A 57671-nucleotide genomic window follows, 5' to 3' on the forward strand; every position below is an offset into this window, starting at 1 on the left:
GAACCAGAACCAGAACCAGAACCAGAACCAGAACCAGAACCAGAACCAGAACCAGAACCAGAACCAGAACCAGAACCCGACACCGGCACCCGCATCGCCCGCAGCGGCTCCGCGACGATCTGCCCGACGCGCATCCTCGGGTCGAGCGACGCGTAGGGATCCTGGAACACCACCCCGGTCTCCCGCCGGAACCACCGCATCGCGGCAGCGGAGGCGGACGCGACCACCGGACGACCGGAGGCGGTCACGGTGCCGGCGGTCGGGGCCTCCAGGCCGGCGAGGAGCCGGACGAGGGTCGACTTGCCGGACCCGGACTCCCCGACGATCCCGAGCCGGGCACCGGCCGGGACGACCAGGTCGACGCCGTCGACGGCGGTGCGGATCGGTCCGGGCTCGAAGGGCCCACGGCGGGGCAGTCGGTACGTCCGGTGCAGGCCGACGGCGGTGAGGGCGTCGGTCACGGGGTCCTCCTGGCGGTGGCACGGGCTGCCGCGACGAGCGCCCGTGTGGTGGGGTGCTGCGGCCGGGCGAGCAGGTCGGCGACGGAACCCGTCTCGACGACACGACCGGCGTCGAGCACGACGACGGAGTCGGCGATCTGCGCGAGCACCGCAAGGTCGTGCGTGACGAACAGCAGCGACACGTCCAGGCCGCGCAGCAGGTCGAGGATCCGCGCCTCGGTCGTGACGTCGAGCGCGGTGGTGGGTTCGTCCGCCACGATGAGCTGCGGCGACCCGGCCAGCGCCATCGCGATGCAGATCCGCTGCCGCTGTCCACCGGAGAGCTGGTGCGGCCACTGGCGAAGCAGGGACTCGGGGTCGGGCAGCCCGACCGCGACGGCGAACTCCAGCGCCGCTGCGTCCGCCGCGCGCCGGTCGAGCCCGCGGTGCAGCCGGAGGGGCTCCGCGATCTGCTTCCCGACGCGACGCAGGGGATCGAGGGCCGTGCCCGGCTCCTGGAACACCATCCCGATGCGCGCTCCGCGGTACGCCGCGCGCGCCCGGTCCGGCAGTCCGAGCAGCTCCTCGCCGTCGAGCCGCACCGACCCCGTCACGTCCGCCCCGGTCGGTTCCAGCCCCATCAGGGCCAGGGAGGTCATGGACTTCCCGGAACCGGACGCGCCGATCACGCCGACGCGACCGCCGGGAGGCACGGTGAACGTCACGTCGTCGAGCACCGTCCGCCCCGCGATCCGGACCGACAGGCCACGGACCTCGAGTCCGGTCGCTGCGGCGTTCACGCGGTCACCCCCGGCACGGCGGTGGCGCGCTCGGTGTCGCTCGCGCGGTCGCCGGTGGTGAGCCGCGGGTCGGAGGCGTCGCGGATGGCGTCCCCGAGCAGCGAGAGCGCCATCACGACGAGGGCGATGGCGGCGCCGGGCCAGGTCGCGCTCCACGGGTGCACGCCGATGTAGGGCTGCAGGTCGGACAGCAGGGTGCCCCACGACGCCGTCCCCGATCCCGCGCCGTAGCCGAGGTAGGAGAGCCCGGCCTCGGCGAGGACCGCCGTGGCCATCGCGAGCGACAGCTGCACGGTGAACAGCGGCGCCGCGTTCGGCACCAGGTGGCGCAGCAGCACCCCGCCGGGCCCGACGCCGGAGGCCCTGGCCGCCGTGACGTAGTCGCTCCTGGCGATGCGGCGGATCTCCCCGCGGGCGACCCGGGCGATCGTCACGCCGAACGCCAGTCCGACGGACAGGATCACCACGCCGAGCGAGCCGCCGAACACCGCGGTGAGGAGCATCGCCGTCAGCAGCGTGGGGAACGCGACGAGGATGTCGAGGAGCACGGCCGTGCCCTCGCGGACCCAGCGAACGGTGAGGGAGCCGATCGCGGTGAGCACGATGCCGACGACGCTGGCGATGGCCCCGGAGCCGACAGCGACGAGCACCGTCGTCCTGGTGCCCGCGAGCAGGTAGCTGGCGATGTCGCGACCGATACCGTCGGTGCCGAACCAGTGCGCGGCACTCGGCGGGTCCCACTGGTGGAACGGGTCGGCGCGGAACGGGTCCTGGGGCGTCCAGACGAGCGACACGGCGGCGAGCACCACGAGGAGCCCGAGGACGACCACGGCGAAGACCCCGGTGGGGCGGTGGAGGAGTCGGCGGATGCCGGATCCGGTCATCAGGTGGCCTCCCGCTGCCGGGGGTCGAGTGCGCGGTGCACGACGTCGACCGCGAAGCCGACGACCAGCACGAGCCCGGTCAGCACGAGCAGCTCCGACTGCACCTTCGTGACGTCACGGCGGCCGACGTCGGTGACGAGCATCCGGCCGACCCCGGGGAGCGAGAACAGCTGCTCGACGACGACCGCGCCGACCAGGAGGCCGGCGATCTGCACGCCGAGGACCGCGAGCACGGTCAGCGCGACCGACCCGAGCCCGTGCCGGAGCAGCGCCTGCGTGCGGGTGAGCCCCACGGCCGCGGCGGTGCGGATGTGGTCGGCGTCGAGCACGGAGAGCGTCGCGGAGCGCGTGAAGCGGAGGATGACGGCACCCTCGACGGCGCCGATCGTCAGCGCCGGCAGCACGAGCGACGAGAACGCCCGCCCGGGTTCCGACCAGCCGTCGAGCGGGAAGCCCTGCGTCGGCAGCCAGTGCAGCGTCACGGCGAACAGCGCGACGAGGAGCATGCCGGCCCAGACGACCGGGACCGCGGCGACGGCCTGGGCCACGAACGCGATGATCGCCCCACCGGCGCGGCGACGCAGCACCGCGGCGAGGACCCCGAGCGGGACCCCGAGCACGAGCGCCGCGGCGAGGGACATCCCCGCCAGCGGCAGCGTCACGCCGAGCTTCGCGGCGATCTCCGGACCGACCGCGCCGTTCGTCACGAGGGACCTGCCGAGGTCCCCGGTGACGACGCCGCCGATCCAGTCGAGGTACTGCAGCACCACGGGTCGGTCGAGACCGAGCTGGCGGCGGAGCTCCTCGACCTGCGCGGGCGTCGACTGGGTGCCCGCGACGACCTGGGCGACGTCACCGGGCAGCACGCGGAGCGTGGCGAAGATGATGACGCTCGCCACGAGGAGGCCGACGACGAGCAGGAGCACCCGCCCGATGAGGAACCGGGTCACGGGACGATGCTAGTTGCCCTGCGCGACCGCGAGCCCCGACAGGTCGAGCCGCGAGTTCCCGCCGTCGACCGGGAACCCGGTGACGCCCTTCCGGATCGCCGTGATCTCCGTGGCCGTGTACAGCCACTCGCCGGCCGCGTCCTCGCTGACGATCCGCGCGGCCTTCTTCAGCGCGGCGGCCTTCTCGGACGCGGACGTCGTCGCGACGGACTCGGCGTAGAGCGCCTGCACCCGTGCGTTGTCGTAGCCGAAGTAGTAGTCCGGGTTCGCCCAGTTGCCGAAGTCCCGGGCCTCGACGTGGTCGACCATCGACAGGTCGAAGTCACGGACGCCGGACTTCGGCGCCTGGAACACCGACGACAGCCAGGTGGCGAAGTCGACGCGCTTGACGGTCAGGGTGATGCCGACGTCGGCGAGCTGGGACGTCAGCACGTCCCCGATGGTCGCCGGGTAGACGTTGGCGTAGGTCAGGGTGAGCTTCAGGTCCTGCGCCCCGGCCGCGGCGAGGAGCTCCTTCGCGTTCGACGGGTCGTACGCGTCGACGTCGGTGAGGTCCTCGTACCCGGGGTCGAGCTCGGGGATCGGGCCGCCCTGCTCGACGCCCGTGCCGCCGATGGCCTTGATGAGCGCCTTCGGGTCGATGGCCTGCCGGATCGCCTGGCGGACCCGCTTGTCGGTGAAGGGCGCCTTGGCGTCGTTGAACGCGAGCGTGTACTTGTCGGTCGTCTTGCCGGAGTGCAGCGCGATGTCGGGGTTGCCCTGCAGCTGGCTCTTCAGCGTGCCGTCGACGGGGTTCAGCACGTCCACGTCCCCGTTCGCCATTGCGTTCACGGCCGTCGACGGGTCGGTGATGTACCGGAAGACGATCGACTTGACCTTCGCCTTCGTGCCCCAGTAGTCCGCGTTCCGGGTGAAGGTCAGCGAGTCGCCCTGCTTCCAGTTCGTGACCTCGAACGGGCCGGTGCCGTTCGCGCTGTCCGACAGGTCGTTGTCCGCGGCCTTCTCGAGCACGAGCCCGGCGCGACCGGTCAGGTTGAAGAGCAGGTCCGAGTCCGGCTTCGCCAGCGTCAGCACGACGGTGTCGGACGACGGCGACGCGATGGAGCTGACCCCGGCGAGCTTGGCCGAGTCGACGTAGGAGTCGTTGCCCTTGACCTGCTCGATCGACCAGACGACGTCGGCGGCGGTGACGGGCTTGCCGTCCTGGAAGGTGATGCCCTCGCGGAGCGTGAACGTGTACGTGCGGCCGTCGTCGGAGACCTCGTGCTTCGCCGCCAGCACGTCGCGGATCCCGCCCGTCGCGGTCCGGCCGACGAGTCCCTGGTACACGTTGTCGATGAGGACCTGGTCGAGCGCCGCCCCGGACTGCGTGCGGATGTCGAGGCTGGTCGGTTCGAGCACCAGGCCGACGCGCACGGTCGCGTCCCTGCCGCCCGTGGGCGTCGTCGAGCCGGTGCACCCGGCGAGGGCGACGGTCGCCGCCACGGCGATCGCGGTCGCGGCGAGGACCGAGCGACGGACGTGCTGCCGACCGACGCGGGGGAGGGAGGGGCGCATGGGTGGTGTGTTCCTTCCGGGCGCACGGGGAGCGACGGTCGTCGCGCGCGCTCGGAAGAATCTACCGGCGCTGCGAGCGCTGTTCGACGCCGTACAACAATTGGTTGCGGACGCCCCATTCCCGGATGGCGGCCGCCAGGTCGAGCGGCGCCTGCGTCTGGACGGCGTGCCGGGCCTCCACGGTGACGATGGTCGCGGCCGGCAGCCGGTCGGCGAAGGTCGTGACGAGCTTCGGGGAGACGTAGCCGCGGTCGCCGCGGACGAGCAGGACCGGCACGTCGAGCGACTCCAGGTCCGGCCACGCGTCCGCGAACCGCCCGACGGACGAGGTCCGTCCGGCCGGCAGGTGCGGGAAGTGGTGCCGCCGGACCAGCCGTCCGTCCGCGCCGAGGCGGGTCGTGTGCCGGGCCTCCCGGAGGAGCACCTGGCGGTCGTCCCCGACCCTGGCCTCGACTGCGCGGTCGACGACCTCGTCGAGGTCCTCGAACGGCGGCTCGGACTCCAGCGCCCGCGCGATCCGGTCGACGGCGCGCTGGGCGAAGTCCGGCGACATGTCGACGAGCACCAGGCCGGTGACGCGCTCCGGCGCCGTCGCCGCGATCCGGGCCGCCAGGATCGCGCCGAGCGAGTGCCCCACGACCACGCCGGGCGGCACCGCGAGCGTGTCGAGCGCAGCGAGCACCGCGGGGGCGGTGGCGGACGCCGCGTAGTCGGCGTCGTCCCGCCAGGCCGAGCGCCCGTGGCCGGGCAGGTCGAGTGCGACCGCCGGCTCGCCGACGGCGATCGCCGTCTGGTCGAAGCTGTGGGCGTCGATGCCGAGCCCGTGCAGGTAGACGACCCGGGCCTCCCGGCCGGCGTCCGCGGGGTCCTGCCAGCGGATCGCGGAGACCGCACCGTGTCCGTCGGGTCCCGGCGTGGCCGGGATCTCCTGCCGGGAGGCTCGCAGCGGCTCCGTCACGCCGCTCGCGCGGGCCAGGTCGGGCAGGTCCCGGAACTCGTCGTCGTCGTGCACACGGCCAGTCTCGCACCGCGCGGACTCTTGGCTGGCTTAGGTAAGGCATGCCATACTTCTGGTGTGGCAGCCCGGTACCGTGTGTTCTCCGTCCGCGTGGCAGCCGTGTCCTCGCTCACGCCCCACTTCGTGCGGGTGACGCTCACGGGCGACGAGCTCGGCGCGTTCTCCTCGGTCGGACTCGACCAGCGGATCAAGGTCGTCCTGCCGATCCCCGGGCACGGGTTCACCGACCTGCCCGACGGCGAGGAGTGGTACACGGCCTGGCGTGCCCTGCCTGACGACACGCGGAACCCGCTCCGCACGTACACCGTCCGGTCCTTCCGCCCCGATGCCCGCGAGCTCGACATCGACTTCGTCGCCCACGGTGACACCGGACCAGCGTCGCGCTGGGTCGCCGGGTGCGCTGTCGGCGACGAGCTCCGCATCGTCGGACCCGCCGTGCCGTCCTCCCCGGACGAGCTGCCCTCCGGTGCCGCCGAGTTCGCGCCGGGTGCGGCCAACCGGATCCTGCTCGCCGGTGACGAGACCGCTGCGCCCGCGATCTGCGCCATCCTCGAGGCACTCGACGTCACCACCGTCGGCCACGTCTTCATCGAGGTCCCCACGGACGCCGACCGGCTGCCGGTGACCGCGCCCGCCGGGGTCGAGGTCCGCTGGATCGCCCGCAACGGTGCCTCGCACGGCGTCCGGATGACCGACCACGTGCACGCGTGGGCGTCGAGCGCGGTGTCGCCGCTGTCGACGTCGGGTCTCGTCCCGGTCGCCGGGGCAGGCGTCGTCGGTCCGGGCGTCGCCGGGGCCGCCGTCGCCGGGGTGGACGTCGCCGACGTGGAGCTCGCGGACGTGGACGTCGACCACCAGACGCTGTGGGACGTCCCCACCGCCGAGTCGCACCGTCCCGTCTACGCCTGGATCGCGGGCGAGGCCGCCTGCATCAAGGAGCTCCGCCGCCACCTCGTGCGAGGCGTCGGCCTCGACCGCAAGCAGGTCGCCTTCATGGGCTACTGGCGGCACGGCAAGGCCGAGAACTAGCCCGGTGTCCGCTCCCGCCGTGCCCGCCGTCGGCGCCGTCCCCACGACGGCGCTCGGTGCTCGCGGCCTGACGCTCGCGTACGACGACCGCGTCGTGGTGGACGGTCTCGACGTCGACGTGCCGGACGGCGAGCTCACCGTCATCGTCGGCCCGAACGCGTGCGGGAAGTCCACGCTGCTGAAGGCCTTCGCGCGCACGCTGAAGCCGAGCGCCGGCACCGTGTTCCTGGACGGCGCACCGCTCGGGTCCTACCGCCCCAAGGCGGTCGCGCGCCGCGTGGCGATGCTCCCGCAGACGCCGATCGCCCCCGACGGCATCACCGTCCGCGACCTCGTGTCCCGCGGACGCTTCCCACACCAGGACCTCTTCCACCCGTCCTCCGGGTCCGACCGTGCCGCCGTGCAGCAGGCGTTGGCGCAGACCGACACCGTCGACCTCGCGGACCGCGGTGTCGACGAGCTCTCCGGAGGGCAGCGGCAGCGCGTCTGGATCGCGATGGTGCTGGCGCAGGAGACCGACATCGTGCTGCTCGACGAGCCCACGACGTTCCTCGACATCGCGCACCAGTACGACGTCCTCGAGCTCGCGGCAGCGCTGCACGCGGCGGGCCGGACGGTCGTCGCGGTCCTGCACGACCTGAACCAGGCAGCGCGGTACGCCACGCACGTCATCGCGATGCGCGAGGGCGCGGTCGTGGCGCAGGGCTCGCCGGCCGCCGTGCTGACGGCTGACCTCGTCGAGGACGTCTTCGGCCTGCCCTGCGTCGTCGTTCCCGACCCCGAGACCGGCACGCCGCTCGTCGTGCCGCGTCGCGCGCGCTGAGGCCGAGCTGCGCCGAGTGGTCGGGACGCCCCGCTCGCGTTCGGCGGTCGGTCGCGTTCCGTCGGCCGTCAGGCCGCCGGCCGACGGGTCGTGACCGTTCGGCGGCACGCCGACGGGGTGTCGTGACCAGTCGGTCCGGTGGTGAGATCGCACTTCGTGTCGGGTCGGCTGGAGCCGAGCCGACACGAAAGGCGATCTCAGCGGGGGCGGAGGGGCGGAACGCCCCGCTCACGGTCGGCGAGTGGTCGCGTTCCGTCGGCCAGGAGGCCGTCGGCCGACGGGTCGTGACCGTTCGGCGGCACGCCGACGGGGTGTCGCGACCAGTCGGCGGCACGTCGGCGGGGTGTCGTGACCAGTGGGCGGCGTGCCGACGGGGTGTCGTGACCGGTCTGCGGCACGCCGGCGGGGTGTCGTGACCAGTGGGCGGCGTGCCGGCGAGGTGTCGTGACCGGTCGGCGAGCGGGAGGCGCGGTGCGGGGCCGCCACGAGCCTCCCGTCCGGCGGTCGTGCCGGAACGGTGCTGCGGGGCGAGTGGTCGGAACACCCCGCTCACGGTCGGCGAGGGGTCGCGTTCGGTCGGCCGGGAGGCCGCCGACCGACGGGTCGTGACCGGTCGGCGGCACGCCGACGGGGTGTCGTGACCAATCGGTCCGGTGGTGAGATCGCACTTCGTGTCGGGTCGGCCGGAGCCGAGCCGACACGAAGTGCGATCTCAGCGGGTGTGAAGGGTCGGGACGCCCCGCTCAGGGTCGGCGAGTGGTCGCGTTCCGTCGGCCGAGTGGCCGCCGGCCGACGAGTCGCGACCGGTCGGCGGCGTGCTGGCGGGGTGTCGTGACCGGTCGGCGGGCGGGAGGCGCGGTGCGGGGCCGCCACGGGCCTCCCGTCCGGTGGTGAGCCGGAGGTCAGCGGTAGCCGCCGTCCTCCAGGCCGGCCTCGACCTCGAAACGGTTGCGCAGGGGGTCGCGGCCCGCGGCCGCGTAGAGCACCGGCATGAGCATGCCGTACCGCCGCCACTGCGCCACGTGCACCCGCTCGTGGCGGAGCACCCGGGGGCCGTCGTTGTCGCGTGTCAGGTAGACGGACCCGACGCAGGTGCCGCCACGCCGGAACACCCAGCGCGGCAGCCCCGTGCAGACGATCAGCCCGTCGACGACCCGGACGGGGCCGGTCGACAGGGGCAGCCCGACGGCGAGACCGACGAGCGTGCCGAACAGCCAACCGACCCGCGAGACGGGGGAGTCGAGCAGGGGGTTGCGCACTCGCTACTCCGGGCGGCCGTAGGTCTCGAGCAGGCGCAGCCAGATCTCGTTCATCGTCGGGTAGGCGGGGACGGCGTGCCAGAGGCGGTCGATCGGGACCTCGCCGACGACGGCGATGGTCGCGCCCTGCAGCATCTCGGCGACGTCCTGGCCGACGAAGGTCATGCCGACGACGACCTTGCGGTCCTCGTCCACGACCATGTTCGCCCGGCCGACGTAACCGTCGGCCTGCAGTGCGGCGCCGGCGATGCTGCCGAGCTCGTACTCGACGACGCGGACGTTGAGTCCCTGCTGCTTGGCCTTCTCCTCGGTGAGGCCGACGCTGGCGACCTCGGGGTCGGTGAAGGTGACCTGCGGCGCGGCGGCGTGGTCGGCGGTGGCCACGTGGGCGCCCCACGGCTCGGTGTGCAGCGGGGTGCCCTGGAAGCGGGCGGCGATGGCCTCACCGGCGGCCCGGGCCTGGTACTTGCCCTGGTGGGTGAGGAGCACGCGGTGGTTCACGTCCCCGACGGCGTACAGCCAATCGGTGCCGGTGACGAGCATGGTGTCGTCGACGTCGAGCCAGTCGCCGGCGGTCAGCCCGACGGACTCGAGGCCGAGGTCCTTCGTGTGCGCGGCACGGCCGGTGGCGGCGAGGACCTCGCTGGTGATGACGGTGGTGCCGTCGTCGAGGGTCGTCGTGACCAGGCCGTGCTCGTCGCGGTCGACGCGGGTCGGGTTGACGCCGGTGCGGACGTCGATGCCGGAGGCGCGCATCGCGTCGGCGACGAGCTCACCGGCGAACGGCTCCATGCCGCCGAGCAGACCGTGGCGGGCCACCAGGGTGACCTTCGCGCCGAGTGAGGCCCAGGCGGTGGCCAGCTCGGACCCGGCGACGCCGCCACCGATGACCATGAGGCTCTCGGGGACCTGGCGGGCGCTGGTGCCCTCGCGGGTGCCCCACGGCTTCGCGTCCGCGAGGCCGTCGATCGGCGGCAGCGTGTGCAGCGACCCGGTGACGACCGCGACCGCCGCACGGGCGGTGTGGGTCTCGACCTGGCCGTCGGGGCCGGTGACCTCGAGCGTCTTCGGGCCGGTGATCCGGGCGTGGCCGCGGAGCAGGGCGATGTCGGCGGACTCGAGCCAGGCGACCTGGCTGCTGTCGTCCCAGTCGCTCGTGAACGAGGTGCGGCGGGCCAGCACGGCGGCGGCGTCGAGCGTCCCGGTCACGGCCTGCTTCGCGCCGTCGAGTCGCCGTGCCGCTGCGAGGGCGTGGCCGCTGCGGAGGAGTGCCTTCGAGGGCATGCACGCCCAGTAGGAGCACTCGCCGCCGACGAGCTCCGCCTCCACCACGGCGACCGACAGGCCGCGCTTGTGGGCGTAGTCCGCCACGTTCTCGCCGACAGCGCCGGCTCCGATCACGATGAGGTCGTAGTCCGTCATGTCGCCGAGCGTACGCGGACCGGCATGGCCCCCGCCGAACGGGCTGTGCCCCGGTGGTGATCAGGAGCGGGCCCCGTGGTGATCAGGAGCAGGCACGGTGGTGATCAGGAGCGGGCCCCGTGGTGATCCGCAGCGAGCGTGGTCAGGACTGCCCTCAGGACACGCGTGACGCCGCCGACAGGGCACCGACGGCCCGCAGGATGACGCCCATGTCGTCGACCGCCCGGTCCGGGTCGACGGGGGCGAAGCCGGTGATCGCCGCGCCGACGAGCCGACGGCCGCGGGTCGCCGCCTGGATGCGCTCGACGAGCCCGGCGCCGTCGAGGCCGAACGGCACGGGTTCGAGCAGGCCGTCGACCTCGGACGGGTCGAGGACGTCGAGGTCGACGTGCACGTAGACGGAGTGCGCGCCGGTGGCGTCGACCGCGGCGGCGAGGGCCTCCGGCGTCGCGGCGTCGACGTCGAGGTGGTGGATCCCGGCGCGGGTGACGGCGTTCACCTCGGCGTCCTCCACCCCGCGGGTGCCAGCGAGGACGACGGACCCGGCGGGCACGGTCGGCAGGTCGGGGAAGAGGTCGGCCGGGCGGTCGACCAGCAGCCGGAGCGCCGCGGTCTCGGCGGCGACGGGCTGCGCACGGTTGAGGGGGCGGTAGCCGCTGGAGCCCGAGATCCGCACGAAGGCGGTGCCGGTTGCGAGCGCGACGCTGCCGCCGAGGACACTGGCGCCGTCGCCGCCGATCACGAGCACCGGCTCGCTGGCGATGGCGACCTCCTGTGCGACGCGGTCCGCGACCTGCAGCACCGAGGAGTACCGCGCGACGGCGGTCTCGAGGCGGTCGCCGGCTCCGACCGGGACGTCGACGACGGTGGTGGCGGCGCGGGGGAGGTCGGCTGCGATCGCGGTCGCGCCGTCGCCGAGGCGCATCGCACGCGACGACGCCGAACCCTGCCACTGACCGACGACGAGGAACTGCATGTCCTCATCCTGTCAGGCGGGTCCGGCGTCGTCGCGGATGTCGCTCTCAGACTCGACTAGATCGTCGAGGAGCCGCCCGACTTCAGCGCGGCGAGACGGGCCTCGACCTCGGCGTCGCGGCCGACGTCCTCGAGGCTCTCGAACTGGGCGTCGAGGCTCGATGCCTGGAGTTCCTGCTGGCCGATCACCTTGGCCTCTTCGCGGCGGACCTTCTCCTCGAAGCGTGCGAGGTCGCTCGTCGGGTCGGTGACGTCGATGTTGCCGACGGCGTCGTTGACCTTCGACTGGGCCTCTGCCGTCTTGGCGCGGGCGACCAGGCTGTTGCGCTTGGCCTTGAGCTCCTCGAGCTTCTGCTCCATGCCGGCGAGGCCCTGCTTGAGCTTGTCGACCTGCTCGTTCTGCGTGGCGAGCGGCGACGCGTTGTCCTTGACCTCTTGCTCGGCGGCGATCTGCTTGCCGATGGCGATCTTGGCGAGGTTGTCGAACTTGTCGGCGTCGGCGGACTTGCCCTCGGCGCGGTACTTGTCGGCGGCGACGGACGCGTTGGCGGCCTTCTGGCCCCACTCCTGTGCCGCGCGGATGTCTTCCTCGTTGTCCTGCTCGAGCAGGCGGAGGTTGCCGATCGTCTGCGCGATGGCGCTCTTGGCGTCGGCGATGTTGTTCGTGTAGTCGCGCACGAGCTGGTCGAGCATCATCTGCGGGTCTTCCGCGTTGTCGATGAGCTGGTTGACGTTCGCCCGGACGAGTCCGGAGATGCGACCGAAGATGGACTGCTTTGCCATTGCTGTTCCCTTTCCTGGGGTGGTCTGCTGGGTGTTCGTGGGGGAGTCGAGTGGGCGCTGACGGGTCAGAACCGGCCGCCGCCGGAGAAGCCGCCGCCCCCGCCGCCTCCGCCTCCGCCGAAGCCGCCGCCCCCGCCGAAGCCGCCTCCGCCCCCGCCGAAGCCCCCGCCGCCGAACGAGCCGCCGCCGTAGCTGCCGCCGCGGCCGCCGAGGAGCCCGCCGAGCACGATGCCGGTGACGAGCCCGCCGAGCTGGGCGCCGTTGCCGCCACCGCCCGCGCCGGGCCAGCCGCCCATGTCGTTGCCGGCTTCGTCCATCGCGGCTGCGGCGTACTGCTCCGCCGCCCGGGCAGCCTGGAGTGCCTGCTGTGGGTCGTGGGTGGCGAGCTGCACGGCGTCGTCGAGCGCGCGTTCGGCTTCGGACAGCCGGGTCCGTGCCGTGGGGCCGACACCACCACGGCGCAGCGAGATGAACTCGCGCGCCTGGCTGATGCGGGTGCGGGCGTCGCGCAGGGCGGCGTTCAGGGCCTGCTGCGCGCGCTGCTGCTGCTCCTGCGCGGTGCGGGCGGAGGCCAGGGCCGCGTCGATCTCGGTGTTCGCGCGGGTGAGCGAGTCGACCGCGGCGATCGGGTCCTTCGGGTCGAGCCGTTCGCGGAGGACGGTCTCGGCGGTGACGACCGCGGCAGCGAGCTCGGGGGTGGTCGTGCGCATGGCCCGTGCCGCGGCGACGTCGCCCTGGATGTCGAGGCGCATGGCGTCGACGCGGGCTGACGCTTCGCGGAAGGTGGCCTCGGCACCGGTGGCACTGGCGGTCAGCTGCTGGACCTGGGCCAGGGCGTGCTGGGCGTCACGGACGGCGACGACGGCCTGGCCCCTGTCACCGCTCGCGATGGCGGCGTCGGCGGCCTGGGAGCGTTCGGTGGCGAACGTGAGGACCTCGTGGGCCTGGTCCACCGCATCGGCGACCGAGGCCAGGGTGCGGCCGCCGTACGCCGCGCGGACACGGTCGAGGGCGGTGGCGGCAGCAGCGAGCTCGGCCGGTGCCGCCCGGACGGCGTCGCCGAGGGCCGCAGCGGCGCCCTCGACGCCGTCCTCGAGCGAGCGGAGCTGGTCGAACGACTCCGTCTGCTGCTCGATGGACGCGTGTGCCTGTTCGCAGATCTGGATGATCTGGTTCGACCACTCGGCGCGCTGCTGCGGGGAGTCGGGGATCTCGTCGTCGAGCTGCTGCTGGAACGTGAACGCCCGGCGGACGTCCTTCTTGGCGGCGGCGACGGCCTTGGCGAACGGTTCGGCCGCCTCGGCACCGAACTGGGCGGTGGCGAAGCCGACCTCTTGTTCAGCGGTGCGGAGCTCGTCGTCGATGGTGACGAGTGCCCCACCGGCGGTGCGTTCGAGGTCGGCGAGCGACGCCGCCTGTGCCCGGGTGGCCTCGGCCCGGCGGCGGAGGTTGCGTCGGCGGATGACCAGCACCACGACGACGATCGCGACGACGATGACGAGCAGCGCGATCCAGAGCCCCGTCAGGTTCGCGGGCTCCTGGCTGTCGCCGAGCCCGGTGGCGAACGCGGTCGCCGCGCCGGCCCAGTCGTTGTCCCGGAGCTTCGGGATGAGGTCGTCGTTCACCGCGGACTGCACGTCCGACGCGGAGATCGAGGTCTCGTTCGTCTGCTGGACGTCGTACGTGCGCGCCTGGGTGGCGATGGAGAGCAGGATGCCGTTGGAGTCGATCTGGTTCTGCGACATGGTCGCGTCGCCCCAGGCGGTGTGGTCGGTCGGGTCGGTGAACTCCGGCACGAACACGACGTAGAGCTGCGTGTCGGTCTGGTCGGCCAGGTCCCGGACCGCGCGTTCCACCGAGGCCTGTTGCGCTCCGGTCAGGGCGTCGGCATCGTCGAGGACGTAGGCGCCGCCGAGGTCGACCGGTGCGGTCGCCTGCGCTGCCGTCGCCGGTGCCACGACCAGGAACGCCGCGACGAGGGCAGCGGCGACGCGCGCCGCCCACCGCCCGGACGTCCCCCTGTCCGTGCTCGACCGCCTGGTGTCCGATCCACGCTGGACCGCTCGCATCCGTTCTCCGTCCGTCCGGCAGCGCCCGCGCCCGCGGCCCGGGAGGCCCGGTGTGCCGCGGAGGGAGCGCCGTCGCCCGAAGTGTATCCAGGCAGCGCACGCGTTCCCCCAGAACCACCATGCCTGTGGACAGACTGCGTCGGGGGACGGGATCTGTCCCCCGACGAGGGGTACCATCGGCGCAAGTGACCGTTTCGACGACGAAAGGGGTCTGCAGATGGAACGAACGATGAACACCGAGGTCGTCCCGTTGGAGGACGGCTTCCACCGGGTGTCGACACCGGCGAGCGGCGTGATCGGCTTCGTGCGGGAGCACAACGGCCGGTACGAGGTCCTGCGGGGACGTGTCCGTCAGGCCACGCGGTCCGAGGGCCAGTACTCCACGATGAACGTGGCGCTGATCGCGCTCACGCACGCCTGATCGACGCCACGGTGCACCCGAGGCACCGTGCCGCACACGGGGCGCCGCCAGCGATGGCGGCGCCCCGTGTGCGTCCGTGGGTGACCACCTGCCCACGTACGCTGCGGGCATGGGTGAGCGGAGCCTCCAGGCCGTGACGGTGCGCCTCGCGCACCAGGGGCGGTCCCGTGCAGCCGACCGGGAGGCCCTCCTCGCGTCCACCGCGGAGCTCACCGGCGCGGACCCCGCGTCCACCGCCGTCGGCCGCCGGTGCGCGCACTGCGGCAGCGACACGCACGGCCAGCCCTGGGCGACCGTGCACGGTGTCGCCGTCGGGGTGAGCCTGTCCAGGACGCCCGGGGTGCTCGCCCTCGCGGTGGGGCCCGTCGGTCTCGGCGTCGACGTCGAGCGCGTCACCCGGGTGGCCGCGGCGCCGCTCGACGCGTCCACCCCGGGGGAGCACGCGCGGTACGGGGCCGACCCCGTCCGACTGGCGGCGTGCTGGGCGGCGAAGGAGGCGGTGCTGAAGCGGGACGGCCGCGGGCTCCGTGTCGACCCTGCGGCCGTCGACGTCGACCTCGACGCGGGCACCGCCGTGCTCGACGGCGCCGTGCACCGGGTACGGGTGCTGCACCTCGACGACGACCTCGTGCTGGCCGTGGCGACCGACACCGAGCGGATCGTGCTCGACGACCAGCGCGAGCGCTAGCGCTGGCGCGTCGGCAGCTCCGGGACGCCCGGCTCGTCGATCCACGGCGCCAGCACGGCCGCGATCTCGCTCGCGCTGCGGTCGGCCGCGTCGGCGAACGCGTCGTGGACGTCCTCGGGCGTGACCGTGCCGTGGCGGTGCCGGTCGGTGACGGTGCGGAGCCCGGCGAAGAAGGCATCGTCACCGACCGTCCGCCGGAGGGTGTGCAGGGCGAGGGCCCCGCGCTTGTAGACCCGGTCGTCGAACAGGTCCGCCGGGCCGGGGTCGGCGACGACGAGGTCCTCGGGCTGGTCGAGCAGGCCCGCCCGTGCCCGCGCTGCCAGGTCGTCCGCCGTGTCGCCGCCGCGGTGCTCGGACCAGAGCCACTCGGCGTGGCAGGCGAAGCCCTCGTGCAGCCAGATGTCCCGCCAGCGCCCGAGGGTCACCGAGTTGCCGAACCACTGGTGCGCGAGCTCGTGGGCGATGAGCCGGTCGGTGCCGTGCTCGCCGTCGACGTGGTTGCGGCCGAAGACGGCGAGTCCGTGGGCCTCGAGCGGGATCTCGAGTTCGTCGTCGGTGACGACCACGCCGTACGCGGGGAACGGGTACGGGCCGAACCGGTCGGCGAAGAGCGCGAGCATCTCCGGCACCTGGCCGAAGTCCGTCTTCGCGGCCGCGGTGAGGTCGGCGGGGTGGTGCACGGTGACCGGGACGCCGGCGCCGGCGTCGCGGAGCGTGTGGGTGCGGTAGCGGCCGATCTGCACGGTCGCCAGGTACGTCGCCATCGGGTCGGTCGTGGCGTACGTCCACCGGGTGCCGCGGCCGGCGCGCTCCCTGCCGAGCAGCTCCCCGTTCGCGACGACGTCGTAGCCGGACTCGCAGGTGATCTCGAAGCGGTAGGTGGCCTTGTCGTCCGGGCGGTCGTTGCACGGGAACCAGGACGGGGCGCCGGTGGGCTGTGACGCGACGATGACGCCGTCGGTGAGTTCCTCCCAGCCGATCTGGCCCCACGGGCTGCGGAGCGGTCGCGGGGCGCCCTTGTACCGCACGTGCATCGTGAACGGGTCACCCGGGGCGATCGGCGTCGCCGGGGTGACCGTCAGCTTGTGCACGCCCGTCGACGCCTTGCGGGCCCGCTGCCCGTCGACGTCGACCCGGTCCACACCGAGCCCGTGCAGGTCGAGCACGACCTTGTCGAGGGCGGTGACGGCGGTGGCGGTGATCGTGGCCTCGGCCTCGAGGCGGTTCGTCGACACCCGGTAGTCGAGGCGGAGCTCGTAGTGCGACGCCCGCCACCGTCGGTCGCCGTCGTGCGGGGTGTACGGGTCGGCGTCGGCGTGCTCGGTCGGTGCGGGGTTCATCGGCTTCACGGTGCCGGTCAGTCTGTCACGGGGTGCGGCACCGACCCGGCGGCGACCGGTTCCGCTGTCCGGGAGACGCCGTCCTCGGGCACGACCCACGGGGCGATCGGGTTGCCGGCCCACCGGGTGCCGCCCGGGACCTGCTCACCACGCATCACCAGGGACGCCGGGGCCACGGTCGCACCCGCGCCGATGCCGGCCGCCGGCAGGATCACGCTGTGCGGGCCGAGTGTGCCGCCACGTCCGAGCCGGACCTGGTCGAGCTGCATCACCCGGTCGTGGAACAGGTGCGTCTGCACGACGGTCCCGCGGGCGATCGTCGCGCCGTCGCCGATGCTGACCAGGTCGGCCTCGGGCAGCCAGTACGTCTCGCACCAGACCCCGCGGCCGATCCGCGCCCCGAGGCTCCGCAGCCAGGCGGCCAGCGCCGGCGTGGCGACGGCCTGCTCGGCGAACCACGGTCGCGCGACGGTCTCCACGAACGTGTCCTGCACCTCGTTCCGCCAGACGAACGACGACCACAGCGGGTGCTCCCTGGCGGTGATGCGCCCGACGAACACCCACTTCGCCACCGTCGACACCACCGCGGCCACCGCACCGGCGACGACGAGGACCACCGCCGCGAGGAGCACCGTCCAGCCGAGCCCGACCGACGACCACAGCGCCAGCAGGGTCCCCCCGACGCCGAGGGCGATCGCGCCGGACACCATCGGGGCGACCAGGCGCAGCAGCTCCCAGCAGCCGCGAGCCACCCGCAGCCGACGCGGGGGCCGGAAGGTGCGCTCCTCGTCGAAGGTCGTCGCCGCCCGCCGCAGCCGCACCGGGGGCGACCCGAGCCACGACGACCCGCGCTTGGCCTTCCTCGGCACGGCGGAGAGCACCGCGACCAGGGCCTCACGCGGCACCGACCGCCCGGCACCCGTCATCCCGCTGTTGCCGAGGAACGCCCGACGCCCGATCTTCGACCGACCGATGGTCATGCGTCCGCCACCGAGCTCGTACGTGGCGACCATCGTGTCGTCCGCCAGGAACGCCCCCGACGCGATCTGCGTCAGCGACGGCAGCAGCAGCACCGTGGAGATCTCCGTGTTGCGCCCGACCCGCGCCCCGAGCAGCCGGAGCCACAGCGGCGTCACCAGGCTGGCGTACAGCGGGAACAGCAGCGTCCTGGCCGCGTCGAGCACCCGCTCGGTGCACCACGCCTGCCAGCCGATGCGGGAGCGCACCGGGTGCCGACCCTCGTCGAGCCCGATGCCGAGCAGCCGGACCACGGCGACGACGAGCCCCGCGTACACGAGCCCGGCGACCAGGGTGGCGACCGGCACGGACACCAGGGCCCGTGACAGCGCACCGCCGAGCGTCGGCGCCCGTCCCACCAGCACGACGACCACGGCCAGCCCGGCCGCGACGCCCAGGACGGGCAGCCCGGCCACGGCGACGGACCCGGCCCCGTACGCGACGAGCCAGCGTCGACGGGACGGGGGACGAGCCTCCCGGCCGTGCCGAGCCGACCCGACGCGCTCCGCCGGTGACCCCGCCCAGCGCGCGCCGGGGACCACGACACCGGTGACTGCGGAACCGGCCTCGACCTCGGCGCCGTCGCCGACCACGGCACCCGGCAGGAGCGTCGACCGGCTGTGCACCACGGCGTCCGCACCCACCTGCACCCGACCCAGGCGGAAGACGTCACCGTCGACCCAGTGCCCGGCCAGGTCGACCTCCGGTTCGATCGACGCCTGCTTGCCGATCGTCAGGAACCCCGTCACCGGGGGCAGCGTGTGCAGGTCCACGTCACGGCCGATCGTCGCGCCGAGCGCCCTGGCGTAGTAGCTGATCCACGGGGCACCCGCCGTCGACGGGCCGTCCACCGCCTCCGCGATCCGCTCCGCCAACCACACCCGCACGTGCACCGAGCCACCACGGGGGTGGTCACCGGGACGGACACCGACGAGCACCAGCCGCACGAGCAGCACCGTCAGCGCCATCTTCCCCACCGGGGTGACGAACACCAGCAGGGCCACCACGAGCGCCGGCACGGGCAGCACCGGCAGGAACGGCAGCGTCGTCGCGTGCAGGACCCCCGCGACGAGCGCCGTCCACGTCAGCACCCGCAGGCCCCGGAGCAGCTGCACGGGGAGCCCGAGCAGCGTCATCGCCAGCCCGGTCGCCCGCGGGGTCGGCCGCACGTCCCGCTCCGCCGCGGCCACCGGACCCGACGCGTCCAGGGCGTCCGCGAGCGCCCCGATCCTCGGGTGGTCGTACACGTCCGCGACCGTCGTCGTCGGGTACCGCTCACGGATCGCCGACACCAGCTGCGCCGCCGTCAGGGACCCCCCGCCGTGCGCGAAGAAGTCGTCATCAGGGCTCGCGACCGGCACGCCCAGGATCGCCGCCCACCGCTCCGCGATCCACGCCACCGTCGGCGGCAGCGCGGCCCCGCCGTCCTCGGCAGCCAGCGGCCACGGCAGCGCCGCCCGGTCGACCTTGCCCGACGTCCGCGTCGGCAGCTCGTCCACGACGGCGAGCAGGGGCACGAGCGCCGCCGGCAGCTCCTCACGCAGCCGCGCGTTCGCCGCCTGGACGTCGACCGAGCCGCCGGCGACCGGGGCCACGTAGCCCACCAGCACCTGGTTCCCCGCCGGCGTCCGCTGCACCACGGCCGCCCCACCGGCCACCCCGTCGAGCGCCTGCAGCGCCGCGTCGATCTCCCCGAGCTCGATCCGCCGACCCCCGAGCTTGACCTGGTCGTCCGCACGCCCCTGGAACACCAGCCCCTCGGGGTCGTACCGCACCAGGTCCCCGCTCCGGTAGGCCCGCGCCCACCCGAGCTCCGGGAACGGGGCGTACTTCACGGCGTCCTTCTCCGGGTCCAGGTACCGCCCCAGCCCCACACCGCCGATGACCAGCTCCCCGACCTCACCCGGCGCGACCCGCTGCCCCGCGGCGTCCACGACCGCCAGGTCCCACCCGTCGAGCGGCAACCCGATCCGCACCGGGGCACTGCCGTCGAGGAGGGCCCCGCACGCCACCACCGTCGCCTCCGTCGGCCCGTAGGTGTTCCAGACCTCCCGGTCCCGACTCGCGATCCGCGCCGCGAGCTCCGGCGGGCACGCCTCGCCCCCGAAGACCACCAACCGCACCTGCTCCAGCGCGTCGTCCGGCCACAGCGCCGCCAGCGTCGGGACCGTCGAGACCACCGTGATCCCGCGCACGATCAACCACGGACCCAGGTCGACGCCCGTCCGCACCAGCGACCGGGGCGCCGGCACCAGACACGCACCGTGCCCCCACGCCAGCCACATCTCCTCGCACGACGCGTCGAACGCGACGCTCAACCCCGCCAGCACCCGGTCACCGGGACCGATCGGCGCCCCCTGCAGGAACATCCGCGCCTCGGCGTCCACGAACGCCGCCGCCGACCGATGCGTCACCGCGACGCCCTTCGGCACCCCGGTGGACCCGGACGTGAAGATCACCCACGCGTCGTCGTCCTGCGTCGGGAGGTCGGCGCTCGCCGCGGGGTCGACGACCGGCGACGGCGGAGCGTCCGCGTCGGCGGTGTCGGCGTCGGCTTCCGTGTCGGCGGCGGGCCGCAGCACGCCGCCGGCGCCGATCACGCCCACGACCGCGGCTTCGCCGAACACCAGCGTCGCCCGCTCCTCGGGGTCGTCGGCGTCCACGGGGACGTACGCCGCACCCGCCGCCAGCACCGCGAGGACCGACAGGTACAGGTCACGGCCACCGGACGGGATGCGGACGCCGACGCGGTCGCCCCGACGGACGCCGCGGCGGGCGAGGTCGTCGGCCCGCCGGTGCACCTCGGCGAGCAGCGAGCGGTAGTCCAGGGCACCGTCCGGGTCCTCGAGCGCGAGCGCGTCGGGGTGCATCGCGGCGGTGGCGGTGAGGACGTCGAGGAGCGTCCGGGCCGGGGGAGCAGCGTCCCCGCGGGCCAGTTCCGACTGCGGGTTCCCGGTGGCGGTGGTCATCGAGTCCTCTTCCCGGTCGCGTGCAGGACGACCGGCCCGTGATCCTAGAGGGCCGAGGTGTCCTGCTCGGGAACAGCGGTGTCGAGCGCCGCGCGTGCCGCGTCGAGCGAGGCGGCGATCCCGATCGACACGTCGAGGTCGTGCACGGGGGACTCCGTGCGCCCCTCCGCGACGTACTGGGCGAGCGCCGCCGCCTGCCAGACGAGTCCCTGTCGGCCCTGCAGCCCGGTCGGCTCCTGCCAGTGCTCGGCGTCCGCCCCGTGGTGCAGCGCGAACGAGGCCGGGAACACGAAGTGGTCGGTGTACCGGATCGTCGCGGTGCTGCCGGCGATGGTGGCCAGGCCGGGGGTCCACGCCGTCATCGACGTGGTCGCGACGGCCTGCGCGCCGCCGGTGGCCGTCGACACGGTGACGGACTGGAGGTCCACCCCGCCGTCCGAGACCGCTCCCGTCGTGCGGCTGGTCACCGGGGCGCCGACGGCGAACCGGGCGAACCAGTGCGCGTAGACGCCGGCGTCGAGCAGCGCGCCGCCGCCCTGCGCCGGGTCGAACATCCGGTCGGTGGGGTCGGGGTCGTGCGGCCAGCCGACGTCGACGGACGCCAGGTGGACGGTCCCGAGGGCGCCGTCGGCGAGGAGCCGCGCGATGACCGTGGTGCCGGGCAGGTAGCGGGTCCACATGGCCTCCATCGCGAGGACGCCGGCGGCCCGGGCGGCGGCGGCGAGGGCCCTGGTGTCGGCCTCGGAGGTGGTCATCGGCTTCTCGACGAGGACGTGCTTGCCGGCGGCGATCGCGAGCAGGGCGTGCTCGAGGTGCTGCGGGTGCGGTGAGGCGACGTAGACGACCTGCACGGCGGGGTCGGCGACGAGGGCCTCGTACGAGGCGTGCGCGGTGTCGATGCCGTGGCGTGCGGCGAAGGCTGCTGCCCGGTCGGCGGAGCGCGAGCCGACCGCGACGACGCGCTGGTCGGAGTTGGCGTGCAGGGTGCTCGTGAAGTCGTCGGCGATCTGCCCGGGCCCGATGACGCCCCACCGGAGCATCGTCCCGCCGCGCAGCGCCGCCACTTCCGGCTGAGGAAAGAGGAACGTCATCCGCCGACGCTACCGTCCCGGCATGACGGAACGCTCGTCGAAGACGGCACCTCGGGGGATCAGTCGCGGCCTGCCGCGACATCGATCGCGGCCGACTGAGCAAAGCGAAGACGCCCGCCTGATCGGGAATGTCACTGTGCCCCCAGGAGGATTCGAACCTCCGCCCCTGCCTCCGGAGGGCAGTGCTCTATCCCCTGAGCTATGGGGGCCCTGGGTGACAACAACCGTAGCAGGTCCGAGCGGGCGGCCTGCACCGCTGGCCGGGTGCGCGGTGCCCGGGCCGACGGAGGTCGGTTCCCGTCGAGCACGTTGACGGATCTGGTCAGCGATCGTCGGGGATCGGGAACCAGATCCGTCATCTCCGAGAACGGGAACGGGCGACCCGTCCGGCAAGAGGGAGCCAGCCCGCCGGAGAGATGGCAGGTGTCAGCCCGCGGGGGTCGCGCTGGAGCTCGGGGACGCGGACGACGTCGGCGCGACTGCCCGGCGTGCGGCGTCGAGCACGGGCTGGGCGGACCCGGGTTCGGTGAACAGGGACGAGGACGTGGTGATCCAGTACGGGTCCGGGAAGGCATCGGCACGTCCGACGCCGTCCCGCAGCGCGAAGTACCCCTCCACCGTGTAGGTCGGCACCGAGCCGCCGCGCTCGAACAGGGCGTCCTTGAGTGTGGTGAGCGACTTCTCGGGCAGGTGGGCGACGGCGAGCGTGACGGTGACGGAGCGGTCCCCGACCTGCCGGAACACGCACACCCGACCGCGTTGCCGGGCGATGGTCGCGGCGGCGGACCGTGCTGCCGGTTCGGCGTCGGTGTCGAGCTCGAAGCGCTTGCCGTAGACCGCCAGGGCGGACTCGGGGAGCAGTTCTGCACAGCGCTGCGTGACGGGCGTGCCAATCGTGCCGGTGGTCGACGTCGCGCCGGGCGACCGCGTGGGGGAGTCGCTGCCGCCACCGGTGCAGGCGGCGAGCACCAGGGCGGCCGGGACGGCGAGTGCGGCGACGACGATGGCCCGTGCGGATCGGCGGGAGGTCATGCGGCCATGATGCTGCATGCCGCCCGGTAGACTCGTCTGCCGTGACTCCTGCTGAACTCTCCGCCGCGTACCTGTCGATCCTGACCGGGATCGTCGAGCGACGAGGGGCCGCGGACACCGTGACCGTCGAGCAGTCGCACGTCGCCCTGGAGCGCCCGAAGAACCGCGCCCACGGTGACTGGGCGTCGAACGCGGCCATGCAGCTCGCAAAGCGCCTCGATACCAACCCGCGCGAGCTCGCGACGGAGATCGCCGGCGAGCTGAACGAGCTCGACGGCGTGGACTCCGTCGACATCGCCGGCCCGGGCTTCATCAACATCACGCTCGAGGCCGCCGCCGCCGGCGAGGTCGCCCGCACCATCGTCGAGTCCGGCGAGGCCTTCGGGCGCGGCGACCTGTACGACGGCGTGCGCATCGACCTCGAGTTCGTGTCCGCCAACCCCACGGGACCGATCCACATGGGCGGCGTCCGCTGGGCAGCGGTCGGCGACAGCCTGGCCCGCGTGTTCCAGGCGCAGGGCGGTCTCGTCACCCGCGAGTACTACTTCAACGACCACGGCAGCCAGATCGACCGCTTCGCCCGGTCGCTCGTCGCCTCGGCGCTCGGCGAGCCCACGCCCGAGGACGGCTACGGCGGCGCGTACATCCCGGAGATCGCGGCCCGCGTGCTCGCGACCTTCGACGGCGACGTGCGCGACCTGCCGCGGGACGAGGCCCAGGAGCTGTTCCGTCGCGAGGGCGTCGAGTTCATGTTCGCGGACATCAAGCAGTCGCTGCACGAGTTCGGCGTCGACTTCGACGTCTACTTCCACGAGAACGCGCTGCACGAGTCCAAGGCCGTCGAGCGCGCCATCGAACGGCTCCGTGAGAACGGCCACATGTACGAGGCCGAGGGCGCCGAGTGGCTCCGCACGACCGACTTCGGCGACGACCGCGACCGCGTCGTCATCAAGTCCGACGGGGAGCCCGCCTACATCGCTGGCGACCTGGCCTACTACCTCGACAAGCGCGAGCGCGGGTTCGAACGCAACCTGATCATGCTCGGCGCCGACCACCACGGCTACGTCGGCCGGATGATGGCGATGTGCGCCGCCTTCGGTGACGAGCCGGGCACGAACCTCGAGATCCTCATCGGCCAGATGGTCAACCTGCTCAAGGACGGTGAGCCGATGCGCATGTCCAAGCGCAACGGCACGATCGTGACGATGGAGGACCTCGTGGACGCGGTCGGGGTCGACGCCGGCCGCTACGCCCTCGTCCGGTTCGCCAGCGACACCGCGATCGACATCGACCTCGACCTGCTGACCAAGCGCACGAACGACAACCCCGTGTTCTACGTGCAGTACGCCCACGCGCGCACGCAGTCCGTCGCGCGGAACGCCGCCGCCTCCGGGGTCGACCGCTCCGTGTTCGACGCCTCGCTGCTCACCCACGAGGCCGAGAGCGCACTCCTCGGCGCGCTGGCGGAGTACCCGAGCGTCGTCCGCCGTGCCGCCGAGCTGCGCGAGCCGCACCGGATCGCACGGTTCATCGAGCAGCTCGCGGGGCTCTACCACCGCTGGTACGACGCCTGCCGCGTCACGCCCCTCGGTGACGAGCCCGTGACGGACCTGCACCGCACGCGCCTCTGGCTCAACGACGCGACCGGGCAGGTCGTGCGCAACGGCCTCGGACTCCTCGGGGTGAGCGCGCCCGAGCGCATGTAGCGCGCCGGTCCTCCCGGCTGTCTGACGGTGGGCCCTGGCAGGGTGGGACGTATGTCCGCAACCACCCCCGCCCCGAAACAGCGCCACCGCGGCCGCACCACGGCGATCGTCCTGGTCAGCGTCCTGGTGGTGCTCGCCGTGCTCGTGGTGGTCGCCGAGTTCGTCCTGCGCGGCGTCGTCGACCGGCAGGTCGCCCAGCAGGTCGAGCAGTCGCTGCCGGACGGCACCACGGGCTCGGTCGACGCGCACGCGAAGGGCGTCATCATCCCGCAGCTCCTCGGCGGGTCCCTCGACGACGTCGACATCCACTCGAAGCGGATCACCGTCGACGGCATCCCGCTGGCGGCCGACGTCACGGTGCACGACGTCCCGCTCGACGGCGCCGGTGCGGTGCACGACGTCGACGGCACGGTCACCCTGGCCTCGTCGAGCATCAAGGACCTGGCGAAGTACAGCCCGCTGTTCGACCGGATGTCCCTGGTGGACGGCGGCGTGCAGCTCTCCGGCACGACCGCGGTGCTCGGCTACCAGATCTCGTACCTGGCACGCGGGTCGGTCGTCGCGCAGGACGACGGCCGCGGCATCACGATCACCCCGAAGACCGTGCGGATCACGAACTCGTCGCTTGACCTCGACGTCGGCGCGATCCCCGGCGTCACGAACACCCCGGTCCCGGTCTGCACGGCGCGGTTCCTGCCCCAGGACCTCCGCGTGCGGTCGCTCGACGTCACGAAGCAGCAGGCGACGGTGCGGATCGTCGCCGACGAGCTCCCGCTGAGCGAGCGCGGCCTGCAGACCACCGGACGCTGCTGACGCGGGTTCTGCACAGGTCGCGTCACACGAGCCGGGAGGCCCGGTGCGGCTCGGTAGGATCGGTCGCGTGAGCGAGAACCCCCTTGCCCCGCCGCGGCTGCGGTACCCGTCCGACGCCTCGGCGCTGACGGCCCGCATCTGGCCGGCCTCCGCCACCCGCACCGACGACGGCTCGCTGGTCGTCGGCGGCGTCACCGCCGCCGACCTGGTCGAGCAGTTCGGCACGCCGCTGTACGTCGTCGACGAGCGCGACGTGCAGTCCCGTGCCGTCCGCGTGCGCAACGCCTTCACCGAGGCCTTCGAGCGCATCGGCAGCCGCGCGCACGTCTACTACGCCGCCAAGGCCTTCTTCACGACGCAGGTCGCCGCGTGGATGGCGGAAGCCGACCTGCGGCTCGACGTCTGCACCGCCGGTGAGATCGCGGTGGCCCTGGCCGGTGGCGCTGACCCCGCGCTGATGGGCTTCCACGGCAACGACAAGTCCGACGCCGAGATCGCCCGCGCGGTCGAGATCGGGCTCGGCACGATCGTGCTCGACTCGCACGAGGAGATCGGTCGTGTCGCTCGTGCCGCCGCCGACGCCGGCACGACGCAGCGCGTGCGCATCCGCATCAACAGCGGGGTGCACGCGTCGACGCACGAGTACCTGGCCACGGCGCGTGAGGACCAGAAGTTCGGGATCCCGCTGAACGAGGCCGTCCGGGCAGCCGAGGCCGTCCGTGCGGAGCCCTCGCTGGCGTTCGTCGGGCTGCACTCGCACATCGGTTCGCAGATCTTCGACGAGTCCGGCTTCCGTGAAGCTGCCCGGCGACTCATGGACGTGCACGCGACGCTCGTCGCCACCGGCCCGGTCCCCGAGCTGAACCTCGGCGGCGGCTGGGGCATCGACTACACCGAGGGCGACTCCGCCTTCGAACCCGAGGACGTCGCCGACGCCCTCGCCGCCATCGTCGCCGAGGCCTGCGCGGAGCGCGACATCCCCGTCCCGGAGATCGCCGTGGAGCCCGGGCGCTACATCGTCGGCCCGCCCGGCATCACGCTCTACCGCGTCGGCACGATCAAGCCGGTCGCCCTCGAGCTCGACGGCTCCAGCGGCCTGCCCGGCGGGGGCGGCACCGCGACCCGCACCTACGTCTCCGTCGACGGCGGCATGAGCGACAACATCCGCCCGGCGCTCTACGGCGCCGAGTACACGGCCCGGCTGGCCCGCACGTCGGACGAGCCCGCCGTGCTGACGCGCGTCGTCGGCAAGCACTGCGAGAGCGGCGACGTCGTCGTGCAGGACGAGTACCTGCCCGGCGACGTCCAGCGCGGCGACCTGCTCGCCGTCGCGGCCACCGGCGCCTACTGCTGGAGCCTCGCGAGCAACTACAACCACGTCGGGCGCCCGCCGGTCGTCACGGTCGCCGACGGCACTGCCCGTATCCTCGTCCGGGGCGAGACGGTCGACGACCTGCTCGCTCGCGACACCGGGGTGTCGCCCGTGGCCGCAGCCGGTGCCGCGCGGTGAACCCCCGAGATCCCGGAGACACGCACCACATGATCGAATACCGCAACGTCCGCGTCGCGCTGCTGGGGGCCGGCTCGGTCGGGTCCCAGGTCGCCAGGCTCCTGCTCGAGCACGGCGACGAACTCGCGTCCCGCGCCGGCGCCGGCCTCGAGCTCGTCGGGATCGCCGTCCGTGACCTCGACGCCCAGCGTGACGTCGACCTGCCGCGCCAGCTCTTCACCACGGACGCCGAGTCGCTCATCCTCGGCGCGGACATCGTGGTCGAGCTGATCGGCGGCATCGAGCCCGCGCGCACCCTCGTGCTCCAGGCGCTGCTGTCCGGCGCCGACGTCGTCACCGGCAACAAGGCGCTCCTCGCCACGCACGGCCCCGAGCTCTTCGCCGCGGCGGAGCAGGTCGGTGCACAGCTCTACTACGAGGCCGCGGTGGCCGGGGCGATCCCGATCATCCGACCGCTGCACGACTCCCTCGCCGGCGACCGCATCGTCCGGATCATGGGCATCGTCAACGGCACCACGAACTTCATCCTCGACCTGATGGACCGGGAAGGCGCCACGTTCGAGGACGCCCTGGCGACGGCCACCGAGCTCGGGTACGCCGAGGCCGACCCGACCGCCGACATCGAGGGCTACGACGCCGCCCAGAAGGCCGCGATCCTGGCCTCGCTCGCGTTCCACACCTCGGTGCCGCTCGTCGCCGTGCACCGCGAGGGCATCACCTCCGTCACCATCGAGCAGGTCCGTGCCGCCCGCAAGGCCGGCTACGTCGTGAAGATCCTCGCCACGTGTGAGCGCCTGACGGACGAGAACGGCGTCGAGGGCGTCAGCGCTCGGGTCTACCCGGCCCTCGTGCCGGACACGCACCCGCTCGCCAGCGTGCACGGGGCGAAGAACGCCGTGTTCGTCGAGGCCGAAGCCGCCGGTGACCTGATGTTCTACGGTGCCGGAGCCGGCGGCGTCGAGACCGCGTCCGCCGTGCTCGGCGACCTCGTCTCCGCAGCCCGTCGGCACGTCATCGGTGGCCCCGGCGTCGCCGAGTCGACCCAGTCCGCCCTGCCGGTGTTCCCGATCGGGGCCGTCCGCACGAGCTACCAGATCACGCTGCACGTGACGGACGCCCCCGGCGTGCTGTCGACCGTGGCCGGGGTCCTCGCCGCGCACGGCGTCAGCGTCGAGACCGTCGAACAGTCGAGCGCCCACGGCGACGGCGGCACGGCGACGCTCGTCATCGGCACGCACGAAGCCCGCGAGTCCGACCTCGCCGACACGGTCGTCGCCCTCCGCGGTGAGGACGTCGTGGCCGAGGTCGCGAGCGTCCTCCGCGTCGTCGGCGCCTGACCGCCCGCCCCACGACCTGTCGACGCAGCCCCGCGTCGGCACCGCGAACACCCGGTCCGCCGGCCCAGATCCCACCCGCCCCGAAGCACCAGACAGAGAGAGAACCCTGATGGCCCACCAGTGGCAGGGAGTCCTGCGCGAGTACGCCGACCGACTCGACGTGACCGAGGCGACGCCCATCGTCACGCTGGGCGAGGGCGGCACGCCGCTCATCCCGGCACGACGCCTCTCCGAGCGCACCGGCGCGGACGTGTACGTCAAGTTCGAGGGCATGAACCCGACCGGGTCGTTCAAGGACCGCGGCATGACGATGGCGATCTCGAAGGCCGTCGAGCACGGGGCGAAGGCGGTCATCTGTGCGTCGACCGGCAACACGAGCGCCTCGGCCGCCGCGTACGCCACGCACGCGGGCATCACCGCCGCCGTGCTCGTGCCCGAGGGCAAGATCGCCATGGGCAAGCTCAGCCAGGCCGTCGCCCACGACGCCCAGCTGCTGCAGGTCCAGGGCAACTTCGACGACTGCCTCGACATCGCCCGCGACCTCGCCGCGAACTACCCGGTGCACCTGGTCAACTCGGTCAACAACGACCGCATCGAGGGCCAGAAGACCGCTGCGTTCGAGGTCGTCGACGTCCTCGGCGACGCGCCGGACTTCCACTTCCTGCCCGTCGGCAACGCGGGCAACTACACCGCGTACTCCCGCGGCTACCGCGAGGACGTCGCTGCCGGGCGCTCCACCAAGCTCCCGCGCATGTTCGGGTTCCAGGCCGCCGGTGCCGCACCGATCGTGGGCGGGGCCGTCGTCCCGCACCCGGAGACCATCGCCTCCGCCATCCGCATCGGCAACCCGGCGTCGTGGAAGTACGCGCTCGAAGCGCGAGAAGAGACGGACGGCTACTTCGGTGCCATCAGCGACGCCGGCATCCTCGCCGCGCACCGCATCCTCTCCGCCGAGGTCGGCGTGTTCGTCGAGCCCGCCTCGGCCATCGGCGTCGCCGGACTCCTGGAGCGCGCCGACGCCGGGGAGATCCGCAAGGGCGCGACGGTCGTCATCACGGTCACCGGCCACGGCCTGAAGGACCCGCAGTGGGCCCTCAAGACCGAGGACGGCGGCGACGTGACGCCGACGAGCGTCCCCGTCGACACCCGGGCCATCGCCGAGGTCCTCGGACTGGCCGGCGCCCGGTGACCCTCGACCGCTCGTCCGAGCCGGGGGAGGGCACCACTGCCCGCATCGCTGTACCGGCCGGACGGGCGGTCCGTGTGCGCGTCCCGGCGACGTCCGCCAACCTCGGACCGGGCTTCGACTCGCTCGGTCTCGCGCTCTCCCTCTACGACGAGGTCGACGTCCGCGTCCGTCAGGAGCCCGGTTCGACCGTGACGGTCGAGGGCGTCGGCGCCGGTGAGGTGCCGACCGACGATGCCAACCTGGTCGTGCGTGCCGTCCGTCGTGGCCTCGAGCACGCGGGCGTCGAGCAGCCCGGGCTCGCGCTCCGTGCGGTGAACGCCATCCCGCACGGCCGGGGGCTGGGGTCGTCGGCCGCGGCGATCGTCGCCGGGCTGATGGCGGCCCGAGGCCTGCTCGAGGGCATCGTCGACCTCGACGCCTCGACGCTCCTCACCCTCGCCACCGAGATGGAGGGGCACCCCGACAACGTCGCCCCCGCACTCTTCGGCGGGCTCACCATCGCGTGGATGACGGCGGACGGCCCGGCGTACAAGCGCCTGCTCGTGCACCGCGGCGTCGCGCCCGTGGTCTTCGTGCCGACGTCGACGCTCTCCACGAAGCTCGCACGGTCCCTGCAACCCGAGAGCGTCCCGCACGCCGACGCCGCGTTCAACGTGTCGCGCTCGGCTCTCCTCGTCGCCGCGCTCATCCAGAGCCCCGAACTGCTCCTCGCGGCCACCGAGGACCGGCTCCACCAGACGTACCGGGCGAGCGCGATGCCCGAGACGGACGCCCTGATCCGGCTGCTGCGGCAGCACGGGCTCGCGGCCGTGGTGTCCGGCGCGGGGCCGAGCCTGCTCGTGCTCGGGTCCGACCCGGCACAGCGGTTGACGGCCGCCGCACTGCTGGAACGACACGCCGAATCGTCCTGGCGGCCCCTCATGCTGGCCGTCGATCTCGGTGGTGCTACAGTGAACGCGCACCCGGTGGACCACGTCGGACGCTCCTAGCGCGGCTCAACAGCCAGCACGAGCTCCCGGTCCGCAGGTGTGATCTCCCTCAGATCACCGCTTCCCGGTCCGTCGTCTGAACGGCGGCCGTCGCACACCCGTGCCAGCGCACACCAGCGCCAGCGCATCGCGTGGGAAGTCGGTGGAAACTCTCCGCGCTCTGCGGTTCGGAAGGAACGAACAACTTGACCAACGTGAACAACTCCGCCTCGGTGGAGATCCCCAGCGACCTGCGTGCCCTGCGCCTCCCCGAGCTGCAGCGCATCGCCTCCGCCCTCGGCATCACGGGGCTCTCGAAGCTCCGCAAGGGCGACCTGATCGCCTCGATCGAGGACAAGCGCCCCGAGGGCCAGCCCGAGGCCCCCGCCACCCCCGCCGCCACCGCGACCACGACCGGCACCGACGCCGCAGTGGTCTCGGCCGAGCTCCAGCCGGAGACGCCCACCCACCACGACGCCGGGTCGGAGGTGACCGACAGCGCCGACGTCGCACCGACGCTCCAGGCAGCACCCTCCCGCGCCCGTCGCTCGCGCCGCGCCACCTCGGGCGGCACGGTGACCACCGCGCCGACGACGGCCGCCGAGCACGCCAACCACGGCCAGACCGGCACCGAGGACCTCCTCGCCGGCCTCGACCAGGTGCGCGCCGAGAAGGACGCCGAGGAAGCCGCCCAGACGAACGGCCAGCAGTCCGGTGGCCAGCAGTCCGGCGGCCAGCGTCGTCGCCGCGGCCAGAAGGCCGAGCAGCCGCAGGACGCCGAGCAGCCGCAGTCGGCCGCGCAGCCCCAGAGCGCCGACCAGCCGCGCAGTGCCGACCAGCCGCAGAGCGCAGCCACCGACGAGCAGGGCTCCGACTCCGCGCAGCAGGGTCAGGACGACGACCAGAACGGTGACGGCGAGGGCGGTTCGCGCCGTGGCCGTCGCAGCCGTGGTCGCGGTCGTGGCCGCGGTCAGAACGGTGACCAGCAGAACGGCGACCAGCAGGACGCCGAGCAGGGGCGTCAGCAGAACGGTCGGCAGAACGGCCAGCAGGCCCGCACCGACCAGAAGCAGACGGACGACCGGCAGGCCGACGACAAGCAGACCGAGCCGAAGCAGGCCGACGCCAAGCAGGACCAGCAGAAGCAGGGCCAGAACGGCCAGCAGAAGCAGGCCCAGCAGCCGGCGCAGCAGAAGCAGAACGGCCAGCAGGCCCAGAACGGCCAGAGCCAGGCGCAGCAGCAGCGTGACGACCAGCAGCGTCGTGACGAGGAGGCCGAGAACGGCCGCAGCCGTCGTCAGCGTGACCGCAAGCGCGGCCGTGGCGGTCAGAACGACGAGTTCGAGCCGGAGATCACCGAGGACGACGTCCTGATCCCGGTCGCGGGCATCCTCGACGTCCTCGACAACTACGCCTTCGTGCGCACGACCGGGTACCTCCCGGGCCCGAGCGACGTCTACGTCTCCCTCGGCCAGGTGAAGAAGTACCACCTGCGCAAGGGCGACGCCGTCGTCGGTGCGATCAAGCAGCCGCGCGACAACGAGCAGCAGAGCCGCCAGAAGTACAACGCCCTGGTCAAGATCGACACGATCAACGGCCAGACCGCCGACGAGGCCGCGAGCCGCGTCGACTTCCAGGACCTCACCCCGCTGTACCCGAACGAGCGCCTGCGTCTCGAGACCGAGCCGGCGAAGCTGTCGACGCGGATCATCGACCTGGTGTCGCCGATCGGCAAGGGCCAGCGCGGCCTGATCGTCTCGCCGCCCAAGGCCGGCAAGACCGTCGTGCTGCAGGCCATCGCGAACGCGGTCTCGAAGAACAACCCCGAGGCGCACCTCATGGTCGTCCTGGTCGACGAGCGGCCCGAAGAGGTCACCGACATGCAGCGCACGGTGAAGGGCGAGGTCATCGCCTCGACCTTCGACCGTCCCGCCGAGGACCACACCACGGTCGCCGAGCTCGCCATCGAGCGTGCGAAGCGCCTCGTCGAGCTGGGCCACGACGTCGTCGTGCTGCTCGACTCGATCACCCGCCTGGGTCGCGCCTACAACCAGGTCACCCCGCCCTCCGGCCGCGTGCTGTCCGGTGGCGTCGACGCCGCCGCGCTCTACCCGGCCAAGCGCTTCTTCGGCGCCGCCCGCAACATCGAGAACGGCGGCTCGCTGACCATCCTCGCCACGGCGCTCGTCGAGACCGGGTCGAAGATGGACGAGGTGATCTTCGAGGAGTTCAAGGGCACCGGCAACATGGAGCTCCGCCTCAACCGCCACCTGGCGGACAAGCGGATCTTCCCGGCCGTGGACGTCAACGCGTCCGGCACCCGTCGCGAGGAGCAGCTGCTCTCCGCGGACGAGGTCACGATCACGTGGCGGCTGCGTCGCGCCCTCGCCGGGCTCGACCCGCAGCAGGCCCTCGAGATCGTGCTGCGGAACCTCAAGGAGACGCAGTCGAACGTCGAGTTCCTGGTCCAGGTCCAGAAGTCCGTCCCGGCGACCGGGAACGGTCACCTCGGCCACCAGGAGTAACCGGTGTTCGAGTCGGTGGCCGGGCTGCTGGCGGAACACGAGGACCTGACACAGCAGTTGTCGGACCCCGCGCTCCACGCCGACGCGGCCCGAGCGAAGAAGGTCAACCGGCGCTACGCCGAGCTGAACCGGATCCGGTCTGCCTACGAGGCCTGGACGGCGGCGGGGGAGGACCTCGCCGCCGCCCGGGAGCTCGCCCGTGAGGACGAGGCCTTCGCGGAAGAGGTCCCCGGGCTCGAGGAGCAGCTCGCGGAGCGCCAGGAACGGCTCCGTCGTCTCCTGATCCCGCGCGACCCGGACGACGGCCGCGACGTCATCATGGAGATCAAGGGCGGTGAGGGCGGCGAGGAGTCGGCGCTGTTCGCCGCCGACCTCCTGCGCATGTACTCCCACTACGCGGAGTCCAAGGGCTGGAAGACGGAGCTCCTCGAGCGCACCGAGTCCGACCTCGGCGGCTACAAGGACGTCCAGGTCGCGATCAAGTCGACCTCCTCGGACCCCGCGCAGGGCGTCTGGGCGCACCTCAAGTACGAGGGCGGCGTGCACCGTGTCCAGCGGGTGCCGGCGACCGAGTCGCAGGGGCGCATCCACACCTCGACGACCGGCGTGCTGGTCTTCCCCGAGGTCGACGAGCCCGAAGAGGTCGAGATCAACCAGAACGACCTCAAGATCGACGTGTACCGGTCCTCCGGTCCCGGCGGTCAGTCGGTGAACACGACCGACTCCGCGGTCCGCATCACCCACCTGCCCACGGGCATCACGGTGGCGATGCAGAACGAGAAGTCGCAGCTGCAGAACAGAGAGGCGGGGATGCGCGTCCTGCGTGCCCGCATCCTCGCGAAGCGGCAGGAGGAGATCGACGCCCTCGCCTCGGACGCTCGCCGGTCGCAGATCCGCGGGATGGATCGGTCGGAGCGCATCCGCACGTACAACTTCCCGGAGAACCGGATCGCGGACCACCGCACCGGGTACAAGGCCTACGACCTCGACCGCGTCATGAACGGTGCGCTCGAGCCGGTCATCGAGTCCGCCATCCGCGCGGACGAAGAGGCCCGGCTGGCCGCCGTGGGCGACCAGGGCGCCTGACAGGAGGCCCTGATCACCGCCGACACGCCCGTCACGTACGCGGCGGATCGCCTCCTCGACGAGGCGACCGCCGCGTTCGTCGCGCACGGCGTCCCGACCCCGCGGGTGGACGCCGAGCTCCTGCTCGCCTGGGCGACCGACACGTCGCGCGGCGCGGTGCAGGCCCGTGCCATGACCGGCGGGACGATCGCGGGGGAGCACGTCGACCGCTTCCGACAGGCCGTCGCCCGACGCGCCACCCGGCTGCCGCTCCAGCACATCACCGGTGAGGCGCACTTCCGGGCGCTGACCCTGGCCGTCGGGCCCGGTGTCTTCGTGCCGCGTCCGGAGACCGAGGGCGTCGTCCAGTTCGGCATCGACGCGCTCCGTGCCGCGGCCGTGCCCGAGCCGATCGCGGTCGACCTCGGCACGGGCAGCGGCGCGATCGCGATCGCCATGGACACCGAGGTGCCGAACGCCCTCGTGTACGCCGTCGAGCGGTCGCCGGAGGCGCTCCCGTGGACCCGGCGCAACGTGGCGACGTACGGCGGGACGGTCCGTCTCGTCGAGGGCGACCTCGCCGACGCGTTCCCGGAACTCGACGGCACCGTGTCGGTGGTGGTGTCGAACCCGCCCTACGTGCCGGACGACGCCGTCCCCGTCGACCCCGAGGTCCGCGACCACGACCCGGCCCTCGCGCTGTACGGCGGGCCGGACGGCCTCGACGCGGTCCGTGCCCTCGCCGAGAGCGCGTGGCGGTTGCTCGTGCCGGGCGGCCTGCTCGTCGTCGAGCACGCCGAACCGCAGGGCGCCGCCGTGCGCGAGGTCCTGGCGCGCCGGGGGTTCCGGTCCCCGGAGACGCACCAGGACCTGACCGGACGCGACCGCACGACCACCGCGACGCGCTAGGCGGGGCCGAGCTGGGCCTCCAGGCCGAGTCTCGGCGCTGGGTCAGACGGCGCTGGGTCAGGCGACGCTGGCGCCCGTGCGCGACGCGACGAACGCGTGGACGGCGTCCCGCAGGTCGGTGTCGTGCTCGACCAGGACCGCGTGGATGCCGACGCTCCTGGCTCCCGCGACGTTCTCGGGCATGTCGTCGGCGAAGAAGGTGTCCGACGCGGCGGCGCCGTGGTGGTCGAGCGCCCGCAGGAAGACCTCGGGTTCCGGCTTCCTCGCGCCGAAGTTGCTCGTGGTGTCGAGGTGCTCCCCGAACAGCGGCGGCAGGGACGGCGCCCACTCGTGGATCCACCGACCGGCCAGCGGACCGTTGTTCGTCAGGAGGGCGACACGCCCGTGCTCGGCCGCGATGCGGACGGCCTCGATGCGCTCCGGCAGCTCGGTCATGGCGGAACCGCGGACCCGCGCCCACTCCGACTCCGGGACCTCGCAGCCCATGGCCTCCTGGAACGCGGCCAGGTACGTGTCGCCGTCGGGGAAGTGCCCGGCCTCGGCGCGCTGCTCCTGGCCGGACACCCACCAGCGTCGCCGCAGCTCCACCAGGTCGTGCCCGGTGAGCTCGGTGAGGCCCGCCATGCGGGTCTCCCAGTCGTAGCGGACCAGGACGTCGTCCATGTCGAAGAGGAACAGGAGGCGGGGCGCTGGGGTCTCGTTCACGATGCCGCCTATTCTGTCGCACTATCATCGTGCGAGTCATGGCATCCCGATACGACTGCACCGACCCCGACGGGCTCCTGACCGGGATGCGGCTCGCACGTGCCGCACTCGGACGGGGCGAACTCGTCGTGCTCCCCACCGACACCGTCTACGGCATCGCCGCGGACGCCTTCGACGCGACCGCCGTGCAGCGGTTGCTCGACGCCAAGGGCCGCACGCGCCAGTCGCCGCCGCCCGTGCTCATCCCCGGGCCGGCGACGCTGGACGCACTCGCTCGCGAGGTCCCGCAGCAGGTCCGCGACCTCGTCGACGAGTTCTGGCCGGGCGGCCTCACCGTCATTCTCGGCGCGCAGCCGTCCCTCGACTGGGACCTCGGCGAGACCCGGGGGACCGTGGCGCTCCGGATGCCGGACTCGCGGATCGCGCTCGAACTCCTGCAGGAGGTCGGCCCGCTCGCGGTCTCCTCCGCGAACTCGACCGGGGACCCGGCCGCGATGGACGTCGACGCGGCCGAGGCGATGCTCGGTGACAGCGTCGCCGTCTACCTCGACGGTGGGTCGCTGGCGCCGCACGACGGCTTCGCGGCGTCGACCGGGTCGACGATCGTCGACGCCACCGGGCTCGCCACCGGCGACGGCCTGCGCATCGTGCGCCACGGCGTGATCTCGGACGCCGAGATCGAACGGGTCGTCGGGGACGACCTCAGGACGTGAAGTACTACCTGCTCGCGGGGGCCATCTCGGCCCTCGTGAGCTTCGTCGTCAGCTTCCTGCTGTGGAAGCTCGGCGTGAAGTACAAGTGGTACCCCCAGGTCCGCGAACGTGACGTGCACCGCACGCCGGTGCCACGGCTCGGCGGCATCGCGATGTTCCTCGGCGTCGTCGTCTCGCTGCTCTGCGCGTGGTTCGTCTTCCCCGAGATCCAGGGCATCGACTTCTTCCGGCTCGTCTTCGCGGAACCGCAGCGCGTGCTCGCCGTGTTGGCGGGCGCCACGATCATCGTGGTGCTCGGCGTGGCCGACGACATCTGGGACCTCGACTGGATGACGAAGCTCGCGGGGCAGATCATCGCCGCGGGCATCCTGGCGTGGCAGGGCGTGGCGATCGTGTCGCTGCCGATCGGCAACACGCTCGGCGTCGGGTCGTCCTACATGAGCCTGATCTTCACCGTGCTGGCGGTCGTGCTGGTGATGAACGCGGTGAACTTCATCGACGGGCTGGACGGCCTCGTCGCCGGTGTCGCGATCATCGCCGGCGGGGTGTTCTTCCTCTACACGTTCTTCATCAACCGCGTCGTCGTGCAGACGGAGTTCTTCTTCAACCTGCCGTCGCTGCTCACCGCGGTCCTCGTGGGGGCCTGCTGCGGCTTCCTCGTCCTGAACTGGCACCCCGCCAAGCTCTTCATGGGCGACGCGGGCGCACTGCTGGTCGGCTTCCTGATGGCCACGAGCGCGGTGTCCATCACCGGCAACATCGACCCGGCCGCCGTCCGTTCCCGTACCGACCTGCTGCCCGCGTTCATCCCGATCCTGCTGCCGTTCGCGATCCTCATCGTGCCGATGCTCGACTTCGGGCTCGCGGTGTCCCGACGGCTCAGCGCGGGCAAGTCCCCGTTCTCCGCCGACCGGAAGCACCTGCACCACCGGCTGCTCGACATGGGCCACTCGCACTTCCACGCCGTGCTGATCTTCTACGCCTGGACGGCCACCGTCGCTGTCGGCTGTCTGCTGTTCCTGTTCGTGGAGTGGTGGTGGGTCGTCGTCTTCGTGTCGGTCGGGTTCACCATCTGCGCCATCGCGACGTTCGCACCGCTCGGCCGGAAACGGACCGAGATCGCCGCACAGACCGCTGCGAGGACCGCACGGGTCGCCGGCAGCGTCGTCGACGCCAGCCTGGACCCCCTGGACCGCGCCGCAGCCGTCCGCGACCGCCCGACCCCTTCCCCCTCTGGAGACCCCTCGTGACCACGCCGAACGGCCTCGACCACATCACCCCGCTGTTCCGGCGGATCCTCGTGCAGGGAGCGTTGCTCGCCGGCGCGCTGGCCGTCGTCGGGGGACTGGTCGGGTTCCTCGTCGCCGGGGGACCGGGGCTCGCCGGTGGGCTCATCGGCGCCGTGATGAGCGTCGTGTTCTGCGGGCTGACCGCCGTCAGCGTCCTGCTGGCGATCCGGTTCTCCGGCGGACAGATGATCTCCGGCGCCTTCTTCGGCACGATCATGGGGATGTTCCTCGTGAAGTTCGTGCTCTTCATCGTCGTGCTCGTCCTGCTCAAGGACCGTGACTGGGTCGACACGCCCGTGCTCGCCGTGGCCATCATCGTCGGCGTGGTCGGGTCCCTCGTGATCGACGTCACCGTCATCGCCAAGGGCCGCGTACCGATCGACGTGCCGCTGCCGGGGGACGGCTCGTCGTCCGCCTCCGCGGAGCCTGGGAGCGACGGCCCGCGGGTCTGAGAGCCCGGGAAGGTCCGCGCACCTGATAGGGTTTGACACGTCCGCGTCCGGAGCACTGCTCGGGCGGGACGAGCCTCCACACAGTCCACCATCGCGTGCCATGACGTGCGCGCGCCGACACAGGAGACAGCGCTGCTATCCCACGCTCTTCCCCTGTCTCTCTCCGCCGCGGTCAACACCGTGGCGGCGGGGAGCAGCAAGGCCGCCGAGTTCCATGGCCCGTCGATCAACGAGTTCTTCCCGGACCCCATCTTCTTCGCCGGGACGCCCTTCGAGATCGATCGTGTCGTCATCATCCGCTTCATCGCGGTCGCAGTGCTGCTCGTCTTCGCCTTCGCGGGGACCCGGGCGCTCAAGCTGATCCCCAACCGCGGTCAGGCGTTCATCGAGTACGGCTTCGACGTCGTGCGACGCAACACCTTCGACAACCTCGGTGAGAAGGACGGCAAGCGGTTCCTGCCGCTGCTCGCGACGATCTTCTTCGGCGTGCTGTTCATGAACCTCACGGGTCTGATCCCGGGGCTCAACCTCGCCGGCACCAGCCGCATCGCGATGCCGATGATCCTCGCGATCGTCGCCTACGTCGCCTTCATCTACGCGGGGCTGCGCAAGCACCCGGGCACGTTCCTCCGGAACTCGCTCTTCCCGCCCGGGGTGCCGTGGTACCTGTACATCATCGTGACGCCGATCGAACTCGTCTCGACGTTCGTGCTCCGCCCGGTCACGCTGACACTGCGACTCCTCATGAACATGGTCGTCGGGCACCTGCTGCTCGTCCTGTTCTTCTCGGCCACGCAGTTCTTCTTCTTCGACGCGTCGCTCGGTTTCAAGGCCTTCGGCATCGGAACCATCGCGTTCGGCATCGCCTTCAGCTTCTTCGAGATCCTCGTCGCGCTGCTGCAGGCCTACGTCTTCATGCTCCTCACCGCCGTCTACATCCAGCTGGCGCTGGCCGACGAGCACTGATTCCTCACTGACCCCCTACGGGACCGGCATCCGTCGGACCCGCACCTCGAAAGGAAAACACGTGGACGCAACGACCGTTCTCGCGGAGATCAACGGCAACATCGCGACGGTTGGCTACGGCCTCGCTGCGATCGGCCCGGCCATCGGCGTCGGCATCGTCGTCGGCAAGACGATCGAGTCCGTGGCCCGCCAGCCTGAGCTCCAGGGCCGCCTGACGACCCTCATGTACATCGGTATCGCCTTCACCGAGGCCCTGGCCTTCATCGGCATCGCCACGTACTTCATCTTCACCAGCACCAACTAAGGCTCTCGATGAACACTGCACTCATCATCGCGGCGGAGGAAACGCACAATCCGCTGGTCCCCCCGGTGTACGACATCGTGTGGTCGCTGGTTGCCTTCGTCATCATCTTCCTGGTGTTCTGGCGTGTCGTCACGCCGCGCATCACGAAGATGCTCGATGAGCGCACCGAGGCCATCGAGGGCGGCATCAAGAAGGCGGAGGCTGCCCAGCAGCAGGCCGCCGCAGCACTCGACGAGTACAACAAGCAGCTCGCCGACGCCCGTGCCGAAGCCTCGCGGATCCGCGAGCAGGCCCGTGCCGACGCGACCGCCATCGGCAACGAGGTGCGCGAGCAGGCCTCGGCCGACGCTGCGCGGATCACGAGCAATGCCCAGGCGCAGATCGAGGCCGAGCGTCAGAGTGCGCTCCAGTCGCTCCGCACCGAGGTCGGTTCGCTGGCCCTCGACCTCGCGTCGGGTGTCATCGGCGAGTCCCTCAAGGACGACGCCAAGGCCACCGCGGTCGTCGACCGCTTCCTCGCCGACCTCGAGTCGTCGAAGAGCGTCGAGTCCTCGCAGGTCCAGGCCTCGCAGGTCGAGACGGAGCGCTGAGCATGCGGAGCGCCACCCGTTCAGCCATGACGTCGACGCAGGCGGTGCTGGCCGACCTCGGCGTCAGCGCTGACCTGGTGACGGGTGCTGAGGTCCTCGCCGCAGGGCGAGTGGTCGCCGGTGCGTCCCAGCTCCTCACGCTGCTGGCCGACCCGACCGCCGACGTCGTCGGCAAGAAGTCGGTCGTCGACCGGGTCTTCGCCGGACAGTCCGACGCCACGCGCGCCGTGCTGACCGCGGTGGCCGGCTCGCGCTGGTCCTCGCAGCAGGACCTGCTCGCCGGCATCGAGGACGCGGGCATCCGCGCCGTCGCTGCCACCGCGGACCCGGGCACCCCGATCGAGGCCGAGCTGTTCGCCTTCGAGACGGCGGTCCGCTCGGACGCCGGTCTCGAGCTGGCGCTCGGCACCAAGCTCGGCAGCCCGGAGCAGAAGGCGGCACTCGTCGAGCGGCTGATCGGCAGCAAGTCGTCGCCGCAGACGGTGACGATCCTGTCGGCCCTCGTCCAGCAGCCCCGTGGCCGCCGGATCGGCGAACTCGTCCGTGATGCCTCGCGCATCGTGGCCGACCAGGCCGACAAGGTCGTGGCGACGGTCATCACGGCCGTCCCGCTCTCCGACGGCCAGGCGGCCCGCGTCGCCCGCGGTCTCTCGGAGCGCTACGGCCGGGACATCATCGTCAACCACGTCGTCGACCCCCAGGTCGTCGGCGGGGTCCGGGTGCAGGTCGGCGGCGACGTCATCGACGGCACCGTGTCCACGCGCCTCGCCGACCTCCGGCTCCAGCTCGCCGGCTGAGCGTACGGTCGAACCCGTCACCCCAAGTCCACAACGGGAACTGTCCCCACCGGGCAGCATCACCCTCTCGGAGCCGCAGGGCCCCGGAAACCAACAAGGAAAATCCCATGGCAGACATCACCATCAGCCCCGATGAGATCCGTGATGCCCTGAAGGACTTCGTCTCGAACTACGAGCCGACGAAGGCCTCCACGGCCGAGATCGGGCACGTCACCGACGCCGGTGACGGCATCGCCCACGTCGAGGGCCTCCCCGGCGTCATGGCCAACGAGCTCATCCGCTTCCAGGACGGCACGCTCGGCCTCGCCCAGAACCTCGACGAGGACTCGATCGGTGCCATCGTGCTCGGCGAGTTCTCCGGTGTCGAAGAGGGCCAGGAAGTCACCCGTACCGGTGAGGTCCTCTCGGCCCCCGTCGGCGACGCCTTCCTCGGCCGAGTCGTCGACCCGCTCGGCGCCCCGATCGACGGCCTCGGCGAGATCGCAGCCGAGGGCCGTCGTGCCCTCGAGCTGCAGGCACCCGGTGTCATGAGCCGCAAGTCGGTCCACGAGCCGATGCAGACCGGCATCAAGGCCATCGACGCGATGATCCCCGTCGGCCGTGGCCAGCGTCAGCTGATCATCGGCGACCGCCAGACCGGCAAGACGGCGATCGCGATCGACACGATCATCAACCAGAAGGCCAACTGGGACTCGGGCGACGAGAACAAGCAGGTCCGCTGCATCTACGTCGCGATCGGTCAGAAGGGTTCCACGATCGCCTCCGTCAAGGGTGCGCTCGAGGACGCCGGCGCGATGGAGTACACCACCATCGTCGCCGCTCCGGCCTCCGACCCGGCCGGCTTCAAGTACCTCGCCCCGTACACCGGTTCGGCCATCGGCCAGCACTGGATGTACCAGGGCAAGCACGTCCTCATCGTGTTCGACGACCTGTCGAAGCAGGCCGAGGCCTACCGTGCGGTGTCGCTCCTCCTGCGTCGTCCGCCGGGGCGCGAGGCCTACCCGGGTGACGTCTTCTACCTGCACTCCCGTCTGCTGGAGCGTTGCGCGAAGCTGTCCGACGAGCTCGGCGCCGGCTCGATGACGGGTCTCCCGATCATCGAGACCAAGGCGAACGACGTCTCGGCGTACATCCCGACCAACGTGATCTCGATCACCGACGGCCAGATCTTCCTGCAGTCGGACCTCTTCAACGCGAACCAGCGTCCGGCCGTCGACGTGGGCATCTCGGTGTCCCGCGTCGGTGGTGACGCCCAGGTGAAGTCGATCAAGAAGGTCTCCGGCACGCTCAAGCTCGAACTGGCGCAGTACCGCTCGCTCGAGGCCTTCGCGATGTTCGCGTCGGACCTCGACCAGGCCTCGCGTCGTCAGCTCGACCGTGGTGCGCGCCTGACCGAGCTGCTCAAGCAGCCGCAGTACTCGCCGTACCCGGTGGAGGAGCAGGTCGTCTCGATCTGGGCCGGCACCAACGGCAAGCTCGACACCGTCCCCGTGAAGGACGTGCTGCGCTTCGAGTCCGAGCTGCTCGACCACCTGCGTCGCAACTCCGACGTGCTCACGACCCTGCGCGAGACGAACCAGCTCAGCGACGACACCGTCGCCGAGATGGGCAAGCAGATCGACGAGTTCACGAAGAGCTTCCAGACGAGCGACGGCAAGACGCTCGGTTCTGAGCAGTTCGACGCCGCGGACTCCGAGGACGTCGACCAGGAGCAGATCGTCAAGGGTCGTCGCTAGATGGCAGCGCAGGTCCGGGTCTACCGACAGCGAATCAAGTCCGCGAAGACCACGAAGAAGGTCACTCGCGCGATGGAGTTGATCTCGGCGTCGCGGATCCAGAAGGCGCAGGCCCGCATGGCCGCTTCCGGTCCGTACTCGCGTGCGGTGACCCGGGCCGTGTCGGCCGTGGCGACGTTCTCGAACGTCGACCACGTGCTGACCACCGAGCCCGAGTCGTCGACCCGTGCCGCCGTCGTGCTCTTCACGTCGGACCGCGGTCTGAACGGCGCGTTCAGCACGAACGTCCTCAAGCAGGGTGAGGAGCTCGCCTCCCTGCTCCGCAGCGAGGGCAAGGACGTCGTCTACTACCTGGTCGGGCGCAAGTCCGTCGGGTACTTCGCGTTCCGTGAGCGCCCGTCCGAGCGGCAGTGGCTGGGCAACACCGACCAGCCCGAGTTCTCGACGGCCAAGGAGATCGGCGACGCGGTCGTGTCGAAGTTCCTCCAGGACACGGCCGAGGGCGGCGTGGACGAGATCCACATCGTCTTCAACCGCTTCCTGAGCCTCGCGACGCAGGAGCCCCAGGTCGTGCGCCTGCTCCCGCTCGAGGTCGTGGACGGCGTGGACGAGCCCACCGGCGACGCCCCGCTCCCGCTCTACGAGTTCGAGCCGGACGCCGATGCGGTGCTCGACTCGCTGCTCCCGGTCTACATCGAGAGCCGCATCTTCAACGCCATGCTGCAGTCGGCTGCTTCCGAGCACGCCGCACGCCAGAAGGCGATGAAGGCGGCCAGCGACAACGCCGACTCCCTGATCCGTGACTTCACCCGACTCGCGAACAACGCGCGTCAGGCCGAGATCACGCAGCAGATCTCCGAGATCGTCGGCGGCGCCGACGCCCTCTCGTCGAAGAAGAAGTAGTCCGCGTCGTTCGCGGACAGAACCCACCAGGAAGGCACCAGCCATGACCGACACCGCAACCACCGCGGTCGAGACGTCGTCGGCGCCCGGTGTCGGCCGGATCGCCCGTGTCACGGGTCCCGTCGTCGACATCGAGTTCCCGCATGACGCCATCCCCGAGATGTACAACCTCCTGTTCACGACCATCACCATCGGTGAGTCGTCGCAGGAGATCGGCCTCGAGGTCGCGCAGCACCTCGGTGACGACCTCGTCCGTGCCATCTCCCTGAAGCCGACCGACGGCCTCGTCCGTGGTCAGGAGGTCCGTGACTCGGGCGCCCCGATCTCGGTCCCCGTCGGCGACGTCACCAAGGGCAAGGTCTTCGACGTGCTGGGCAACGTGCTCAACACCGACGAGAAGCTCGAGATCACCGAGCGCTGGCCGATCCACCGCAAGGCCCCGGCCTTCGACCAGCTCGAGTCGAAGACCTCGATGTTCGAGACCGGCATCAAGTCCATCGACCTCCTCACCCCGTACGTGCAGGGTGGCAAGATCGGCCTCTTCGGTGGTGCGGGCGTCGGCAAGACCGTCCTCATCCAGGAGATGATCCAGCGCGTCGCGCAGGACCACGGCGGTGTGTCGGTGTTCGCCGGTGTCGGTGAGCGCACCCGTGAGGGCAACGACCTCATCGGTGAGATGGAAGAGGCGGGGGTCTTCGACAAGACCGCCCTCGTGTTCGGCCAGATGGACGAGCCGCCGGGGACCCGTCTCCGGGTCGCCCTGTCGGCGCTGACGATGGCGGAGTACTTCCGCGACGTGCAGAAGCAGGACGTCCTGCTCTTCATCGACAACATCTTCCGCTTCACGCAGGCCGGCTCCGAGGTCTCGACGCTGCTCGGCCGCATGCCGTCCGCCGTGGGCTACCAGCCCAACCTCGCCGACGAGATGGGTGTGCTCCAGGAGCGCATCACCTCGACGCGTGGTCACTCGATCACCTCGCTGCAGGCGATCTACGTGCCGGCTGACGACTACACCGACCCGGCTCCGGCCACGACGTTCGCGCACCTGGACGCCACGACCGAGCTCTCCCGTGAGATCGCGTCGCAGGGCCTCTACCCGGCGATCGACCCGCTGACCTCCACGTCGCGGATCATGGACCCCCGGTACCTGGGCGCCGACCACTACCAGACGGCCACGCGCGTCAAGCAGATCCTCCAGAAGAACAAGGAGCTGCAGGAGATCATCGCCATCCTCGGTGTCGACGAGCTCTCCGAAGAGGACAAGATCACGGTGGAGCGCGCACGTCGCATCCAGCAGTTCCTGTCCCAGAACACCTACATGGCGAAGAAGTTCACGGGTGTCGAGGGCTCCACGGTGCCCCTCAAGGACACCATCGAGTCCTTCGCCGCCATCGCCGACGGCGAGTTCGACCACGTCGCGACCCAGGCGTTCTTCAACGTCGGTGGGATCAACGACGTGGAAGAGAAGTGGTCGCAGATCCAGAAGGAGAACCGCTGACATGGCGGGTCTCACCGTGAGTGTCGTCTCGGCCGACCGCGAGGTCTGGTCGGGCGACACCTCCATGGTCGTCGCACGCACGACCGAGGGCCAGATCGGCATCCTCGCGGGGCACGAGCCGATGCTCGCGATCCTCGCGCAGGGCCAGGTCCGCATCACGCGTGCCGACGGCTCCACCGTCGCGGTCGACGCCGAGGACGGCTTCCTCTCCGTCGAGCACGACACGGTCACGATCGTGGCGCGGCAGGCCGCGCTGGCGTCCTGACCGGACTGACCGTCCTCCTCCCGCCGTCCGAGACGAAGCGGGAGGGCGGGGACACGGGTTCCACCCTCGACCTGGGTGGGCTCTCCTTCCCGGAACTGTCCGACGAGCGGGCCGCGGTGATCACCGCGGCCCGCTCCGTCAGTTCCGAGGAGTCCTCTGCGCGGGCGGCGCTCAAGCTCGGCCCGAAGTCGATCGCGGAACGCTTCCGGAACCTCGCACTGACGACCTCGCCGACGCTCCCCGCGATCGAGCGGTACACGGGTGTCCTCTACGACCCCCTCGACGTGCCCGGTGCGTCGGCCGCGGTCCGCGACTGGTGGTCCCGCCACGTCGTGGTGCAGTCCGCGATGTTCGGGCCGATCGGAGCCGGCGACCTGATCCCGGCGTACCGCCTGTCCCACGACGCCCGCCTGGGTCCGCTCCGACTCGCGGCGCACTGGCCCGGTCCGTCCCGGGCCGCACTCCGCTCCCGCGCTGACGGGCTGGTGCTCGACCTCCGTTCCGAGGGCTACCGTGCGCTCGGCCCGGCGGAGGGTGCGGTCACACTCCGCGTCGTGAGCGTCGACGGCTCCGGTCGACGGAAGGCCCTGAACCACTGGAACAAGACCGCGAAGGGCCGCCTGGTGTCGCTGCTGGCCCGGACCGACGCCACCGTCGGGTCGATGGACGACCTGGCCGACTGGGCGTCGCAGGTCGGTGTGGTGCTCGAGCGGGTGGACGGCGGCTGGGACCTCGTCGCGGAGAGCCTGCAGCCTGCTGCAGCCTGAGCAGACGATCCCTGCACAGGGACAGGATCGACGCGGTTCTCCACGGGGTCGCGGCCAGCCCGGTCTGGAGGCCCGGATCGCGTCACGATGGCCCCATGAACGCCATCGCACTCCGAAGTCCTGACGCCCTGATCGCCGGCCGGTCCCGTGAGATTGCTGCCGCAGTCACCCTGCCGGTCGCCGCCGCAGCGCTGGTCGCACCGGGCACGGCGCCCCTCTCGCGGCGCGGCAGTGCCGCGGTGTCGACCGCCTGTGTCGCCCTGGCCACACGCATGGCCCTGATCCCCTTCGTCGCCGCCCCGGCCGACCGGACACCGACGGTCGTCCGCCCCTTCGACCCGTTCCACGACCCGACGCCGCTCGCGCTCCAGGGCGCCGGCCCAGCCCCAGACCGGGACCGGCTCCGAACGGCGGGGGACCGGTGCGTCGGACTCTGGCAGGACTGGCGTCTGCGCGGGTGCCCCGAGGACGAGCGACTGGGTGTCGCCGGCGCGCTCGCACTCGGCGCCTGGTGCTCCTGGGCGCTCGGGTCGCCGGAACGTGCCAGGACCCGAGCACGGCACGCCCTCGACGCCGTCCCCGACGACGCCCTCGCCGGACTCGTGCTGCGGTCGGTCCGGGCACGCACCGCCCCGGCGTGGTGGGGGTGATGCCGGGTGCACCGGATCGTCTACGGTGGTGACGACGAGGAGAGAGGCCCCTGGTGCACGACGGCGACGACATCGAGGACACGGTCCTGCGTCCACGTCATCGCGCCGTCGGCACCGACCGCGCTGCTGACGCCGTTGAGGACACCGTCATCCGGGTGCCGTTCCGACCCGGGGGAGCAGACGACGGACGGTTCCCCGCGCCGCTCGACCTCGCGACACCCGCACGGGTCCCTGCGGCCGACGGCGTCGTGGCCGAGCCAGACCGCGTGGACGCGCCGGCAGCCGACCCCGAGGACACCATCGTCCGAGCCCGCAGCGGTCGGGTCGCCGACGGAGCGACCGGTGTGCCGGACGTGCCCCCGAGCCTCCCGGCCGTCGTCGAGCCGCCGCGCGTGCGCGTGCCGTCGATCCGGATCGCCGACCGGGTGATCCGACTCGACCGTCCCGTCGTGGTCGGCCGCCGTCCGGCGCTGCCGCGCGTCGTGCGCGGACCGGAACCCGAGCTCGTCGTCGTCCGCTCGCCCTCGGGGCAGGTGTCGTCCTCCCACGTGGCCTTCCACGCCGAGGGGGAAGCCGCCGTCGTCGACGACCTGCACTCCACCAACGGCACCGTGGTCCGGCCCGCCGGGGCCGCTGCCTACCGGATGCCGTCCGGTGCGTCGATCGTGGCGTTGACCGGTACGGTAGTCGAGATCGGGGACGGCATCGGGATCGAGATCCTCTCGCCCCACCTCCGGGTGCGGCCTCCGGCGGACGACGTCCCCACGTCCCCGCCGCCACGCCCGACCACTCGTTGACCGGCACGCCCACGACCCCCCAGAGAGCGATCGAAGACCGTGACCGAACTCGGCCGAGCAGCCGCCTCCCACGCCATCGACGTCCCCGGAGCGGGCGGCGCCACCCTCACGCTCTCGTGGGGAGCGGCCACCGACATCGGGCGTCGTCGTGACCACAACGAGGACAGCTACATCGTCGAGGCACCCTTCTTCGTCGTCGCCGACGGCATGGGCGGCCACCTCGCCGGCGACCGTGCGAGCGACGCGGTCGTGCGGCGCCTCGGGGACGCGTCCACCGGTCCGTTCGGGTCGCGGGAGACCATCCAGCACGCGCTGCTGCTGGCGACCGCCGACATCGAGCGCGCCGCCGGTGGCAACGCGATCGGTGCCGGCACGACGGTCACCGGGCTCGCGCTGGTGCAGTCCGACGGTCAGCCAGCCGCCCTCGTCTTCAACGTCGGGGACTCCCGGACCTACCGTGCGGAGAACGGGGTCCTGCGACGGATCACCGTCGACCACTCCGTCGTCCAGGAGATGGTCGACGCCGGTGTCCTGCGCGCCGAGGACGCCGAGGCCCACCCCGACAGCAACGTCATCACGCGGGCCGTCGGTTTCGGGGAGCCGCCGGAGCCGGACTGGTGGACGCTGCCGCTGCGCACCGGTGACCGCTACATCATCTGCTCGGACGGCCTGACCAAGGAGATCGGCGACGTCGGCATCGCGCGCATCGCCGCGAAGGTCGTCGACCCGCAGGAGCTCGCCGAACGACTCGTCGGCGACGCCCTGGTGGCGGGCGGCCGCGACAACGTCACGGTCGTCGTGCTGCAGGTGGACGACGCCCCGGTCGACCGCGACCTCGAGGACACGCTCCCGCGCCACTGACCCGACCCCCGAACTGGGGCGCGATCGGGATTCCCCGCGCACGCGTCAGCAGATCGGCGACGGTCGGCATCCGTAGACTTGACCGCCTGGACCAGCAACAGGCCGCGTGGGCCGGAGGGAGGAGCCGTCATGGTGCGACGCCTGCCGTCCAGCCCTCCCGTGATCGCCGGTTTCAGCCCCGTGCACGTGCTCGGTTCCGGTGGGTTCGCGGACGTCTTCCTCTACGAGCAGGACATGCCCCGACGACAGGTCGCCGTCAAGGTCCTGCTCGACGAGGTCGTCGACGACCGCGTCCGACAGATGTTCCAGGCCGAGGCGAACCTGATGGCGCGGCTCAGCACGCACCCGTCGATCCTCACGGTCTTCCAAGCGAGTGTCGCGTCCGACGGTCGCCCCTACCTCGTGATGGAGCTCTGCTCGTCGTCGCTGAGTGAGCGCTACCGTCGCGCCCCGGTGCCCGTGTCGGAGGTCCTCTCGATCGGCATCCGCATCGGCTCCGCGCTCGAGACCGCCCACCGCGAGGGCGTGCTGCACCGCGACGTCAAGCCCTCCAACATCCTGCTGACCGCGTACGGCAACCCGGTGCTGTCCGACTTCGGGATCGCGGCCACGATCGGGCAGGCCGACCCCGACGAGCCGATCGGCATGTCGATCCCGTGGTCTGCTCCCGAGGTCCTCATCGACGAGTCCCGCGGCACGATCCAGTCCGAGGTCTACTCGCTGGCGGCGACCGTGTTCTCGCTCGTCGCCGGCCGCAGCCCCTTCGAGGTCCCCGGCGGCAAGAACGGGGCGTCCGACCTGATGGCGCGGATCGACAAGGGCGGCGTCAAGCCGACCGGTCGCACCGACGTGCCACCGTCGCTCGAGCGCCTGCTCGCGACGGCGATGTCCCGGAAGACCCAGCTCCGGCCGGCCACCGTGATGGAGCTCGTCCGCGGGTTCCAGCAGGTGCAGGCCGAGCTCGGGCTGCCCCAGACGCCCGCCGACGTCGCCGTCGAGTCCTGGGCCATCGCGACCCCCACACCCGACGGCGACCGGACGATGGTCCGCGAACTCCAACCGCCGAAGCGGGTCAGCCGACGACGACGCACGCGGCGCCCCGTGCAGGGCGGCCTCGCCGCCACCGGCTCTCGCAGCGTCGGCACCGTGCACCGCACCGGCTCCGCCACGCGGGCGCGTCGGTCGTCCCGGCGCACCGTCGCCTGGGCCGCGTCGCTCGCGGGCGTCGTGGTGGTCGCGGTGGCGGTGGCCGCGATCGTGGTGGTGGGCCAGGTCGGGTCGGGTGCGATCCCCACGGTCTCCGACATCCGCGCGTCGACGACCGGGCAGTCGGTGACGTTCCGCTGGGACGACCCGGGCCTCGACGCCGGCGACACGTACGTCATCTCCTCGAACGGTTCCTCCAGCCAGCAGTCCGGCACCTCGTTCGTCGTCTCCGGGGAGCGCGGCGACCAGGAGTGCATCTCCGTCGCCGTGAACCGCGACGGCAAGACCGGCGCAGCCAGCGCCGAGCGGTGCGCCACCGTCGGGAGCGGCTCGTGATCCGTCGCCTCGTCGCCCGGCACCGGTCGGCTGCGGTGACGGCGTGCGTCTCGGTGCTCGTCGGAGCGCTCGTGGCCGGTGCCGCCGTCGTGTCGAGCGGGTACCACACGCAGCGGGTCGACCTCGGCGACGGCACGGTGTGGGTGCCCTCCGCGGAGTACGGCGCCGTCGGCCGCGCGAACACCGCGGTCCTCGAGCTCAACACGGCGATCGAGGCCTCGACCGACTCGCTCTCGGTCCTGCAGCGTGGCTCCACCGTCTACAGCGTCGACGAGACCAAGGGCACCGTCGCGAAGGTCGACGTCGCCGACGCCACGGTCGGTGACGCGGTCACCCTTCCCTCCGGGTCGCCGCAGGTCTTCTTCGCCGGGGACACGGCGGTGATCGGCAACGAGGACACCGGTGAGCTCTGGTCCACGCCCGCGGCGGACCTGGCCGACTTCGACGCCTCCACGAAGGCCGACCTGACCCTCGGCGCCGACGCCGTGTTCGACGCCGCCGACGACCACGTCGCCGTCTACTCGCCGCGCACGGGCACGGCGTCCCTCGTCCAGGTCGGCACCACCTTGTCGGTGGCCGAGCGGTGGGACGTCCGGATGGACCGCAGGGACGACTTCCAGGTCGCGGCCGTCGGCGAGCACGTCGCGGTGCTCGACCGCACCTCGGGGCAGCTCTCGATCGACGGTGACACCGTCGACGTCGGTGCGCGGGTCGGTGGGTCCCCGGCGTTGCAGACCTCCTCGGCCGACGGCGACACCGTCGTCGTCGCCGGTGCTGCCGGGCTCGTCCGTGTCACCCCGTCCGGGTCGACGACCCGCACCGCGCTTGCGGTCTCCGGTCGTGCCGCGCGGCCGTTCGTCGACGGCACCTGCACGTTCGGGGCATGGAGCGGAGGCCAGGCCGTCGACACCTGCACGGGTCGAGCGCTCCAGCGACTCGACCGGGTACCGGGCGACGCGGCGCTGCAGATCGTGCACAACGGGGACACCGTGGTCGCGAACGACCCCTCCACCGGGCGCTCGTGGGCGATCGACCGCAGCGGGCAGCTCATCGACAACTGGGCCGACCTCATCACGCGTGACGACGACCAGCAGCAGGAGCAGGTCTCCGACGACGACCCGGAGGTCGAGAAGGACCAGAAGCCGCCGGTGGCGGTCGACGACGACCTGGGCGCCCGTCCGGGACGCACCACGAGCCTCCCGGTCCTGCTCAACGACCACGACCCGAACGGCGACCCGATCGTCATCAGCGAGGTGAGCGACGTCACCGGAGCCGGTGCGCGCGTCACCGTCGTCGAGGACGGTCAGCGGCTCCAGGTCGCGCTGTCCTCGCGCGCGTCGGGCACCGTGACGTTCCGGTACACGATCACCGACGGCAACGGCGGGTCGGACACGGCCACCGTCCGGGTGGCGGTCCGCTCGGCGTCGCAGAACTCGCCGCCGCGCCAGGTCCGGGACACCTCCGCCGACGTCGTGCAGAACGGGCACGTCTCGACCGACGTGCTCGGCGACTGGGTGGACCCGGACGGTGACCCGGTCTACCTGCGCAGCGCGACGGCGTCCGACCGGGACCGCGTGTCGACGACCCCGGACGGTCTCCTCGACTTCCGGAACGCCAGCGGCCGCACCGGTGACCGCAGCGTGCAGCTGGTCGTCAGTGACGGCACCGCCGACGGCCGCGGGTCGCTGACCGTCCACGTCGCGAAGCAGGGGAGCGTCCCGTTGCGGGCCGACGCGTTCCCGGTGCAGGGGTACGCGGGCAAGCCGTTCTCGGTGTCCCCGCTCGTGCACGTGCGCGGTGGCAACGGCACCGTGACGCTGACGAGCGTCTCGTCGACGAGCGGGGTGACGATCACGCCCAGCTACGACGCCGGCACCTTCCGGGTGCAGAGCAGCGCGGTCGGCGACCACCAGGTCGAGTACACCGTGACCGACGGCACCAAGACCGCGAGCGGCGTCGTGCGCATCACGGTGCTCGCGCCGCCGGACGCCTCGACCGCGCCGATCACCACCCCGAAGACCGTCTTCGTGAACACGTTGTCCACGAAGGACACCGACGTCACCGCCACCGACATCGACCCGGCGGGGGGCGTGCTGCTCGTGACCGCCCTCGACGGCCCGGCGCGGACGTCCGGCGTGCAGGCCAGCGTCCTCGACCAGCACACCGTGCGCGTCACGCTGACGGCCCCGCTCGACGGACCGGTGACCTTCGGCTACACGGAGACCAACGGCCTGGCGTCCTCGACCGGGTCCGTCACCGTGGTCGAGATCCCCAAGCCCGACCGGATCCAACCGCCGGTCGCGCAGCCCGACACCGCCACCGTCCGCGTGGGGGACGTGACGGACATCGACGTGCTGGCGAACGACACCCAGCCCGAGGGTGAGCCGCTCACGCTGCAGCCCGACCTCGTGCAGAACGTGCCCGGTGACGGCGGGCTCCTCTTCGCCTCCGGTGACCACCTGCGCTACCTCGCCCCGGAGACACCGGGCAACTACACCGCGGTCTACCGGGTCGCCGGCCCGGACGGTCAGTCCGCGGACGCCGCCGTCTCGATCTCCGTGCGCGAGCAGGACAGCGCCACGAACAACCCCCCGGTGCCGCAGACCGTGACGGCACGCGTGGTCGCCGGGCAGTCCGTCCGCGTGTCCGTGCCGTTGAACGGCATCGACCCCGACGGCGACTCGGTGCAGTTGGTCGGCGTGGCCTCGAACCCGGACAAGGGCTCGGTCAGCGACGTCAGCTCCGACTCGCTCACCTACGACGCCGGCGACTACTCCGCCGGCACCGACGAGTTCACGTACACGGTGGTCGACGCCCTCGGGGCCCGTGCGACCGGGACGGTCCGCGTCGGCATCGCAGCGCGGGCCGAGCAGGCCTCGAACCCGATCGCCGAGGCCGACCACGTGACGATCCGGCCGGGCGGCTCGGTGACCGTCCGTGTCCTGCAGAACGACTCCGACCCCGAGGGCGGCCGGCTCACGGTGAGCAAGGCCGAGCCGACGGCGTCGGGCGTCACGGCGAAGGTGCTGCGCGGGCAGGAGATCCGCGTCAGCCCGCCGGCGTCCGCCACCCGCGGGGACTTCGCCGTGCTCTACACGGCGGCGAACCAGAGCGGCGGATCGAGCACGGCGTTCCTCACGGTGACCGTCGACCGTGACGCCCGCCCCCTCCGCCCCGAGGTCGACGACACCACCCTGGACCTGCAGGACATCCTCCGGCGGAAGACCGTCACCGTGGACGTGCTCCGGAACGTCTTCTTCGCAGAGGGCAGCACGGCCGACCTGCGCGTCGGCGTGGTCGACGGCTACGGCGCCGCGGCTCGGACGACCGACGACGGGCGCATCGTGGTGACGCTCGCCGACGCCTCCCAGGTCATCCCGTTCTCCGTCGCCCGGGCGGACCACCCGGACATCGTGTCCTACGGGTTCATCCACGTCCCCGGGTTCGACGACGCCCTCCCGCAGGTGAACCGCAGTGCCGGCACGGTGACCGTCACGAGCGAGTCGACCGTCAGGATCCCGCTGTCGAAGTACGTCGTCACGGCGAACGGCGAGACCGCGCGGGTCACCGACCCGGGCACGGTCAAGGCGACGCACGCCGACGGTGGCTCGCTGACGGTCGACGCCTCCACGCTGCAGTTCCGGTCCGCGAAGCTCTACTACGGCAACGCGTCGATCTCCTTCGAGGTCACGGACGGGTCCAGCGCGAACGACGGCAAGGGCCGCGTGGCGACGCTCGTGCTCCCGGTGAAGGTGACGCCACGCTCGAACCAGCCGCCGGTCTTCACCGGGTCGACCATCGACATGCAACCGGGGGAGTCACGCACGATCGACCTGTCGAAGCTGACTGACTACCCGTACCCGCAGGACCTCCCCGAACTGCGCTACTCGGTCGTGAGCCGTCCGGCCGCCGGCACGACCGCGACGGTGTCCGGTCAGCAGCTCACGGTCCGGGTCGCCGACACCGCGAAGAAGGACACCACCGCGACGATCGGCGTGGGTGTCACCGACGCGGCGAACGCCGGACGGTCCGGGCTCGTCACCGTCGACGTCGTCGGGTCGACCCGGCCGCGCGTCCAGCCCGGCGCCGACACCGCGATCGCGAAGCGCGGGCAGTCGACGACGATCGACGTCCTGGCGAACGACCAGCCGACCAATCCCTTCCCGGACGAGCGCCTCCGCGTCGTGGCGATCCGCGGGTTGTCCGGCGGGGTGCCGTCGGGCGTGACGATCACGCCGAGTGCGGACAACTCGCGACTGCAGGTGAGCGTCGCGGCCTCGGCCAGGCCCGTCAACACGAACCTGCAGTACCAGGTGGCGGACGCGACCAACGATCCGGACCGGTACGTCTGGGGTGACGTGACGATCGCGGTGCAGGACGTCCCCGACGCCCCGGGCGTCCCGGTGCGGACGGGCGGCTTCGACGGTGGACAGGCGACGCTGACGTGGTCGACGCCGCAGGCGAACAACTCCCCGATCACGGGCTACCGCCTCACGGGGACGAACGGCGTCGCGAAGGACTGCGGCACCGCGACGGTGTGCACCGTCACGGGCCTGGACCCGGCGTCGTCGTACCGGTTCTCGGTCAGTGCCGTGAACGCCGTGGGGCAGTCGGCGCAGTCCGCACAGTCGGCCCCGGTGAGTGCCGACTTCGTGCCGGCGGCTCCGTCCGGCATCACCGTCACGGCGGACCGGACCACCCCGAACCGCCTCGACGTCCGGTGGAACGCCGTGCCGCGCCCGAACCGGGGCACGCCGGTCGGCAACTACGTCGTCAAGATCGACGGACCGAGCGCCTCGACGAGCAAGAACGTCGGCGCGACCACGTCGACGTCGTTCGACGGTCTGCAGAGCGGCGGGAACTACACGGTCACCGTGTCGGCGCGGAACCAGGCGGACCGCGACGGGACGGTCGTCAAGTGGAACAGCGGCAGCGGCAGCGGCACCGCGATCGGGAAGCCGGCGACGCCGACGATCACGGCCACTCCCAACCCCGAGAACGGTTCGACCGCGGTCGAGATCGCCGCCACCGAGACCGACTGGGCGGGCGGCAGCAGCTCGCTCCGGATCGTCCGCTACCCACCGGGGCGCGACATCCCGGGCGGCTGCTCGACGACCGGGTCGGACAAGTCCTGGTCGAGTGCGAGCGCCGAGGACACCCTCGGGAACGGCGACTTCCAGTACGTCGCCCTCGCGGACAACGGGCTGTTCTGCGTCCCGAGCGCGCCGACGACGGTGGAGGGCTACCAGGCCCCGGAGCAGCCGACCGCGCTGATCTCGATCCGCCAGCAGGACCCGGAGGCCGGGACCTTCGGCATCCGCATCACCGGCGCCACGGCGGTCCCGAGCGCGAACGGCACGGTCGACCACTACGCCTACTCGACCGACGGACAGAACTACACGACGATGTCCGACCGCTCGGACTGGGTCGCCGACCCGCAGTGGGGAGTGGCGACGAGGGTCTCGGTCGTCGCCTGCGCGGACAGCACCAACAACTTCTGCAGTCCGCCCCTGGTGCAGGACGGCCTCCGACCGGTCCAGACCCGTGCGGCCATCCCCGACTCCTACGACGCCGGCAGCCAGGTGGCGGTCTCCGCACCACCGCCGAACGCCGGAGCGGGCCCGCAGCAGTACCGCGTCACGACCTGCCCCGTGCTGAACGTCGGCCTCAACTGCACGACCGGCGTCTACACGCCGGACGCGCTGCCGACCGTGCCGGCTCAGGGGTCCGTCACCGTCGCTGCGATCGTCGACGGACACGAGGACGGCAACCCCCCGACCGCCACGGTGAACCCGGCGCCGGCCCCGCAACCCGACCCGCCGACCGACCCCGAGCCCGCCCCGTCCCAGCCCGAGGACCCGGCAGGATAGTGGCGACGAGCCACCCTCCCGCCACCCGACCACGACACACGAGGACCCACACCGCATGACCATGACCCCGGAGCAGGCCACCTGGTTCGCCGACGTCGCCGGCCGCATCGTGACCAACGTCGAGCAGGTGCTCCTCGGGAAGACGTTCGTGATCCGCCTGGCGGTCACGGCGATGCTCAGCGAGGGACACCTCCTCCTCGAGGACGTGCCCGGCACCGGCAAGACGAGCATGGCCCGGGCGCTGGCGCAGAGCGTGCAGGGTTCGACGAACCGCATCCAGTTCACCCCGGACCTCCTGCCGGGTGACATCACCGGCATCAGCGTCTACGACCAGCGCCGTCAGGAGTTCGAGTTCCACCGGGGTCCGGTCTTCTCCAACATCGTCCTCGCCGACGAGATCAACCGGGCGAGTCCGAAGACCCAGTCCGCCCTGCTCGAGGCGATGGAGGAGTCCGCCATCACCGTCGACGGCGTCACCCACCGGCTGGCGGCCCCGTTCATGGTCATCGCCACCCAGAACCCCGTCGAGCAGGCCGGCACGTACCGCCTCCCCGAGGCGCAGCTCGACCGCTTCCTCATGAAGACCTCGATCGGCTACCCGGACCACGCCGCGACCGTGAAGATCCTCGAGACCTCGTCGGCGCCCGCGTCGTCGGTCCCGATCGCGAGCGTCGTGCCCGCGGCCACGATCACCGAGATGGCCGCCGTCGCCCGCACCGTGCACGTCGACCCCACGATCGCCGACTACGTCGCCCGCCTGGTCGACGCCACCCGGTCCGCCAGCGAGGTCCGGCTCGGCGTCAGCGTCCGCGGCGCGATGGGCCTGATGCGCGCCTCGCGGGTGTTCGCGGCCGTGAGCGGACGGCACTACGTCACCCCCGACGACGTCAAGGCCCTCGCCGAGCCCGTCCTCGCGCACCGGTTGGTCCTCGACGCCGAGGCCGAGTTCGACGGCGTGAGCCCGTCGAGCGTCGTCTCGCAGCTCCTGGTCGAGACCGCACCACCCGCCGACCGAGCCGTCGCGTGACCGACCGCCGGCCCGTCTCCACGCGCTCACGCCGCCCCTCGTCGACGCGGTCGCGTCGCTCGAGCACGGCGTACGAACGCACGGGGACCGTGGCCGGCGTCACGAACGTCCGCACCCGGCTGGTCGGCGACCGCGACGGCGTCGCCGCCGAGGCCGTGGTCGGCGTCGTCCGCCTGTGGCGCACCGCCAGGAGGCAGCTCCTCCGTTCCTGGGACGAGGTCTCGTCCGTCGTCACCGGCCTGGGCTGGACGGTGGCGGTCCTCACGCTCGTCGCGTTCGTCGTCGGGTACCGCTTCGGGCTCCGCGAGGTCGTCGTCGTGGGCTTCGCCGGTGCCCTGCTCGTCGCGGTGGCGGCCGTCGCGCTGATCGGTCGCTCCCGCCTGCTCATCCGGATGAGCCGCCCGGTGCGCCGGGTCGCGGTCGGTGACGACGCGGCGGTCACGGTGACGGCGGAGAACCCCACGCGCTTCCCGTCGGTGCCGACGACGGTCGAGGTCCCCGTCGGCTCCGGGCTCGTCGACGTCGCGATCCCGTCGATCGCTCCGCACGGCACCTTCGAGCGCGCGGTGCCCGTCCCGACCCTCCGCCGCGGGGTGCTCGACGTCGGTCCGGTGACCGGTGTCCGCGCGGACCCGGTGGGGCTGGTCCGTCGGGAGCTCGTGTGGACCGACCGCGAGCAGGTCATCGTGCACCCGCGCACCGTCGCGATCCCGTCGACGAGCACCGGTCTGGTCCGTGACCTCGAAGGGCAGGCCACGACGGACCTCTCCCCGGCGGACATCTCCTTCCACGCGATCCGCGAGTACATGCCCGGCGACGACCCCAGGACCGTGCACTGGAAGTCCACGGCGAAGACCGGCGCGCTCATGGTGCGGCAGTTCGAGGACACCAGGCGGTCGCACCTCGTGGTCGCGCTCGGGCTGTCGCGCGCCGAGTTCGCCGACGAGGACGAGTTCGAGCTCGCCGTCAGCGCGGCGGCGTCCCTCGGCAGCCGAGCCGTCCGCGACGGTCGCGAGGTCACCGTCGTCGTCTCCGAGCGCACGCCGGAGTTCGCCAAGCGCGCGGTGTACGCCGTGCACCGTCTGCCCACGGTCACCCCGACCAGGCTCCTCGACGCCTTCGCCTCGGTCGCCCTCGCCGACGCCACCCTCCCGGTGGCCGAGGTCGCCCGCATCGTCGGGACCGACACCGCCGGGATCTCCGTCGCGTTCCTCGTCGTCGGGTCCACCGTCGAGCTGCCAGCGCTCCGCCTCGCCGCCACCCGCTTCCCGATCGGTGTCGAGGTCGTCGCGGTCATCTGCGAGCCGGAGGCCGTGCCGCGCTTCGTCCGGGTGCCCGGCCTGACGGTGA

General features: G+C 72.1%; 48 protein-coding genes and 1 tRNA gene (1 of these 49 running past the window's edge). 32 read left to right on the forward strand and 17 right to left on the reverse strand.

The window, feature by feature from the left end; translation table 11 throughout:
- From ITJ68_RS05740 to ITJ68_RS05765, 6 genes are all read right to left on the reverse strand, one after another.
- Nucleotides 1-461: ATP-binding cassette domain-containing protein (locus tag ITJ68_RS05740; RefSeq protein WP_194660354.1), on the reverse strand; the 461-nt coding region annotated here is incomplete at its 3' end.
- Nucleotides 458-1240 (reverse strand): ABC transporter ATP-binding protein, encoded by a 783-nt coding sequence (locus ITJ68_RS05745; protein ID WP_194660355.1) that lies wholly within the window; start codon nt 1238-1240, stop codon nt 458-460. The genes ITJ68_RS05745 and ITJ68_RS05740, both read right to left, overlap by 4 nt.
- A complete protein-coding gene (locus ITJ68_RS05750; protein WP_194660356.1) occupies nt 1237-2124 on the reverse strand; it encodes an ABC transporter permease in 888 nt (295 codons plus the stop codon). Before ITJ68_RS05750 ends, ITJ68_RS05745 begins: the two co-directional genes overlap by 4 nt.
- Nucleotides 2124-3074 carry an ABC transporter permease gene (locus tag ITJ68_RS05755; RefSeq protein WP_194660357.1) on the reverse strand — a complete coding sequence of 317 codons (951 nt, stop codon included), beginning with the start codon at nt 3072-3074 and terminating at the stop codon, nt 2124-2126. The genes ITJ68_RS05750 and ITJ68_RS05755 overlap by 1 nt, the downstream gene beginning before the upstream one ends.
- Before the next feature lie 9 nt (nt 3075-3083).
- Nucleotides 3084-4631 carry an ABC transporter substrate-binding protein gene (locus ITJ68_RS05760; RefSeq protein ID WP_194660358.1) on the reverse strand — a complete coding sequence of 516 codons (1548 nt, stop codon included), beginning with the start codon at nt 4629-4631 and terminating at the stop codon, nt 3084-3086.
- A gap of 61 nt (nt 4632-4692) precedes the next feature.
- Complete coding sequence (locus ITJ68_RS05765; RefSeq protein ID WP_194660359.1) at nt 4693-5643, reverse strand: alpha/beta fold hydrolase; 951 nt, start codon at nt 5641-5643, stop codon at nt 4693-4695.
- A 63-nt stretch (nt 5644-5706) separates the two neighbouring features.
- Here ITJ68_RS05765 and ITJ68_RS05770 point away from each other — a divergent pair, with 63 nt between their 5' ends.
- Both ITJ68_RS05770 and ITJ68_RS05775 read left to right on the forward strand, forming a co-directional pair.
- On the forward strand, nt 5707-6678 hold the full coding sequence (locus ITJ68_RS05770; RefSeq protein ID WP_323743232.1) for a siderophore-interacting protein: 972 nt from the start codon (nt 5707-5709) through the stop codon (nt 6676-6678).
- Nucleotides 6679-6697: 19 nt separating this feature from the next.
- Nucleotides 6698-7501, forward strand: a complete 804-nt coding sequence (locus ITJ68_RS05775) for an ABC transporter ATP-binding protein (protein WP_323743233.1) — start codon at nt 6698-6700, stop codon at nt 7499-7501.
- Between the two features lie 902 nt (nt 7502-8403).
- Here ITJ68_RS05775 and ITJ68_RS05780 read toward each other — a convergent pair.
- From ITJ68_RS05780 to ITJ68_RS05800, 5 genes are all read right to left on the reverse strand, one after another.
- Nucleotides 8404-8760, reverse strand: a complete 357-nt coding sequence (locus tag ITJ68_RS05780; protein ID WP_194625470.1) for a Fe-S oxidoreductase — start codon at nt 8758-8760, stop codon at nt 8404-8406.
- Between the two features lie 3 nt (nt 8761-8763).
- Nucleotides 8764-10182, reverse strand: a complete 1419-nt coding sequence (locus ITJ68_RS05785) for a dihydrolipoyl dehydrogenase family protein (RefSeq protein WP_194660362.1) — start codon at nt 10180-10182, stop codon at nt 8764-8766.
- Nucleotides 10183-10336: 154 nt separating this feature from the next.
- A complete protein-coding gene (locus ITJ68_RS05790; protein WP_194660363.1) occupies nt 10337-11158 on the reverse strand; it encodes an arginase family protein in 822 nt (273 codons plus the stop codon).
- Nucleotides 11159-11214: 56 nt separating this feature from the next.
- Complete coding sequence (locus tag ITJ68_RS05795; protein ID WP_194660364.1) at nt 11215-11940, reverse strand: PspA/IM30 family protein; 726 nt, start codon at nt 11938-11940, stop codon at nt 11215-11217.
- A 65-nt stretch (nt 11941-12005) separates the two neighbouring features.
- A complete protein-coding gene (locus ITJ68_RS05800; RefSeq protein ID WP_194660365.1) occupies nt 12006-14009 on the reverse strand; it encodes a TPM domain-containing protein in 2004 nt (667 codons plus the stop codon).
- A gap of 217 nt (nt 14010-14226) precedes the next feature.
- Here ITJ68_RS05800 and ITJ68_RS05805 point away from each other — a divergent pair, with 217 nt between their 5' ends.
- A complete protein-coding gene (locus tag ITJ68_RS05805; protein ID WP_071274881.1) occupies nt 14227-14430 on the forward strand; it encodes a hypothetical protein in 204 nt (67 codons plus the stop codon).
- A 109-nt stretch (nt 14431-14539) separates the two neighbouring features.
- A complete protein-coding gene (locus tag ITJ68_RS05810) occupies nt 14540-15118 on the forward strand; it encodes a 4'-phosphopantetheinyl transferase family protein (RefSeq protein ID WP_194660366.1) in 579 nt (192 codons plus the stop codon).
- Here the strand turns inward: ITJ68_RS05810 and ITJ68_RS05815 are convergent.
- The 5 genes from ITJ68_RS05815 to ITJ68_RS05835 form a co-directional block, all read right to left on the reverse strand.
- On the reverse strand, nt 15115-16458 hold the full coding sequence (locus ITJ68_RS05815; RefSeq protein ID WP_194660367.1) for a M1 family metallopeptidase: 1344 nt from the start codon (nt 16456-16458) through the stop codon (nt 15115-15117). The two genes, ITJ68_RS05810 and ITJ68_RS05815, sit on opposite strands and share 4 nt — an antisense overlap.
- 17 nt (nt 16459-16475) lie before the next feature.
- On the reverse strand, nt 16476-20444 hold the full coding sequence (locus ITJ68_RS05820) for a Pls/PosA family non-ribosomal peptide synthetase (RefSeq protein WP_194660368.1): 3969 nt from the start codon (nt 20442-20444) through the stop codon (nt 16476-16478).
- A 44-nt stretch (nt 20445-20488) separates the two neighbouring features.
- Nucleotides 20489-21535 carry a Gfo/Idh/MocA family protein gene (locus ITJ68_RS05825; RefSeq protein ID WP_194660369.1) on the reverse strand — a complete coding sequence of 349 codons (1047 nt, stop codon included), beginning with the start codon at nt 21533-21535 and terminating at the stop codon, nt 20489-20491.
- 137 nt (nt 21536-21672) lie between these two features.
- Nucleotides 21673-21744: transfer RNA gene (locus tag ITJ68_RS05830), tRNA-Arg, on the reverse strand.
- 217 nt (nt 21745-21961) lie between these two features.
- On the reverse strand, nt 21962-22567 hold the full coding sequence (locus ITJ68_RS05835; RefSeq protein WP_194660370.1) for a hypothetical protein: 606 nt from the start codon (nt 22565-22567) through the stop codon (nt 21962-21964).
- A gap of 41 nt (nt 22568-22608) precedes the next feature.
- On the opposite strand from ITJ68_RS05835, the gene argS reads away from it, so the two are divergent.
- The 9 genes from argS to prmC all read left to right on the forward strand — a co-directional run bounded on the left by argS (nt 22609) and on the right by prmC (nt 34589).
- Complete coding sequence (gene argS, locus ITJ68_RS05840) at nt 22609-24273, forward strand: arginine--tRNA ligase (RefSeq protein ID WP_194660371.1); 1665 nt, start codon at nt 22609-22611, stop codon at nt 24271-24273.
- 51 nt (nt 24274-24324) lie between these two features.
- Nucleotides 24325-25086: an LmeA family phospholipid-binding protein gene (locus ITJ68_RS05845; RefSeq protein ID WP_194660372.1), complete on the forward strand. Its 762-nt coding sequence runs from the start codon at nt 24325-24327 to the stop codon at nt 25084-25086.
- A 67-nt stretch (nt 25087-25153) separates the two neighbouring features.
- Complete coding sequence (lysA, locus tag ITJ68_RS05850; RefSeq protein ID WP_194660373.1) at nt 25154-26596, forward strand: diaminopimelate decarboxylase; 1443 nt, start codon at nt 25154-25156, stop codon at nt 26594-26596.
- A 29-nt stretch (nt 26597-26625) separates the two neighbouring features.
- Nucleotides 26626-27933 carry a homoserine dehydrogenase gene (locus ITJ68_RS05855; RefSeq protein ID WP_194660374.1) on the forward strand — a complete coding sequence of 436 codons (1308 nt, stop codon included), beginning with the start codon at nt 26626-26628 and terminating at the stop codon, nt 27931-27933.
- A 109-nt stretch (nt 27934-28042) separates the two neighbouring features.
- A complete protein-coding gene (gene thrC, locus ITJ68_RS05860) occupies nt 28043-29122 on the forward strand; it encodes a threonine synthase (protein ID WP_194660375.1) in 1080 nt (359 codons plus the stop codon).
- Between the two features lie 44 nt (nt 29123-29166).
- Nucleotides 29167-30111 (forward strand): homoserine kinase, encoded by a 945-nt coding sequence (thrB, locus tag ITJ68_RS05865; protein WP_194660803.1) that lies wholly within the window; start codon nt 29167-29169, stop codon nt 30109-30111.
- A 194-nt stretch (nt 30112-30305) separates the two neighbouring features.
- Nucleotides 30306-32615 (forward strand): transcription termination factor Rho, encoded by a 2310-nt coding sequence (rho, locus tag ITJ68_RS05870; RefSeq protein WP_416354641.1) that lies wholly within the window; start codon nt 30306-30308, stop codon nt 32613-32615.
- 3 nt (nt 32616-32618) lie between these two features.
- Nucleotides 32619-33701 (forward strand): peptide chain release factor 1, encoded by a 1083-nt coding sequence (gene prfA / locus ITJ68_RS05875; protein WP_194660377.1) that lies wholly within the window; start codon nt 32619-32621, stop codon nt 33699-33701.
- A 12-nt stretch (nt 33702-33713) separates the two neighbouring features.
- Entirely contained in the window at nt 33714-34589 is an 876-nt protein-coding gene (gene prmC, locus ITJ68_RS05880; RefSeq protein WP_194660804.1) for a peptide chain release factor N(5)-glutamine methyltransferase, read from the forward strand.
- A gap of 57 nt (nt 34590-34646) precedes the next feature.
- Here prmC and ITJ68_RS05885 read toward each other — a convergent pair whose 3' ends face one another.
- Nucleotides 34647-35294 (reverse strand): HAD family phosphatase, encoded by a 648-nt coding sequence (locus tag ITJ68_RS05885; protein ID WP_323743234.1) that lies wholly within the window; start codon nt 35292-35294, stop codon nt 34647-34649.
- A gap of 38 nt (nt 35295-35332) precedes the next feature.
- Between ITJ68_RS05885 and ITJ68_RS05890 the strand changes: the two genes are divergently transcribed.
- From ITJ68_RS05890 to ITJ68_RS05980, 19 genes are all read left to right on the forward strand, one after another.
- Nucleotides 35333-36007 carry an L-threonylcarbamoyladenylate synthase gene (locus tag ITJ68_RS05890; protein ID WP_194660378.1) on the forward strand — a complete coding sequence of 225 codons (675 nt, stop codon included), beginning with the start codon at nt 35333-35335 and terminating at the stop codon, nt 36005-36007.
- A complete protein-coding gene (locus ITJ68_RS05895; RefSeq protein WP_194660379.1) occupies nt 36004-37257 on the forward strand; it encodes an MraY family glycosyltransferase in 1254 nt (417 codons plus the stop codon). The genes ITJ68_RS05890 and ITJ68_RS05895 overlap by 4 nt, the downstream gene beginning before the upstream one ends.
- Nucleotides 37254-37748 carry a hypothetical protein gene (locus ITJ68_RS05900; protein ID WP_194660380.1) on the forward strand — a complete coding sequence of 165 codons (495 nt, stop codon included), beginning with the start codon at nt 37254-37256 and terminating at the stop codon, nt 37746-37748. The genes ITJ68_RS05895 and ITJ68_RS05900 overlap by 4 nt, the downstream gene beginning before the upstream one ends.
- Nucleotides 37749-37928: 180 nt before the next feature.
- Nucleotides 37929-38714, forward strand: coding sequence for a F0F1 ATP synthase subunit A (gene atpB / locus ITJ68_RS05905; protein ID WP_139200640.1), 786 nt, complete (start codon nt 37929-37931; stop codon nt 38712-38714).
- A gap of 61 nt (nt 38715-38775) precedes the next feature.
- The gene (gene atpE, locus ITJ68_RS05910; protein ID WP_071274929.1) at nt 38776-39018 is read left to right on the forward strand and encodes an ATP synthase F0 subunit C; all 243 of its coding nucleotides are present in this window, start codon (nt 38776-38778) and stop codon (nt 39016-39018) included.
- Nucleotides 39019-39026: 8 nt separating this feature from the next.
- Nucleotides 39027-39608, forward strand: a complete 582-nt coding sequence (locus ITJ68_RS05915) for a F0F1 ATP synthase subunit B (protein WP_194660381.1) — start codon at nt 39027-39029, stop codon at nt 39606-39608.
- Nucleotides 39609-39610: 2 nt separating this feature from the next.
- Nucleotides 39611-40405, forward strand: a complete 795-nt coding sequence (locus ITJ68_RS05920) for a F0F1 ATP synthase subunit delta (RefSeq protein ID WP_194660382.1) — start codon at nt 39611-39613, stop codon at nt 40403-40405.
- A 107-nt stretch (nt 40406-40512) separates the two neighbouring features.
- The gene (gene atpA, locus ITJ68_RS05925) at nt 40513-42141 is read left to right on the forward strand and encodes a F0F1 ATP synthase subunit alpha (RefSeq protein ID WP_194660383.1); all 1629 of its coding nucleotides are present in this window, start codon (nt 40513-40515) and stop codon (nt 42139-42141) included.
- Complete coding sequence (locus ITJ68_RS05930; protein WP_194660384.1) at nt 42142-43044, forward strand: F0F1 ATP synthase subunit gamma; 903 nt, start codon at nt 42142-42144, stop codon at nt 43042-43044.
- Between the two features lie 43 nt (nt 43045-43087).
- Nucleotides 43088-44542: a F0F1 ATP synthase subunit beta gene (gene atpD / locus ITJ68_RS05935; protein WP_071274944.1), complete on the forward strand. Its 1455-nt coding sequence runs from the start codon at nt 43088-43090 to the stop codon at nt 44540-44542.
- A gap of 1 nt (nt 44543) precedes the next feature.
- Nucleotides 44544-44807 (forward strand): F0F1 ATP synthase subunit epsilon, encoded by a 264-nt coding sequence (locus ITJ68_RS05940; protein WP_194625493.1) that lies wholly within the window; start codon nt 44544-44546, stop codon nt 44805-44807.
- 5 nt (nt 44808-44812) lie between these two features.
- The gene (locus ITJ68_RS05945; RefSeq protein ID WP_194660806.1) at nt 44813-45574 is read left to right on the forward strand and encodes a YaaA family protein; all 762 of its coding nucleotides are present in this window, start codon (nt 44813-44815) and stop codon (nt 45572-45574) included.
- A gap of 95 nt (nt 45575-45669) precedes the next feature.
- Complete coding sequence (locus ITJ68_RS05950) at nt 45670-46224, forward strand: hypothetical protein (protein WP_194660385.1); 555 nt, start codon at nt 45670-45672, stop codon at nt 46222-46224.
- A 53-nt stretch (nt 46225-46277) separates the two neighbouring features.
- Complete coding sequence (locus tag ITJ68_RS05955; protein WP_194660386.1) at nt 46278-47021, forward strand: FHA domain-containing protein; 744 nt, start codon at nt 46278-46280, stop codon at nt 47019-47021.
- 39 nt (nt 47022-47060) lie between these two features.
- Nucleotides 47061-47882: a PP2C family protein-serine/threonine phosphatase gene (locus ITJ68_RS05960; RefSeq protein WP_194660387.1), complete on the forward strand. Its 822-nt coding sequence runs from the start codon at nt 47061-47063 to the stop codon at nt 47880-47882.
- A 129-nt stretch (nt 47883-48011) separates the two neighbouring features.
- Nucleotides 48012-49424 (forward strand): serine/threonine-protein kinase, encoded by a 1413-nt coding sequence (locus ITJ68_RS05965; protein ID WP_194660388.1) that lies wholly within the window; start codon nt 48012-48014, stop codon nt 49422-49424.
- Nucleotides 49421-55294, forward strand: coding sequence for an Ig-like domain-containing protein (locus tag ITJ68_RS05970; RefSeq protein WP_194660389.1), 5874 nt, complete (start codon nt 49421-49423; stop codon nt 55292-55294). The genes ITJ68_RS05965 and ITJ68_RS05970 overlap by 4 nt, the downstream gene beginning before the upstream one ends.
- A gap of 55 nt (nt 55295-55349) precedes the next feature.
- Nucleotides 55350-56321, forward strand: a complete 972-nt coding sequence (locus ITJ68_RS05975) for an AAA family ATPase (protein ID WP_194660390.1) — start codon at nt 55350-55352, stop codon at nt 56319-56321.
- Nucleotides 56318-57671: the 5' portion of a DUF58 domain-containing protein gene (locus tag ITJ68_RS05980; RefSeq protein ID WP_194660391.1), read on the forward strand. Its footprint extends 59 nt past the window's final position; the window shows 1354 of its 1413 coding nt (coding positions 1-1354); it begins with the start codon at nt 56318-56320; its stop codon lies beyond the right edge, outside the window. The genes ITJ68_RS05975 and ITJ68_RS05980 overlap by 4 nt, the downstream gene beginning before the upstream one ends.

Origin of the sequence: Curtobacterium sp. VKM Ac-1395 (genome assembly GCF_015350975.1) — a bacterium.
Lineage (GTDB): Bacteria > Actinomycetota > Actinomycetes > Actinomycetales > Microbacteriaceae > Curtobacterium.

Bases quoted from the DNA above. Each gene is read 5' to 3' on its own strand.
- ITJ68_RS05750 (WP_194660356.1), bottom strand. From the start codon at position 2,124: ATGACCGGATCCGGCATCCGCCGACTCCTCCACCGCCCCACCGGGGTC.
- ITJ68_RS05760 (WP_194660358.1), bottom strand. From the start codon at position 4,631: ATGCGCCCCTCCCTCCCCCGCGTCGGTCGGCAGCACGTCCGTCGCTCG.
- ITJ68_RS05785 (WP_194660362.1), bottom strand. From the start codon at position 10,182: ATGACGGACTACGACCTCATCGTGATCGGAGCCGGCGCTGTCGGCGAG.
- ITJ68_RS05790 (WP_194660363.1), bottom strand. From the start codon at position 11,158: ATGCAGTTCCTCGTCGTCGGTCAGTGGCAGGGTTCGGCGTCGTCGCGT.
- ITJ68_RS05795 (WP_194660364.1), bottom strand. From the start codon at position 11,940: ATGGCAAAGCAGTCCATCTTCGGTCGCATCTCCGGACTCGTCCGGGCG.
- ITJ68_RS05800 (WP_194660365.1), bottom strand. From the start codon at position 14,009: ATGCGAGCGGTCCAGCGTGGATCGGACACCAGGCGGTCGAGCACGGAC.
- ITJ68_RS05805 (WP_071274881.1), top strand. From the start codon at position 14,227: ATGGAACGAACGATGAACACCGAGGTCGTCCCGTTGGAGGACGGCTTC.
- ITJ68_RS05810 (WP_194660366.1), top strand. From the start codon at position 14,540: ATGGGTGAGCGGAGCCTCCAGGCCGTGACGGTGCGCCTCGCGCACCAG.
- ITJ68_RS05815 (WP_194660367.1), bottom strand. From the start codon at position 16,458: ATGAACCCCGCACCGACCGAGCACGCCGACGCCGACCCGTACACCCCG.
- ITJ68_RS05820 (WP_194660368.1), bottom strand. From the start codon at position 20,444: ATGACCACCGCCACCGGGAACCCGCAGTCGGAACTGGCCCGCGGGGAC.
- ITJ68_RS05825 (WP_194660369.1), bottom strand. From the start codon at position 21,535: ATGACGTTCCTCTTTCCTCAGCCGGAAGTGGCGGCGCTGCGCGGCGGG.
- ITJ68_RS05835 (WP_194660370.1), bottom strand. From the start codon at position 22,567: ATGACCTCCCGCCGATCCGCACGGGCCATCGTCGTCGCCGCACTCGCC.
- ITJ68_RS05845 (WP_194660372.1), top strand. From the start codon at position 24,325: ATGTCCGCAACCACCCCCGCCCCGAAACAGCGCCACCGCGGCCGCACC.
- ITJ68_RS05855 (WP_194660374.1), top strand. From the start codon at position 26,626: ATGATCGAATACCGCAACGTCCGCGTCGCGCTGCTGGGGGCCGGCTCG.
- thrC (WP_194660375.1), top strand. From the start codon at position 28,043: ATGGCCCACCAGTGGCAGGGAGTCCTGCGCGAGTACGCCGACCGACTC.
- ITJ68_RS05890 (WP_194660378.1), top strand. From the start codon at position 35,333: ATGGCATCCCGATACGACTGCACCGACCCCGACGGGCTCCTGACCGGG.
- ITJ68_RS05915 (WP_194660381.1), top strand. From the start codon at position 39,027: ATGAACACTGCACTCATCATCGCGGCGGAGGAAACGCACAATCCGCTG.
- ITJ68_RS05920 (WP_194660382.1), top strand. From the start codon at position 39,611: ATGCGGAGCGCCACCCGTTCAGCCATGACGTCGACGCAGGCGGTGCTG.
- atpA (WP_194660383.1), top strand. From the start codon at position 40,513: ATGGCAGACATCACCATCAGCCCCGATGAGATCCGTGATGCCCTGAAG.
- ITJ68_RS05930 (WP_194660384.1), top strand. From the start codon at position 42,142: ATGGCAGCGCAGGTCCGGGTCTACCGACAGCGAATCAAGTCCGCGAAG.
- atpD (WP_071274944.1), top strand. From the start codon at position 43,088: ATGACCGACACCGCAACCACCGCGGTCGAGACGTCGTCGGCGCCCGGT.
- ITJ68_RS05940 (WP_194625493.1), top strand. From the start codon at position 44,544: ATGGCGGGTCTCACCGTGAGTGTCGTCTCGGCCGACCGCGAGGTCTGG.
- ITJ68_RS05950 (WP_194660385.1), top strand. From the start codon at position 45,670: ATGAACGCCATCGCACTCCGAAGTCCTGACGCCCTGATCGCCGGCCGG.
- ITJ68_RS05965 (WP_194660388.1), top strand. From the start codon at position 48,012: ATGGTGCGACGCCTGCCGTCCAGCCCTCCCGTGATCGCCGGTTTCAGC.
- ITJ68_RS05975 (WP_194660390.1), top strand. From the start codon at position 55,350: ATGACCATGACCCCGGAGCAGGCCACCTGGTTCGCCGACGTCGCCGGC.